This is a genomic window from Corallococcus aberystwythensis, assembly GCF_003612165.1.
GTDB classification, from domain to species: domain Bacteria; phylum Myxococcota; class Myxococcia; order Myxococcales; family Myxococcaceae; genus Corallococcus; species Corallococcus aberystwythensis.
On record NZ_RAWK01000008.1, the window covers coordinates 1 to 54903 of the forward strand.

Genomic DNA, 54903 nt, shown 5'->3' on the forward strand with positions numbered 1-54903 from the left:
GTTCGGGGGTGGGCTCCGCCGTCTTGCAGGCGGCGCCAAGGACACAGGTGGCGGCGAACAGGGCCAGTCGCTTCACAGCGTTCTCCAGCACGGACAAGGGGTGAGAATCCGGCGCGCATCAACGCCGGATGCGTGGGGGCATTCCAGCTTCAACGCATCCGCGTGTGGCAGGGGCGTCCCGCGCTGTCCACCATTGAAGCAATGGCGTTCCGCGTGAAACGACAGCGCCCCGCGAAACGCCCCTTCCGTGAAGAAGGGACGCTCCGGGGGCGCGTGAAGGATCGCCGGTGAAAGCGAGGGTCAGTCGTCCTTGCCGAGGATGCCGTCCTTGAGGCCGCCGTCCACGGGGTCCTTGCCCAGCCACACGGAGAAGAGCGCGTCCGCGAAGTCCTTGCCCTCCACGTCGATGGACTGCCCGCCCGTCACCTGCACGGTGGTGCCCTTGCCGGGGACGTAGGTGAGGTTCAGCTCCTGGCCCTCCTTCACCTCCGCGGGGATGGCGGCCTTGAACTTGTCCAGGCGCTCCTGGAGCTTGGGCATGTTCGCGCCCGCGCTCTTCTTGAAGCCGTTCTCGATGGCCTCGGTGATCTGCTCCTTCTTGAGGTCGCGCTTCATGAACATGCGCACGCGCTTGACCTCATCCGCGTTGAGCAGCGCGGTGGCGTCCTGCGTGGGGTTCTCCACGTAGAGGCCCAGGGTGTAGACCTTGAAGATGGCCTTCTTGCGCAGGCCCACCCCGTTGAGCTTCAGCTCCTTGCCGGCCACGGTGGCGGTGTCCGGGTACTTCACGCCTGCGATGTCCTTGGCCATGACGGGCGCGGCGAGGGTCAGCGACAGCAGCACGGCGGTCAGCGTCTTCTTCATGGGAAATCCTCCGGGTGGGTTTCCTGCGCGATGTTGGACGCAACCCTAGCCGCGCATCTTCACGAATGGATCCACGAAGGCCTTCCGGCGTTTGACGTCCTGCGGCGAAGCGCCTGGAAGACGACGTTCGTCACTGAACGGCGGGCAGCAGCACCAAGCCGTCGGTCGCGAAGCGCACCACCGCCGAGTGGACCTCCCCGGCGGCCATGCCGGTGGCCTGGACGACGGCCTCCTCGGACAGCCCCTCCACGGCCATCTTCAGCACCAGCAGCGCGGGCGGTGTGGCCTCCATGTAGAAGGTCATCAGCCGCTCCGGGTGACGCCAGAGCAGCGCCAGCTCCTCGCCTTCCACGGGCGCTGCTTCCGCGCCGCGGGCCCGCACGAACGCGCAGAGCCGGTAGGGCTGCTCCAGCACCGTGAGCGTGGGGTTGGGAGTCAGCCGCTCCACCGCCTCCGGAATGTCCTCCTCGGAGGAGAACACCGCGAAGTCCGTCCACTCGAAGCGCGCGAGCGCGGGCAGGAACGGCGGCAGCCCCTTCGCGGCGATGGCATCCGCGACAAAGGGCGCGAAGCCTTCGCCCAGGCGGTTGAGCTCGTAGTGCCGCGCGGGCCGCGTGCGGGTGTAGCCCTCCACCAGCGCGTCCCACGCCTCGGGCGCCAGCGCCTTGCGCGTCAGCGGGAAGAGCTTCTCCAGCGTGGAGCGCACGTGGCCGCGCACGAACTGGCCGTAGAGCGCCATGCGCTCCGGATCCACGTCCCAGCCCGGGTGCGACGCGGACAGCTTCAACAGCCCCTCCGCGCCGGGAGGCCCCGCGAGGTACGTGTCCATGCTGTCGAAGAAGTGCTTCAGCGACGACTTCATCGCGCACCCTCCACGAGCACCGCGCGCGCCTGATCCGCTTCATCCAGTACAGCGTCCAGGGACGGGATGGCTTGATCCCACTCAATCAACGTGGACACCGGGCCGGTGCGCTCCAGGGTGTAGCGGTACAGCGACCACACGTCGTCGCAGACGCGGTCGCCGTGCGTGTCGATGAGCACCGTGTCGCCCACGTCATGGCCGGCCAGGTGCACCTGCACCACGCGCTCCAGGGGCAGCGCGTCCACGAAGGCGCGCGGGTCATAGCCGTGGTTCTTCGCGTTGACCCAGACGTTGTTCACGTCCAGCAGCAGGCCGCAGTCCGCCGCCTCCACCACCTGGCGCAGGAAGTCCGCCTCCTTCAGCGTGCCGCCCGGCATGGCCGCGTAGTAGCTGGGGTTCTCCAGGAGGAAGGGGCGCTCCACGCGCGCCATCACCTCACGCACGCGCGGCACCACGTGCTCCACCGCGGCCTCCGTGAAGGGCAGCGGCAGCAGGTCGTGCAGGTGCACGCCGCCCAGGCGCGAGTAGCACAGGTGGTCGGAGAAGAACGGCGCGTCCAGCCGCTTCACCAGCGCGGCCAGGCGGGTGACGTAGTCGTCATCCAGCGCATCCGGCCCGCCGATGTTGAGGCCCACGCCGTGCGGCAACAACGTCCAGCGCTCGCGGCACGCGTCCAGGGCGCGCTGGGAACGTCCGCCCAGCGTGAGGAAGTTCTCCGGGATGATCTCCACCCAGTCCAGCGCGCGAGGCGTGCGCGGCAGCGCTTCGTAGAAGTCGCGGCGCAGCCCGATGCCCGCCCCCAGCGGCTTCAATCCATGGCGGTCTGCATAGCGGGGGGACGGCATGCGGCGCTCCTGTTGCGGATTGCGAAGGGTGGAAACAACACGGGCGGCAGGAAGGACTCTTCCCGCCGCCCGCGAGCCTGGGAGGAGACCTGTCACACAGGCCCTCCCGGGGGATGACTACTTCTTGCCGCTGCAGGAGCCGGAGCCGCAGGAGCCGGCGCCACAGCTGCCCTCGGCGCCCTTCTCCGGGGTCGCGGCGGGGGCGGCGGCGGGCGCAGCGGCGTCGGCGGGCTTGTTGCTGCAGCTGGCCTCGGCGCCTTCCGCCGCGCCCGGCGACGCGGCGTGCACCTTGCTGCCCTCGGCCGCCTTGTTGGACGCGCAGCCGGTGGCCAGCGCGCTGAGGGACAGGGTGCCGACGACCGCCGCAAGAGCCTTGACGTTCATGTGTTGCTTCCTTTCGTACCGCGTGGGGTGTGACTACGGGGGGACAGACAACGGTTACGGCTTGAACTGCGTGGAGCCCCAGGCGTCGACCGTGACCTCGGCCCGCTCGCCCACCTTCAGCAGCAGCGCTTCGGTGCGCTTGATGCCGTAGGCCTCCAGGGGAATCTGGAACTTCGCGCGCACGCGCAGCAGCTCGCCCGCGGCGCGGTTCTTCGTCTCGGCCGTCTCCTGGAGGTACGTGGCCGTCACTTCGACGGGCTCCTCGCGCGTGACGCCATGGATGGTGAACGTGCCCTTCGTCTTCAGCACCACGGGCTTCGCGTTGGCGAGCGGCGCGGGCAGGGCCACGTCCTTGAAGTCGAAGACGATGTCCGGGAACTTCGCCGCGTCCAGCCAGCGGTCGTTCTGCAGGTGGCCGTCGCGCGTCTCGTTGCCCGTCTTGATGGAGGAGACCGGCACCTGGAAGTGGCCGCTGACCTTCTGCCCCTTCACCTCCACACGGCCCGTCACCTGGTTGGACAGGCCGTTGATGACCTCCAGCGGCGCGTCCAGCACGAACATCACCGTGTCGCGGCTGTTCGGATCATGGAAGACGAAGCGCTTGTCGGAAGGCGCGGGCTCGGCGGCGGACGCGGACAGCGACAGGGTGGCGGCGAGCATCAGGACGCTGCGGAACATGGCGGACCTCATCTACGGATGCCGCGGACCTCGCGGATGCATGCGTTACGCGACACCCGAAAAGCCGGTTACAGCCCTTTCCCTCTTCCGGGTGCTCACCCCGCGTCGCCCGGAGGCGGCCCGAGGTCCAATGCCTCACGCACCACACTGCCCGGCGCAGCATGGAGCTTGACGCCACCCGGGTCAATTCGGACGCCCAGGTATTCCAGCAAGGGGTCCAGCTCCGCGAAGGCGGGCTTCGGCAGGTGGCGGGCGAGCAGCGCATCGAACAGTGGCTGGCCCGCGACCGTGTCCACGGCGGCGCCGAAGCTTTCGAGCGTCGCAGTGGGGCCGCGCGTGGCGAGCAACTCCAGCACGTCCTCCAAACGGGCGCGGCCTTCCGTCACGCGGCGCAGCTCCACGTCCAGGTGGAGCGCGAAGAGCGCACCGGACCAGTAGATGGCCTGGAAGTTCCGCTCCTCGGCGACGGCCGCTTCCATGGTGCGGGAGCCTGCGGCGGCCTGGCCTCGCGCGAAGCCGGCCGTCAGCTCCTGCCAGGCGCGCTCGGCCGTCTGGCGCCGGGAGCGGACGCGGGCGAGCTCCGTGTAGTAGGTGGCCAGGCCCTCGGTGAGCCAGGCCACCCGGGGCATCAACGTGGGGTGCGTGAGGTGCAGCATCTCGTGGATGGCGACCCAGTCACGGGAGAAGGACGCGGCGGTGGCGTCCTGCCCCACGAGGATGGAGATGCTGGGCGGGGAGCTCCACTGGACCATGCCGAAGACGCCGGGCGTGCTGTCGCCGGGCACGGGCACGACGCGCACGGTGACGCGCGGGTACGGGAAGCGCCTGCGCACCTTCGTCACTTCATGCGCGGACTGCGAGAGCCACAGGCAGAGGTCCTCGTCGGAGAGGTGCGTGAAGTGGCCCAGCAGCGCGACCTCCAGCACGGACCCACCGCTGCGCACCTTGCACCGCCTGCCGCCGAAAGCATGGAAGCCCGCGTCGATGAGGTCCGCGCCACGCAGGAGGTAGACGCCGTTGGCGTCGGGCTTCCAGGGCAGGAGCTCGTTCGTGCCGGACACGGTGAGCTCCGCGCGCATGCCGGGCGTCACGCGGGCAGGCGTCAGCAGATAGGCCTTGCCGGCCACGTGCCACGTGTCCCCTTCCCCCATGCCTCCGAACAGGTGGCGGCCGCCGCCCTTCGGGGAGGCGGTCAGCGGGTAGCGGTAGCGGATGACGCGCGTTCTGCTCGGCACGGACACCCGTCCGTCCGCCCTGGGGGTGAACTCGAACTGGGTGCCGTTGAGGTCCGTGACGACCATGGACTCCACCCGCCCCGGCTGACGGAAGAGGAAGTCCTTTGGAAACGACCGCGAGGGGAAGACCTCCACGTTCAGGCCCGGCGTGGGGTCGCGCGTGTACGTGATGCGGTAGTAGAGGGGGGCTTCGTCCTCCCAGGGAGCCACCGGCGCGGAGGCACACGCGCCCAGCATGAACGCAAGGCAGAGAAGCCCCGCGCGAGCCACCAGCGTCTGCATTGCGTCCACCCTGCTCACCCGGTCCGGCATCAGTGGGTCTTCTTCCGCGAGGTCTTCTTCACCTCTTCCTCCACGGGTGCCCCCGCGATGAGCAGCGCGCGCGCCGCATCCAATATCTCCTCCGCCAACGGCTGGGACGCGGTGGCTCGAGCGAGCGTCATCGCGCCAAAGCACAGCGCCACCGTCGCCAGCATCTGCTGCCGGGGCGTCGCGCCCTCGCGCGCGGGGAGCTGGGCCTGGGCCTCGCCCACCAGGTCCTCCAGCCCCTGTGCGAACGCGGCCTGCACCTCCGGCGTCGCGCGCGTCACGTCCGACAGGAGCGACGGCATCATGCAGGCCGTCTCGCCCGTGTCCCGGTCGTACTGGTCCAGGTAGCGGCTCGCGAAGCGCTCCAGGAACTCCGTCCCCCGCGACACCTTCAACCCCGCGAGCCAGCGCGACCTGTTCCCCGACATGAAGGCGCGCAGCGACTCCGCGAGCAGCGCCTCCTTGGAGGCGAAGTGGGCGTAGAAGCCGCCCACCGTCAGGCCCGCGGCGCGCATCACCCGCTCCACGCTCGCACCGCTGAAGCCCTCCGCGCGGAACAGCTTCTCCGCCGCCGCGAGGATGCGCGCGTGCGTGGCCTGCTTGTGTTCAGCGGTGTAGCGCATCGCCCCTACTCCTTGCCGCCCGCGCCCGGCGGCCGGAACACCATGCACGTCGTGGTGCCGTGCGCGTAGAGGGTGCCCTTCTCATCCACCAGCCGCCCCTGCGCCGTCGCCACACGGCCGCCCAGATGGATGACCTCGCCCCGGCAGAAAAGCTGGCCCGTGTCGTGCGCGATGCCCTTCACGTAGTTCACGTGCAACTCCAGCGTCGTGTAGCCCGCGCCCACCGGCAGCATCGTGTGGATGGCGCACCCCATGGCGGAGTCCATCAGCGTCGCGGCAAGTCCCCCGTGCACCATGCCAATGGGGTTGTAGTGGTGCTCGCCCGGCTTCACCGCGAACACGACCCGGCCCTCCTCCACCTCCACCGGTGAGAAGCCCATCAGCTCCGCGATGGGCGGCCCCGGCAATTCCCCGCGCTGGATGGCGCGCAGGTACTCCAGGCCGGACAGCGTCTTCGCAGCGGCGGCGCCCTCGCGGGGGTCCCTCCACGTCACCGTCCGCGTGCGCGGATTCCCGGGCTGTTCGCTCATCGAAGGCTCCTTGGGCTTGAACTCATGGAAGGATGGTCATAATACCATCCCGGTCCATGATTGGGGTCAAGGAGTACGCGATGGAACAGCGGCGCGTGGTCGTGACGGGAATGGGGCTCATCAGCCCGTGTGGCATCGGCGTGGAAGCCAGCTGGGACGCGCTGGTGAACGGCAGGAGCGGCGTGGGGCCCATCACCCTGTTCGACGCGAGCGCGCTGGACTGCCGCTTCGCCGGCGAGGTGAAGGGCTTCAACCCGGAGGCCTACATCGAACGGCGCGAGGTGCGCCGCATGGACCGCTTCGCGCAGTTCGCGGTGGCCGCGTCGGACATGGCCCTCGAGGACGCGGGGCTCGTCATCACGCCGGAGAACGCGGAGCGCGTGGCGGTCATCGTCGGCTCCGGCATCGGCGGCATCAGCAGCCTGGAGGAGACGCACCGGAAGGCGCTGGAGAAGGGGCCGGACCGCATCAGCTCCTTCTTCATCCTCCAGATGATCATCAACATGGCGCCCGGCTACATCTCCATGCGCCACGGCATCAAGGGCCCGTCCTGGTCCACCAACTCCGCGTGCTCCACCAGCGCCCACGCCATCGGCGAAGCGCTGCGCGGCATCCAGCGCGGTGAGTTCGACGTGGCGTTGGCCGGTGGCGCGGAGGCCCCCATCTCCATGCTGGGCGTGGGCGGCTTCGCCGCGATGAAGGCCCTGTCCAACCGCAACGACGCGCCCCAGGCGGCAAGCCGCCCGTTCGACAAGGACCGCGACGGCTTCGTGCTGGCGGAAGGCGCGGGCCTCCTCATCCTGGAGGAGTACGAGCACGCCCGCGCCCGGGGGGCCCGCATCCTCGCGGAGCTGACCGGCTACGGCGCCAGCTCCGACGCGTACCACGTCACCTCGCCCGCGCCCGGCCACGAGGGCGCCCAGCGCGCCATGCGGGCCGCGCTGAAGGACGCGCGCCTGTCCCCTGCGGACATCGGCTACCTCAACGCCCACGGCACCTCGACGGACATCGGCGACGTGCTGGAGATGGAGGGCATCGCCCACGTCTTCGGTGACGCGGCGAAGTCGCTCGCCATCTCCTCCACCAAGTCCATGACGGGCCACATGAATGGCGCGGCCGGCGCGGCGGAGGCCGTCATCAGCATCCTGGCCCTCACCCGCGGCGTGCTGCCCCCCACCATCAACCTGGAGAACCAGGACCCGCGTATCCCGCTCGACTGCGTGCCCAACACCGCCCGTGAGACGCGCGTGGACGCCGTCATGAGCAATTCGTTCGGCTTCGGCGGCACCAACGTCGCCCTCGTCTTCCAGCGGGCCCCGGACGCGCGTTGATTCTTTGTAAAAAATATGGCGCCCGTTTACTGACTTTTCCCCAGCGCCTGTCGCACTGCGTCAGTCAAGGGTTGACAACGGGGTGTCCGGGTGCCGCCGCCGCACAGCGGGCCCGCCTGAAAGTGCCGTGATTACATGGGATTACGTCCCACCAAGGCCAGGGTGGGGGCAGTCAACCCTTCGCGCGTCGCCTGCGGGACAGCGTTGCGGCGAACCGAAAACGTTGATTGCAAATCGGTAAATCGGTTTGCAGAGTGGATGCAGAGACCCGGTGCTGGAGCGCGCCTCCTGACGCGGCCCGCCGGGGGTTGGAGCCATGAACAACGACAACGCGCTGAACGCGAACGTGGGGCTGAAGCTTCGAGGCCTCCGCTTGCAACGCAACATCAAGCAGGCGGACGCCGCCAAGGACCTGGGCGTTTCGCCCGCGTACCTGAACCTCATCGAGAAGGGCAAGCGCGTGATGCCCTTCCCGCTGCTGTGGAAGGCGCTGCGCTACTTCGAACAGGACCCCGAGCAGTTCATGTCCACGCTGGGCGAGGGCCGCGTGGACGAGGCCCTGGCGAAGCTGCTCGACGAACCGCTGCTCAAGAGCCTGGACATCGACTCGGAGTCGCTCCAGTCGCTGTCCGCGGAGCCGAAGCTGGCCGGCACCGTGGCCGCGCTGTTCAACCTCTACAAGAACACGCGCACGCAGCTGGAGAACGTGCTCGCGCAGCTCAACGTGGAGGAGCGCACGCGCACCCAGGGCTCCCCCTCCGGCATGGGCAACACGCCGGGCGTGCGCTTTGACTACTCGCCCTTCGACGAGGTCAGCGACTTCCTGGAGAAGCACCGCAACTACTTCCCGGAGCTGGAGGAGCAGGCGGAAGGCCTGCGCCGCGACTTCCGCCTGGAGCAGCAGCTCACCAGCAGCCAGCTCATCCGCATGCTGGAGGAGCGCTTCGACTTCAAGGTGCAGATCGAGCGCGCGGCCAGCGGTTCGTCCGTGGTGCGCCGGCTGGACCTGGACACGCGCACGCTCACGCTGTCACCGGACCTCACGGAGCAGCCGCTGAAGTTCCAGGTGGCCGCGTCCATGGGCCTCATGGTGATGGACCGCGAGAAGCTGGTGGAGCGCATCCTGGGCGCCGGGCGCATGCGGCACGGGGAGACGGAGCGCCTCATCAAGGTCAACCTGGCGAACTACTTCGCCGGCGCGCTGATGCTGCCCTACGGCGAGTTCTTCAAGGAGGTGCAGCGCACGCGCTACGACGTGGAGCTGCTCTCCAACGTCTTCGGCACCACCTACGAGACGGTGGCCCACCGCATCTGCAACCTGTCCGACCCCAAGCGCCAGGGCCTGCCCTTCCACTTCCTGCGCGCGGACATCGCCGGGAACATCTCCAAGCGCTACAGCGGCACCGGCATCCGCTTCGCCTCGGGCGGCGGTTCTTGCGCGAAGTGGGCGGTGCACCTGGCGTTCCTCAACCCGTCCCAGCTCACGCGCCAGTACTCCATCATGCCGGACGGCACGACGTACTTCTGCTTCGCGAAGGTGCAGCTGCAGCCCATCGAGGGCTCCATCGTGAAGGGCACGGCGTACTCCATCGGCCTGGGCACGCACGCGGAGAACGCGAAGTACCTGGCGTACGGCCTGCCCACCAACGACCTGCGCAAGGACGCCATCCCCAGCGGCATCTCCTGCCGCTTCTGCGAGCGCACGGACTGCAACCAGCGCGCGGCGGCCAGCTACCGCTTCGCGTTCGCCTTCGACGAGTACACGAAGAAGGACTGCTTCTTCTCCCCGCTGCTCGTCCACGAGAAGGAGAAGGCCGAGCGCAACGGAAACGCCGAGCCCGATGGCAACGGCGCTGAAGGGGGCGAGAAGCACGATTCGCTGGACAGGGCCGCCCGCCGCCGCAAGGTTCACGAGAACTGACATGCACCCGTCCGACAACGAACGCGCCCACATCGCCGACGCCATCCAGAAGCAGAAGAACGCGCTTGCCCCGCTGCGCATCACCGGCTCGCCCTCGGAGGTGGGCCAGGGACTGGTGCAGCTGGCGGAGCTGTACGGGATGCTGGAGGACCACGCGCAGAGCCGCGAGCACTACGAGGAGGCCTACGGCTTCTTCAAGACCGCGGGCAACAAGCCCGGCCAGGCGCAGGCCCTCTTCGGGCTGGGCGTGGTGAAGGCCCACTTCGAGGACCACAAGGGCGCCATCGAGCACATGGCCACCGCCGCCCTCCTCTTCAACGAGGCGCGCGACCGCGAGGGCGAGGCGCTCACGCGCGCCTGCATCGGGGAGTCCCTGCGCGCCATGGGCGAGGCCGACGGCGCCGAGGAGAAGTACCAGGAGGCGCTCATCCTCTACCGCCAGACGCGCAACAACGAGCGCATCGCGCGGCTGCTCCTGGACATTGGCGACCTGCGCATGGCCAGGGGCGAGTACGAGCCCGCCCGCAAGCGCTTCCTGGAGGCCGTGCCGCTCTTGGAGCAGGGCGAGGACGCGGAGGCGCTCGCGCTGGGGCACCTGCTGCTGGGCGAGTCGGAGGGGCTGCTGGGCCACCATGACAACGCGCGGCCGCACCTGTTGCGCGCGGTGGACGTGTACGGCGGGCTGCATGACCACGTCTACGAGGCCCGCGCGCGGTGGGACCTGGGGCTGTCCTGCTACTACCTCCAGGACTACGCTGCGGCCCGCGAGCAGTTCGAGGCGGTGCTGCCCATGTACGAGGACCTGCAACAGCACGACGAGGTGGCGAAGGTGAAGAACGTCCTCGCGCACTTCGCCGCGCGCGGCGTGTAGCCCCGCGCGCGGTTCATTGCATCCGGCTTCGCGTCAGGCCTGGAAGCCCGCGCCCACCGCCAGCGCGAGCAACCCGATGACGCCCGCGGCGATGGCGGCGTAGCGCCACTCGCCGCGCAGGCCCAGCAGCGTGCCCGCCATCGCCAGCCGCGCCACCGGCGTCACCAGCAGCATGGACGCCGCACCCTTGCGCAACAGGTCGATGGCCACGTGCACGGACTCGTCGCGCGGCAGCAACTCCAGCGCGAGCGACGCGACGAACATGCACCCGCTGGTGATGGCGCCGGTGCGCAGCACGCGGGCAATCCACCGTTCCCCGGCGGCGAGCCGCCTGACGCCCCGGCGCTCGCGTGGGAGCGCCTCCGGCTGGGTGATGGGTTCCTGCGAGAGCTCCTGTGGGAACTCCGCGTCCAACGCCACCGACCTCGCCCGTACATTGCGGCGTGGCGGTCCTGCCTCCGGATACATCACCGACGGGTGGACTCCGGGTATTTCAGGCTCGGCTTCACTCATTTCCATACGCTCGGCCACAACCCCTCCCCTCCCTTCCACAACATCTGTCCGGCCACAATCAACAGGACGGCCGCGAAGAGCTTCTTGAGCACCGCGGTCGGCGTCCTCAGCATCAGCTTGCTGCCCACGGAGGCTCCGGCCAGCACCCCTACGACCAACGGCGCCACGAGCCCCAGATTCAAATTGCCGCGCCACGCGTAGGCCGCGACGCTCGCCGCGCCGGTGACGCCCACCATCAGGTTGCTGGTGGCGCTGGCGACCTTGAAGGGCACGCGCATGCCGTAGGTCATCAGCGGCACCTTCAGCGGGCCGCCGCCCACGCCCAGCAGCGCGGACAGGCCGCCCGCCACGAAGGAGCCGGAGATGCCCAGCGGGTAGTTGCCGGGGACGTAGTTGGCCGCCGTCGCGGGCTCCTGGCGGGGATTGCGCAGGAGCAGCATCTGCAGCGACACGAAGAGGGTGAAGAGGCCGAACACCACCGCCACCATCGCCTCCGCGACGAAGGCGGCGACGAGCCCGCCGACGATGGCCCCCATGACCGTGGCCAGCTCCAGCGTGAGCCCCAGCCGCAGGTCACTCAGCTTGTTCTCCACGTAGCTGGCGGCGGCGGCGCAGGAGTTGGCCACCACGCACATCAGGCTCGCGGGGACGGCCTGGTCCAGTGGGATTCCGAATCCCAACACGAGCACCGGCACCAGGACGATGCCGCCCCCGATGCCCAGGAGCGACCCCAAACCACCCGCCAACACACCCGCCGCCATGAGGAGGAAGACCGTCATTCCCTAACGAGGATAGGAGGCACTCCCCGCTTCGGATAGCGCCACGCCCTCGAGGGCAACCTGCTCGATCGGTTGGATGCCCTGCACGCGGACACGGCACCCCGGCGCGGGCCGTGTGGATCCGTTCACTACGCGGCGGTGGCGCCCAGGGTGCCTTCCGGAAACTCCTCCATGAACCGTGCGCGCGTGCGCGGCGTGTAGGTGCCGCGCGCCATGTAGCCGTGCAGCTTCTTGATGAGCCCGCGCGTCACCTCCAGCGCGGCGTCCAGTTCCACCGCGAAGTCGAAGTGATCATTGCGGTACAGCTCCTGGAAGGAGAGCTGCGAGTACGCCGGCAGCGCGCGCACGCGCCCCAGCGGGCTGGAGAGGAAGAGGCCGGACACGTAGAGGCCGCGCACCCAGCCATCCAGCTCCGCCTTGGTGGGGGCCTGCCCCACGCGGTCCTGTGACGCCAGCCGGACCAGCTCGTAGATGCCCCGGCCGATGCCGCGCAGCGGGATGCCGGAGCTCTTCACCACCTGGAACTTCTCCCGGATGCGGGCGGTGCCCACGCCGTCCGTGCCGTCCTGTTCGCGCAGGAAGAAGAGCGTCTGGGCCCACTCCACCTGACGCCGTGCGTCCCAGGCCCGCTCCCCCTTGCGGCGGTAGCTCAGCACCAGCCGGTCCACCAGCGGGTGGAGGCGCCGGTCCAGGCTCAGGTGCGTGAAGTACCCCGCGAGGATGGCCAGCCCGGCCTCCGTGCCCACCAGGGCCCCGGAGGCGACGAGCTCCGCCATCTTCAGGCCCAGGCCCACCGGCGCGTGCTCGTGGTACAGCCGCGCGAAGGGGGGCCAGCCGGTCTCCGGCTGCATCAGCACGCCCAGGCCCCCGCGCACGCCGGCGCACAGGGGCAGGTCCGGCAGCGCCGCGCCGAAGCGCGCGTACGGCAGGTCCTCGGACAGCGCTCGCACCCAGTCGGCGGGGAGCCCGTCCGGATGGGCGGCCAACCGTTCGATGGCCGTCAAATGCAGCAACAGGGTGGGCATTGGGAGAGCACAGCTATCCAGCGCGCCGGGGCATTGCAATGCCCGAGTGGCAACCAGCGCTTTGCGAGCAACACGGGGCGCGTCTACAGTCGCGCCCCTCGGATCACCCCCTCCCTCTGTCCAGGAGTCCAAGTCGCCATGCAATTCAGTCTCGTCTCCGGTGAAGCCGCGCCGGTGAGCGGTGAGCTGCTCGTCATCCCCCTCTTCGAGGGCGAGCTGGGTGATTCCGCCCCCGCGCCGCTTGCGGCCGCGGACTCGGCCCTGGAGGGGAAGCTCCGCGCCGCCGCCACCCAGGAGGGCTTCAAGGGCAAGGCGGACCAGTCCTTCCTGCTGCACACCCTGGGGAAGCTGGGCTCCGACCGCGTCCTCCTGCTGGGCCTGGGCAACCGCGCGCGCTTCCAGCCGGAGGTGCTGCGGCTGGCCGCGGGCCGCGCGGCGAAGACGGCGCAGCGGCTGAAGGCCACCGCCATCGGCTTCCGCGTCCCCGCCACGGACGACGCGGTGGCGGCCGTGCGCGCGGTGGTGGAGGGCCTGGAGCTGGGCGTCTACCGCTTCGACAAGTACAAGTCCGCCGCGCGCGAGGACAAGGGCAGCCCCAAGCTCACCCGCGCCACGCTGTCCCTGCCGGAGGGCACGGAGAAGTCGCGCGCGCTGGACGACGCGCTGACCCTGGGCCTGAAGCTGGCGGAGGCCGTCAACTGGGCGCGCGACCTGGTCAACGAGCCCCCCAACGTGGTGACGCCCACGAAGCTGGCGCAGGCCGCGCAGCAGGCCGCCAAGGAGGGCGGGCTCACCGCGGAGATTGGCGGGCGCAAGGAGATCGAGCGCCTGAACATGGGCATGTTCCTGGGCGTCACCGCCGGCAGCGTGCAGGAGCCCCGGCTCATCCACCTCATCTACACGCCGAAGAACGCGAAGGACGCGAAGCGCGCCCCGCTGGCGCTGGTGGGCAAGGCCATCACGTTCGACTCGGGCGGCCTGTCGCTCAAGCCCACCGAGGGCATGGTGGAGATGAAGACGGACATGGCCGGGTCCGCCGCGGTGCTGGCCGCGATGAAGGTGATTGGCTCCGTGGTGAAGCCGCCCTTCCCCGTGCACGCCTTCATTGGCGCGTGCGAGAACATGCCGTCCGGCACGGCGTACAAGCCGGGCGACATCCTCACGGCGCGCAACGGCAAGACGGTGGAGATCACCAACACGGACGCGGAAGGCCGCCTCGTGCTGGGCGACATGATCACCTGGGCCGGCGAGCACGAGCCGTCCGCCATCATCGACCTGGCGACGCTCACGGGCGCGTGCATGGTGGCGCTGGGCAACTACATCGTGGGCGCCTTCGGCGATGACGACGACACGGTGAACAGCGTGCTCACCGCCGCGCGCGCCGCGGGCGAGGAGATGTGGCGCCTGCCCGTCAGCGACCTGCAGAAGGACGCGCTGCGCTCGGAAGTGGCGGACATGAAGAACTCCGGCGAGCGCTGGGGCGGCGCCATCAACGCGGCCCTCTTCCTCAAGGAGTTCGTGGGCGACACGCCCTGGGTGCACCTGGATATCGCCGGCCCGTCCAACAGCCCCAAGGAGCGCGGCTACCTCAACAAGGGTGGCACGGGCGTGGGCGCGCGCACGCTGGTGGAGCTGGTGCGCCAGCAGGCCGCGCGCATTGCCACGCAGCCGGAGCCCACCAAGGCGGAAGCGCCCGCGAAGGCTCCGAAGGCCGCCAGGCCCCCGAAGGCCGCCAAGGGCAAGCCGGCCCGCGCGTAGTCCACGCAAGGCTCCGGCACCCCTGCCCCACGCGTGCGCCGCGTGGGGTCAAGGAGTCCGGGGCGTGGAGCGCACCGCGACGCTCGGCTCCGGGAGCGGACGGACGCCCGCCATCAGGGCGTCCACGCTCTCCGTGATGCCAGCGGAGGCCTCCGTGGGCCAGGTGGCCAGCATCATCAGCACGCGGCCTCCGTTGCCCTCGCGCACGGCCACCTTGCCGCGCACGCCCTCCCCCACCTGGAAGTCGAAGCCCACGGCGCTGTCCGACAGCGCGATGGGCTGTGGATCCGTGGTGGTGAAGCCCGGCTGCTGGCGCAGCCCCACCGTCAGCCGCTCCGCGAACTGCACGGGCGTGGCCACGCCGGGCGCCACCTGCAGCACCACCTGGGCCCCCGTCACGCGGTGGCGCAGGATGACGGGAATCGCCAGCCCCTCCGGGGTGCGCTCGTTCGTCTCATCCAGCTGCCACTCCGCCGTGGGCCGGATGATTTCGAACCCCAGGTCCTCGTCCACGTAGCGCCGCGTGGTGGACGCGATGGCGGACTCGTCCGAAGCCATCCCCGAGCCCGAACCGCCCGTGCCGGGCTCCGCCTTCGTCACCGCCGTCCGGGACGCGCTACACGCCGTGCTCAGCAGAAGCACTCCCCACCCCAACATCCGCATCGCGCCCATGTCGCTCGTCCCCCGCCAGCCACCAGCCGTGGCGAGGAACGTGGGCACCCACCTCCGGGCACGCCAGGGGCACACGGGGGCGGTGTGCGCTGTCCGACGGTGGAAACTTCGCGCTGGAGCCGCGCCTACGACAGGCCGCCCTGGAGGGTGCGGTAGGTGTTGGCCAGCCGCTCGGCCACGTCCGCCGGCAGCGCGTTGCGCGCGGAGAACAGCGCGTAGGACACGAACGCGTCCAGCGCCTCCAGCGCCATGGCGCGGCCCACCGCTTCACCGCCGCTGGTGGACACGTTGGCGCGCAGCCGGGCCACGTCCACCCGCCCGTCCGGCCCCAGCGTGACGCCCTGGTAGGCGTTCTCCAGCCCCGGGGGCGGCGCCTCCACGAAGCCGCGCAGCAGGTCCACGTCGCGGCCCGCCTCGCGCAGCGCGCGGTGCACCAGCGACAGGAGGAGGTTGTAGCGCTCCTCCGCGGACAGGAGCTCCCAGGCCATGCCCTCCACCGCGGGCTCCGGTGCCGGAGGCGCCTCCGCGGCCCGCACGGCCAGGTGCCCGCCGCGCACCGACTCCTCCACCCCGCTGTAGAAGGCGTACTGGCTGCCCGCGTAGGCGGCCTTGAGCGCGCCCAGCGTGGTGCCCCCGCCCAGCGTCGCGAACAGGGCCTCCTCGCCAGGCAGAGCGCCCTGGGGGCCGGGCGTCACGCGCATGTCGTCCGGGAAGCGGCGCCGCAGCCGGCCCGTCTCCTCCGCGCGCTTGATGCCGGTGAGCACCAGGTCGCGCGTGCGCTCCGGCAGCTTCACCGCGTCCACCGCCGGGGCCTTCGCCTCCAGGAAGAGGAAGCTGCCCTCCACCATCTCGAAGAGGTTGAGCACCACCTCGCGCACCACGAAGGTCATGGCGCTGTAGAGGCTGGCCTCCGACACGAGCCCCTGCGACGTGAGCACCTGGCCAATGCGGCGCGCGGGCGTCACCTGCGCCAGCGCCTGGGTGAGCCGCGCTTCCGTCAGCAGGCCCAGCCGCACCATCACCGCGCCCAGGCGCTCCCAGCGCTCGCTGGAGGTGGCGAACACCACCTGCCCGTCGCGGAAGGCCACCGTGCGGCGCACGCCGCCGTGCTGCACGACGAGCTGGCCGGTGCGGATGCCCGAAAGAATCTGGGCGAAGACCTCCTCGACCGAGAGCGTCTCCAGGCTGCCGGCGAAGAAGCCGGACGCGCCGTGGGACTCCGGAAGGAGCACCAGCCCCTCCGGCGCCAGGAAGTGCGCCGAAAGGGGCCGGGTGGGAGAAACGACGGCGGCGAGCGGCCGCTCCAGTTCGAGCGAAGCCGCCTCACCGCTCACGCGGGGCGTGGCCTTGGGTCTGGACGCCACCGCATCCCTCCCGCGACGCGCTGCAGAGGACTACTTCGCGCCCTTGAGCTCCGCGTCGATGACGCTCTTGAACTCTTCGAAGGGCTGCGCGCCCGACAGCATGATGCCGTTGATGAAGAACGCCGGCGTGCCGCTGACGCCCACCTTGGAGCCGTCCGCCATGTCCGCCTTCACCGTGGCGGCCTTCTCGCCGGAGTCGAGGCAGGAGTTGAACTTGGCGGTGTCCAGCTTCAGCTCGCCCGCGTACTTCTTCAGGTCATCCACGCCCAGCGCCTGCTGGCTGGCGAAGAGCTTGTCGTGCATCTCCCAGAACTTGCCCTGGTCGTTGGCGCACAGCGAGGCCTCCGCGGCCTTCTGCGCCTGCTTGTGGAAGTCCAGCGGGAACTGGCGGAACACCAGGCGCACCTTGTCGCCGTAGGTCTTCGTCACCTGGTCCACCGACGCGATGGCGCGGCTGCAGAACGGGCACTGGAAGTCGCTGAACTCCACGATGGTGATGGGCGCGCCCTCCGGACCCTTGGACGGGCCGGTGGCGGCCACCTGCTTGCGCTCCGCGGGCGGGCGCGGGGGCTCGGGCAGCTCGTACTTCACGTTGGCGCCCTGGCGCAGGGTGTCGAAGAACTTCTGGGCCGCCTCCTGCTTCTGCTGGCCGGACAGGAAGTCCACGATCTGCGGCTTCATCTGCTCGTAGGTCGCGCCCGGGGGCAGCTGGCCCTTGGCGCCCTCGAAGACCTCCTTGATCTTCTCTTCCGGAGGCGCGGGGATCTTGTCGTCGATCTCCGCCTTGAGCAGCTGGTCCTCGGTGATGCCGCGCTTCGTCGCCTCGGCCTTCACCAGGCGCTCGGTGACGAGCCCTTCCAGGCCGCGCTTGCGCAGCTGGAACTTCTGCTTGTCCAGGTTCGCCAGCGGCTCCTTGATGCGCTCGTTGAGCTCACCGAAGGTGACCTTCTCGTTGGTGCCGAAGGTGGCCACCACGGTGTCCGGCGAAGGCTCCGTGGCATTGGCTGCCTGGGCCTGCGCGGCGGGCGCCTGGGCATTGGCCGGCGCCTTCTCCTTGCTGCAGCCGGCGGTGAGGGATGCCGCGAGGAGGGCGGCCAGGGCGATGCGAGTAGAGCGCATGGACATAGCCCGCCGACTTAATAGAGGTCCTCGGGGCTGGCAAGGAATTGACAGCCCCGCGTTCAGGCGACCAGGGGCTCCAGCTCCAACGCGCCCGCGAGGCTTCCGCGCCCGGGCTCACGGCCCTCCACGTCCCGGCGGCGCGAGGTGACGATGTCGAAGCTGGAGGGGTCCGCCAGCACCTTGCGCACGAGCTTGTGATTGAGCGCGTGGCCCGTCTTGAACGCCGTCATGTGGCCAATCACGGGCCGGCCAAAGAGCGACACGTCGCCAATGGCATCCAGGATCTTGTGGCGCACGAACTCGTCCGGGAAGCGCAGGCCGTCCGGGTTGAGGATGGCCGACTCGTCCACGACGACGGCGTTCTCCAGCGAGCCGCCGCGCGCCAGGCCCAGCGTCTTCAACTTCTCCACGTCGCGCAGGAAGCCGAAGGTGCGGGCGCGGGAGATTTCGCGCGAGAAGCCCCGGTCGTTCACGTCCACGTCGAAGGACTGGCCCTGGATGACGGGGTGCTCGAAGTCGATGGTGCAGCTGATGCGGAAGCGCCGGGCGGGGGTGAGCGAGGCCTGCTTGTCGCCGTCCGTCACCACCACGTTCTTCTTGATGACCAGGTACTCGCGCGGCGCGTCCAGCTCATGGGAGCCCGCGTCCATGATGGCGTGGGTGAAGGGGGCCGCGCTGCCGTCCATGATGGGCACTTCCGGCCCGTCCAGCTCCGCGCGCACGTTGTCGATGCCCAGCGCCGCCAGCGCGGACATCAGGTGCTCCACCGTGCCCACCTTCACGCCGTCCCGGCCCAGGGTGGTGGCCAGCGACGTGTCCACCACGAACTCCGCCAGCGCGGGGATGCTCACCGGGCGCGCCAGGTCCGTGCGGACGAAGACGATGCCATGCCCCGCGGGCGCGGGCTTCAGGGTCAACGTCACGGGCAACCCGGAGTGAAGCCCCACGCCGCGGCAGATGGCCGGCTGGGAGAGGGTGCGCTGGAAGTCGGTGAGCTGGAGCATGTCGGTGTCGCCTCTAGGGACTGCTTGTACTGACATACGCGGTGTACGGCCCCGTCAGGCCGTTCCACGGCGGTCTGACGCGGTGCACATAGGAGCAATCAACATGCCACGGGGCTGTGACACAAGAATTGCCTTGCGGGGGCCCCCTGCCCTTCACAACCCCCCGGAACTGCTGGCGTGGCAGGGGCCGGGACGGGGTCCGTGCTGGACCGGGGCCGGGACACCCCTCTTGGGAAACCCACCACTGCTCCTCCCACCGTGACAGCGATGTCCGGAATCCATCCTTCGGACCCCGGCGCCCCCGGATGGTTTCGCGCCAACCGGGAGTGCGTGTCACCCACGCAACAATGGCGCGTCTCTATCGCAGGCGAGTGCCTGGAAGCAAACGCGCTCCCGGGACTCACCGGGAGTCCGGGGCTTGACGGAAATCATGACGGGGAGGCCGGGTCAGCGGGCAGGCGGCAGGAAGCGATCGCGCAGGGCTTCCGCGTCCGGCCTGTCGAAGCCGCGTCCCTGGAGGAGGGAGCGGCGGCTGACGGCGTGGAAGGTGGTCTCCAGCGTCTGTGAGAAACGCCGGAGGTCTTCCGCCAGGCGGCTGCGGATGCCGGGGCCTTCCGGCGGCCAGGGCAGCTCCACCAGCAGCGAGGTGAAGCGGTCGAAGGCGTCGTAGTCCGCGTAGCGCAGCAGCTGGTAGCCGCCGTCGTGGAAGTAGTCGAGGAACGACTTGAGGGCCTCCAGCACGTGCTCGGCGGACGCCACGTCCTCCGAGCGCAGGTGGCTTTCAGCGGCGCGGCAGAGCTGGGCGTAGACCCACAGGTCCTTGCGCAGGCGCAGCGCGGCGTCCTGGGCGCTGGTGAGGTGGGCGAAGGCTTCATCCCCCAGCGAGCCGTTGGGGGCCAGCGCGTCCACCAGCGCGACGATCTGCTGACGCAAGAGCGTGGTGAACGCCTCCGCGGCGCGCAGGGGGGCGGCGGGGTCGCGGTCCAGGTCCACCAGCACTTCGCGGGCGATGCGGTCCGTCTCCCGGGCCAGGTCGCGCGCGGCGCGCAGCGTGGCGGCCTGCAGGTGCCGGGCGCCGGCCTTGGGGGACAGCTCCGTGTGCAGGTAGCTGGCGACGGCGGCCACCTCGCCGCGCACCAGGGACAGGAGCACGCGCACGCGCCGCGGCACGGGTGGCTGGGACTCTGGATCCACGTGCGTCAGGTAGTGCAGCACGCGGAAGAGGCCCAGGAACGCGGTGGTGAAGAGGGGCCTCGTGTCCGCGGGCAGCGTGCCCAGGACGTCCAGCAGGCGCACGGAGCGCAGCCGGTCGTACTCGACGCGGAACTCCAGCGGGCGGAAGGGGCGGAAGTAGCGGTTGAGGACGATCTCCCGCAGCGTCAGCTTGCCCACGTCCTGGAACAACGACAGGCCGATGAGCGGCAGCTGGAGCAGGTTGTCGAGCAGGTTCTTCAGCGCGTCGAACGCCTCGCGCACGACGAAGAGGCTCTCCGGCGGGGTCTCCTGGTCCAGCTCCTCTTCAATCAGGAGCCGGCGGACGCGGTCGTCCGCGAGCTGGGTCTCCACGTACTTGCGGAAGACCATCTTCGGGTCGCTGTCCGGGTCCTGCAGGTGCCGGGCGACGCGCACGGCGCGCTCCATGGCGTCGCGCACGTCCACCAGCTCCTCGTGGAAGTCGCGCGTGACGAGCGGCCGGGCGCGGGAGTCCACCACGGAGTTGTGGAGGTTCAGGTAGCGCTCCACGGCGCGCAGCCACATCTCGAACTCGAAGAGCAGCTCCTCGCGCCCCTCCACCGGGACGCCGCGGAGCCAGCGCTCACGTTCCGCGAGGAAGCCCGCGCGCGTGGCCTGCGAGGCGCGCATCAGGTCGCCGTAGTAGTCGCGGGGACTGGAGAGGACCGTGGGCACGGCGGGCGCGGGGGCTTGGCTCATGGCGTAAAGAGGTGCGGGCTAGAAGAGCGCCCCTTGCGGGGAGCTGGGGGGCGGCGTCTTCTTGAAGTACTGGTAGGTGCGCAGCGTGGCGGTGCGGCCCCGGGGCGTGCGCATGAGGAAGCCCTCCTGCATGAGGAAGGGCTCGTAGACGTCCTCGATGGTGTCGCGCTGTTCGCCCACGCTGGCGGCGATGGTCTCCACGCCCACCGGGCCACCGCCGAACTTCTCCAGGATGGTCAGGAGAATCTTCCGGTCCATCGCGTCCAGGCCGCTGGCGTCCACGCCCAGGCGGCTCAGCGAGTCGTGCGCCAGGTCGTAGGTGATGCGGCCGTTGCCCTCCACCTGGGCGAAGTCGCGCAGCCGGCGCAGGAGGCGGTTCGAGATGCGGGGCGTGCCGCGCGAACGGGTGGAGATTTCACGGCTGGCGGCGCGGTCCAGGGGCACGCCGAGGATGCGCGCGGAGCGGTCCAATATCTGCTCCAGGAACTTCGGCTCGTAGTACTCCAGGCGCTCTTGAATCTGGAACCGGTCGCGCAAGGGGGACGTGAGCAGGCCCGTGCGCGTGGTGGCGCCCACCAGCGTGAAGGGCGGCAGATCAATCTTCATCGCGCGGGCGGCGGGCCCGGTGTCGATGGTGATGTCCAGCCGGAAGTCCTCCATCGCCGGGTAGAGGTATTCCTCCACGGCGGCGTTGAGGCGGTGGATTTCGTCGATGAAGAGGATGTCCCGCTCGTTGAGGTTGGTGAGCAGACCCGCCAGGTCTCCCTTCTTCTCCAGCGCGGGGCCGCTGGTGACGTGGACGCCCACGCCCAGCTCGTTCGCGATGATGTGCGCGAGCGACGTCTTGCCCAGGCCGGGGGGGCCGGAGAACAGACAGTGGTCCAGCGCGTCACCCCGGCTCCTGGCCGCGGCCACGTACACCTTGAGCTTCTCGACGACCGCCCCCTGCCCCACGTACTCGTCGAAGGTGCGCGGGCGCAGGGAGGCCTCCAGCCGGATGTCTTCCGGCTGAACATCTCCCGAGAGGGTGTCGTCGGACTTCCTCGCCATCGCCATTGCGACCCTATACAGCGAAGGGGCCACGTGTCGCTGCCCTTCTGGCGGCGCTAGACTCGGAGTGGCACGCCGACCGGCCAGCCAGGGGGCACGTCCCCCTGCCCGAAGGGAGTCGCGTCATGATTTCCGCTTCCGCCCCATTCCGTCCCCTGCCCCTGTTGCCAGAGGCCCGCGCCGAGCGCTCACCCGGCCCCCGGCTCCAGAAGCTGCGCCGCGCCGCGCTGGAGGCCCGGGAGGTCTTCGTCCGGGAGGGCCCGGTGGCGGCGGTGGCCACCTGCGACCTCATCACGTTCCCCTACCCCACGCTGTTCGCCTTCAGCGGCGCGGCGCTGTCACCCGCGCCGTACGTGATGATGACCAACCGCATGCAGGTGGTGCAGTTCGCGGAAGCGGGCACCGGCCAGCGGCGCACCCTGCTCTTCAACCCCACCGACTACGAGCGGGGCCACGCGGCGCCCTTCTACCGCGCGCTGCGCGAGCGCTACGGCGCGTTCCTCTCCGACAAGGTGATGTCCACCCGCCACGGCACGGTGCAGGGCCACCTGGAGCAGTTGGGGCTGACGCCGTCGGACGTGGACTACCTGGCCTTCGACCACCTGCACATCCAGGACCTGCGCGGCTGGCTGGGCGGTGACGGCACGCCGCCCGTCTTCCCCCGGGCGAAGCTGCTGGTGCAGCGCGCGGAGTGGACCATGGTGAAGCACCTGCACCCCATGCAGCACGTGTGGTTCGTGCCCGGCGGCGCGGACATCCCCGAGGAGCGCGTGGTGCTGCTGGACGGGGACACGTGGCTGGGCCAGGGCGCGGCGCTCCTGAGCACGCCCGGCCACACGCAGGGGAACATGTCCCTGGCGGTGGCCACCGCGAATGAGGTCTTCGTCGTCAGCGAGAACGGCGTGAGCACGGAGAGCTTCACGCCGCTGTTGTCGCGCATCCCCGGCGTGCGCCGCTTCGCGGAGCAGATGGGCTGGGAGGTGGTGCTCAACGGCAACACGCGCGAGGACTCGCTGGAGCAGTACGCGTCCATGGTGGTGGAGAAGCTCTTCGCGGGCCCTTCCGCGCACGACGCGTCGTTCGTGAACTTCCACCCGTCCTCGCTGCTCACCGCGCACATGCTGGCCCCGGGCCTGGGCCCCACCGTGGTGCTGCCCGCGCCGAACACAGGCGGGCTGCACCCCACGCCCGCGGTGCTGCGCGCGGCCTGAAGGACTACCTGCGGCCGCAGCGGGCCGCGGGGAGGAATGGCAGCGACCAGGGCTCCTCGCCCTGGTCCGGGTCGGTGGCGAGGAAGAAGACGGAGCCCCCCGCGCGCACGAAGCCTCGCGGGTTGGCGCTCAGCCCCGCGGGCGCGATGTCGCGCATCGGGTCCACGTGGCCCGGGGCGCCGTTGGAGTACCAGCCCTCACGGCCCCGGCTGGCCGTCGTCGCGGAGAAGAAGAGCCACCCGTCCGCCGCCGCGAAGGCCATGGGGGTGCTGCTCTCCGAGCCCGGCTCCAGGTCCTGCACGAGCACCGTGCCCTGCGCCGTGCCGTCGGAGCGCCACGGCTCGCGGCCGTGCACGCCGTCATCCGCCGCGAAGTACAGCTGTCCGTCCATCACCGTCAGTCCGGAGGGCAGCGAGCTCCGCGGCCCGGGCCGCACGTCCTTCACCATCCGGGTGCCCATGTGCGTGCCGTCGCTCTTCCACAGCTCGCCGCCGTGGAGCAGGTCGCCGGGCTCACCGAAGAAGCCCTCCGCGCCAGCCATGAAGTACACGGCGTTGCCCAGCGGCGTGAGCTCCGACGGGTAGTCCCCCGGGAAGTGCAGCACCGGGAAGGTGAGGAGGGGCAGGCCCCACGTCACCCAGAGGTCGGCCTCGCCCAGCCCCATGTCCACGAGGAAGAAGAGGCGGTCATTGCCCGCTGGCGTCAGCGCGAAGAGCGCGGTCCAGGCCGGGCCCCGGAAGAGCACTCGCGCGGCGCCGGAGCGCGCCTCCAGCACCCAGAGCGTCACCGACGCCTCGCTGTACGCCACCAGCGCGAGCTTCCCGTTCCACTCCGTGAGGTCGTCCAGGAAGAGCGAGCCCGGGCCGGGCGCGAACTCCTGCGTAAGCTGCGTGCCCTTCGCCGTGCCATCCGTGCTCCACAGCTCGCGGCCGTGCACGCCGTCATCCGCGGTGAAGTACAGGCGCGCGCCCACCACCGTCAGCCCGTCCGGCGCGCCGCCCTGCGCCCCGCGCCGGATGTCCGCCACCAGCACCGTGCCCTGCTCGGTGCCGTCCGACAGCCACAGCTCCGGCCCACGCGCCCCGTCGTCCGCGACGAAGAACAGCCGCCCGCCCATCCGCGTGAGGAAGCGCGGCGTGCTGCCATACGCCCCGGGCCGCACGTCCTTCACCCGGCGCGATGCCGTGTTGATTCCGTCCGTCACCCACAGCTCGCTGCCGGACGCGCCGTCATCCGCGGCGTAGAAGACGTTCCCGCCCACCTCCACCAGCCGCTCCGGCGCGGAGCCCTCCGTGCCGGGACGCAGGTCGCTCACCAGCTGCGCGGACTGGCCACAGGGCTGCGGTCCCCCTGAAGCCTCCACTCCGGCCTCGGCCTCCAACGCCGCCGAAGCCTCACCCCAACCCGCTACGTCCTCACCCTCCGCGCCACACCCCAACCCGAAGACACCAGAGAGCAGCATCACGAGGACCCGAACACCACGCCACGCCGCCATCACAATCGCCTCCTGGGGACGGCGCGGTCCGCGCGGGACCACCGCACCCGCGCTGGAAATTGATGTCTTCAGCGGAATGGGCCAGTTCATGGCCGGTCAGGATGGCGCAGCGGTGTCCGGCCTTGAGCTGCGGAGGTCGCCCGATGACGCTCGGTGAACGCAAGAGGTGTTCAGCCGCCGACGCGCGTGGGCTTATACGGCAAATAGAGTTGCGCGTATTTTCCCAGGATTTCCGTCCCCTGGACACACCGCGTCTCGCCCCGAGGGGCGGAGCGGTGTCCGGAAGTCACGGGGTGGAGCGCAGGGACTTGAGGGATTCCCGGAAGAGGGCCTGGAAGGTGGCGTCCGGGCCCAGCCGCTCGATGACGACGTCCGCGGCCTTCTCCGCCTGGGGCTGCTTGTAGCCCAGGTTGAGCAGCGCGGAGACGAGGTCGGCCTTGTTGCCGGAGGTGACGGGCGCTTTCGGGGTGGTGCCTCGCGCGATGCCCTCCGAGTGCAGGTTGCGCACCTTCTCCTTGAGCTCCAGGACCAGCCGCTCCGCGGTCTTCTTGCCCACGCCGTGGATCTTCGCGAGCCGGGCTGTCTCACCGCGCGACAGCGCCGCGATGAGTTCGCCCACCTCCATGCCGGACATCACGCCCAGGGCCATGCGCGGGCCGACGCGGGACACGGTGTTGAGCAGTTGGAAGAGCTCCTCCTCCGCCTGGGAGAGGAAGCCGAAGAGCTCGAAGGCGTCCTCGCGCACCACGGTGCGGATGCGGAGGTCCACCGGCTGGCCATCCGCGGGCAGCTTGCCCAGCGAGACGGTGGAGAGGTTCACGCGGTAGCCCACGCCGTGCACGTCGATGACGGCATCCTCGGGGCCCTTCTCCAACACGTTGCCACGCAGCCGGGCGATCATCGGCGGGCCTCCGGGCGCTGGTAGGCGGACGACAGGCGGTCCGCGAGCACCGACGCGGCCCCCTTGCGCTTGCCGTTGCCGGGCGCGCTGGCGCGGGGCATGCCCACGCGGAACTGGTTCAGGTGGCACAGCGCGACGGCGAGCGCGTCACTGGCGTCCGCGCGCTCCAGCGTCGCTTCATCCACGCCCAGCAGCGTGCGCACCATGCGCGCCACGGCGTCCTTGTTGCCCGCGCCGCTGGCGCCCACGGACTTCTTCACGCTCGCGGGGGCGTACTCGTGCACGGGCAGGCCCGCCTGCGCCGCGGCGAGCAGCGCCACCCCGCGCGCATGGCCCAGCACCAGGGCGCTGCGGGCATTGCGGAAGGTGAACAGGCCCTCCACGGCCACGGCCTCCGGCTGATAGCGCTGGAGCGCGGCGCTCAAGGCTGCGTGCAAATCCTTCAGGCGTTCAGCGAGGGGCGCGGACTCCACCACCTTGATGACGCCATGGCCCAGGTGCACGAGCTTGCCCTTCTTCTCCTCCACCACCCCGAAGCCCATGAAGCGGCTGCCAGGGTCCACGCCGAGTACGCGCACCGGCCCGTTCCTTTCCCACCCGCCCGTCAGGGGCGCGACGTGGACAGCGACTCCATCAGGGACTCGTCGATTTCGAAGTTGGCGTGCACGTGCTGCACGTCGTCGTTGTCGTCGAGCGCGTCCATCAGCTTCAACATGCGCTTCGCGTTGTCGCCTTCCACCTTCACGGTGTTCTGCGGCACGAAGGTCCACTTCTGCTCGCCCAGGGGCAGGCCCGCGGCCTCCAGCTTCGCGCCCACCGCGTGCAGGTCCGCCGGGGCGGTGCGCACCTCGAAGCCGTCCGCGCCCTGGTCCACGACGTCCTCGGCGCCCGCGTCCAGGGCCTTCTCCATCACCTGGTCCTCGGTGGGGCCGGGCTTCACGGTGATGACGCCCTTCTTGTGGAACATCCAGCCCACCGCGCCTTCGGCCCCCATGTTGCCGCCGTAATTGCTCAGCAGGTTGCGCACGTCGCTGGCGGAGCGGTTCCGGTTGTCCGTGAGGCACTCGATGATGAGCGCGACGCCGCCGGGCCCGTAGCCCTCGTACGTCACCTCTTCGTAGGCCTCGCCGGCCAGCTCGCCCGTGCCCTTCTTGATGGCGCGCTCGATGGTGTCGCGCGGGATGTTCGCGTCGCGCGCCTGGCCCACGGCCACGCGCAGGCGGGCGTTGCTGGAAGGGTCACCGCCACCCAGCCGCGCGGCGACGGTCATCTCCTTGATGGCCTTGGAGTAGAGCTTGCCCTTGGCTACGCCCATGATGGCGTTGGCGCGTTTGAGTTTCGACCATCGGTTGTGACCGGACATGGCGGCGGCTTCGGCGGGAGGTGGACGGGCGTTCAGCCCGTGGCGCTCCCGGACTTGTGCCCCGAGCAGGCCGCCCGAGTCAAACCCTCACGACGCGTCCGGGTCGGTCTCCGGCTCGAGGACGGGCTCGAAGAGGCGGGGCGGCCCTTCGGACTCCCGGGCGCGTTCGCGCTCCTCCACCAGGATGGCGGGCACCAGCACGCCCAGCATGAACAGCCGGGTCGCCGCCTCGTAGGCCAGCGCCTCCGGGAAGCGGCACTCCAGCAGCATCGCGCGCACGGTGCGGCGCCCGTCGAAGAGGCGCACCACCTGCTCCACGTCCTCCGGCAGCGAGGGCAGCTCCCGCGCGAGCCGGTTGAAGTCCACCGTGAGCCGCGCCGCCAGGGGCAGGCCCTTGACGCGCAGCTGTTCGAAGCGCTCCAGGCCGGGCACCAGTTGTTCACACAGGAACGGGCGGTCCAGGGAGAGCGTGCCCCGGTGCAGCTCCGGGCCGAACGTCACCGTGTACGCGCCCGAGCCGAAGCACAGCAGGCGCCGGAACGCGAGGCCGCCGCGCTCGCCGTGGAAGGTCGCGTCCACCACAAGGCCGTGGCGGAAGACGAAGGCGCCGGTGTCCTCCGACAGCACCACCCGTCCGGAGCGCACGCCGGACAAGAGCGCGCGCGCCAGTCCCACCAGGGGCAGGTTTCCGGTGTGCGCGTCGTAGACGTCCTCCTCGCCGCGCCGCCCCGCCTTGAGCCGCGCGAGCACCGCCACGTCGCGCGCGTCCACCGGCTCCACCAGGTATTCGTCCGCGCCCACGCCCGCGGCGAGGTCGCGGTGGAACTCCTCCGCGTGCCGGGCCACCAGCAGCACCGGCAGGTGCGCGGACTTCGGGTCCGCCCGGAGCACGCCGCAGAGGCTGAAGCCGTCGCCGTCCGGCAGGTCCGCGTCGATGATGACCAGCCGGGGCAGCACGGCCGCTGGACCGGTGGGGGCCGCATCCGGCCGCGTCACCCCTGCCTCCAGGCCCAGCTTCGCCAGCGCCGCGCGCGCGCCCTCCACGTGCACGGGCTCGAACCCTTCCGCGACAAGCGCCGCTGTCACCGCCGGCCGGGCCGTCTCCCCCACCAGCAGCACCCAGCCGGAGACCTCACCCGGCGGGGCGAGTGCGTCACGACCTCCCGAGGGCGTGGAGGTTTCAGGGGGCGGTGCGGCGTGCAGGTAGGCAACCATGGATTCCCCATTCTTCCAGGGAACCCGAGCGATTGCACAACCTACCCCCAAGTCCCTGGATTCGTTGGGTTTTGGCCAACGTGCATCCCGAGGCTAGGGTGCGCGCCCATGACGCGCCTCGGACTGCTGCTCTCCTTCCTCGCCGTGCCCGCCCTGGCCTTCGCGCAGGAGGCCGAAGTCTCCTTCTCGCAGGAGGACCCGCTGGGCTCCGTGGTGGCGCCGGTGATGCTGCCCGCGGGGGCGACGGCGCTCTATGGCTACACGGGCGCGCCGGAGGTGGGCCTGGGGTTCCGGCAGGGGCTGGGGGCGCTGGAGGTGGAGGCGCGAGCGCGCTTCGACTGGTTCAAGCTGGGCGCGTCGCTGGAGCTCGTGGGCCGCAAGGAGGTGGTGCGGCGCGGGTCGTTCGCGCTGGCGCCGACGCTGGGCGTGGGCCTGGTGCTGAATTCGGGCTCCACGTACATGGACGACAACAACTTCTCCGGGGTGCTGGTGCGCATCCTGCCGGGGCTGGTGGCGGGCTACCGGGTGGCGGACACCGTGGCGCTGCTGGGGCTGGTGGACCTGCCCATCGACCTGGGGCTCACGGGCGACAAGCAGCGGCGCTTCCAGGCGCTGGGGGGCGTGGGCGTGGAGGTGTACCTGGGCGGCAACGTGTCGCTGCTCGCGGCGGGCCAGGTGGGCGTGGAGACGTTCCAGGAGCGCGCGGGCGCGGGCCACACGCGGCTGGGGCTCACGGGGCGCGTGGGCCTGGGGACGCGGCTGTTCTAGGCGTCCCTAGAAGTCCGGCGGCGGGCTCTGGCGCGGCGTGCCCATCAGCTCGAGCGTGCGCAGCGCGACGCGGATGAGCGTCTGGGCGCACGGCTCGCAGCCTCCGCCGCAGCAGTGGGGCCAGCGGCCTTCCGGGTCGCGCAGGAGCGGGCGCACGCTGGACTGGTAGTAGCTGGGGAACTGGAGCTCCTCGCTCGCGCGCGCGAGCGCGTCATCGAGGGGCAGGGGCGGGGGGGCGGGAACGTCGGACACGCTCCCGTTCATACCAGCGCCCGGGGGCCTTGTCAGAGCAGTGACGTCTGCGCCGGGGCCTCGGGAGCGGCGCCATCCGCGGGCTGGCAGTGCGCGCACCAGTGCGTGTTGCGCCCCCCGATTCGCAGGTGCGAAACCGGCGTGGCGCAGCGGGGACAGGGCGCCCCCGTCTTGCCGAAGATGTTGCGCCGGTGCTTCGCCTGCCCTTGCACGCCGAACAGGTCGCGCTGCGTGCCGCGAAGCCGCAAGCCCTCTTCCAGCACGTCGCGGATGCCCTGGTGCAGCCGGACAATTTCCGCTGGGGACAGCGACGACGCCAGCCGCCGAGGGTCGATGCCCGCGACCCACATGCTCTCATCCGCGTCGCGGTTGCCCAGCCCCGCGAGCACCCGCTGGTTCAGGAGCACCGTCTTGAGCGCGCTGCGCCTGCGCCGGATGAGCTTCGCCAGCACCTCCGGCGTGAAGGCTTCATCGAGTGCCTCCGGCCCCAGTTCTTCCAGCTTCAGCTGCGAGGCGAGCAACGCCGTGGGTCCCAGCGCCACGCGCGCGTAGCCCAGCGTGTCGGTGAGCTGGAGCTCCTCGTTGCCCTCCAGCGTGAGGACCACGAGCGTCGCGGGAGGCCGTTCGCTTCCGGCGGGCCGCAGCTGCAGCTCACCCCACAGCATGAAGTGCAGCGCGAGCGTCTGCCCGTCATCCAGCGTGAGCAGCATGAACTTCGCGCGCCGCTCCGCGCCAAGCACCTTGCGGCCCGTGAGGTTCTGGATGAAGTCCGGCGGCGAGGCGAAGCGCACCGCCGCGGGCACCAGCACCTCCGCACCCACGAAGCGCCGGCCCACCACGGCCTGCTTCAGGTCACGAACGATGATTTCGACTTCAGGGACTTCCGCCACGGGCAGCCTCCCCTACAGGTCACAAGGTAGGAAGGCTGCGAGATAACGTCATGGGTTGAGTCCCGCTGGAGGGGCATCCCGTCCGGCCGCCAGGCATGCGACCGGACATGGACCTGATTCCGCCCTGCCCCTGCGTCAGGCGCGCACCGTCACCTCGTGCACGTCGCGCTCCAGCTCCCGCGCGTCCACCTTCACGTCCAGGAAGTGCGCCATCGTCTCGCCCTGCGTGAGCGAATGGCTGTCCAGCGCCAGCGTGCGGAAGGTTCCGCCCTTCGCCAGGGCGCAGAGCAGCAGGAGCTGATCACACAGGTGTTCGCCCACGGGTACGCCCGCGTCCAGGTAGCGCTTCACCTTCGCGGCGACCTCTTCGCCCACGGCTTCCGCGCGCTTGCCGCGTTCGCCAAAGCCCGTGAAGACCTCCGTCACGTGCTCGCTCTCCACTTCGACGCGCAGCACGTTTCCTGGACCGAAGGCGCGCTTGAGCTCTTCTGGCCGCTGCTGATCCGGCCGCAGCTTCAGCGCGGCGGCCACGGTCTCCAGCTCGCGCTTCGCCACGTCGAAGGGGATGGCGGCCACCTGGGCCACGGCCTCCGTGCGCAGCACCCGGCCGCGCTCCAGCAACTGGAGCGGCTGGAGCTTCGCGGGATGGATGTCCACGCGGAAGCGGCCCCCGCCGGCCGGATAGTAGCCGGGCCGCTCCAGGGTCACGTCCACGCGCGGGCCCATGCGGCGCAGCAGCGGCAGGTAGGCCTTCTCCAGGAAGTCGAACGGCGGCGCGGCCGGGTTGTGGGTCCCGCCCTCCAGCATCAGCGTGGACGGCCCTTCCGCATGCAGCAGCGCGGGCAGCACCGTCTGGAGCACCAGCGTCGCGCTGCCCGCCGTGCCCACCGCGAAGTGGTAGTTGCCCGCGGACAGCGCGCGCGGGTGGAAGGACAGCTGCTTGGAGCCCAGCTCCGCGCCCGTCACCTCCGCGGCGCCCACGGTCTCCGCGGCCTTGAGCGCGGTGAGGTGCTGCCGCAGCAGGCCCGGCTTGGCGCGGCCCGCGCGCACGTTGACCATCTCGAACGGCGTGCCCGTCACCAGCGACAGCGCCAGCGCGGTGCGCAGCACCTGGCCGCCGCCCTCCCCCTGTGAACCATCGATGCGAACCATGTGCGTGGTGCTCCTTTGCGCGCTCGCGGACGGACGCGGCCCTCCATCCCTGATTACCAAAAATAGCGGCGCCCGCTCCCCCACCTTAACGGCCGCTCACGCGGACCTCTTCGGGGGGAACGGGCGCCTCGGTATCTTCATCCCGGCATGTGCACCTCCGCAGGACGGCGGGTGGGGTTGTGCTTCCGGCTATCCCTTCACGCACACCACCTGCTTGAGCGTGTGGACGACCTCCACCAGGTCCGCCTGCGCGGCCATCACGGCGTCGATGGGCTTGTACGCGGCCGGCGTCTCGTCAATCACGTCCACGTCCTTGCGGCACTCCACGCCCGCGGTCGCCTTCGCGTGGTCCTCCAGCGTGAAGCGCTTCTTCGCCGCTTCGCGCGACATCACCCGGCCCGCGCCGTGGCTGCACGAGTGGAAGGCATCCGCGTTTCCCTTCCCGCGGACGATGTAGGAACGGGCCCCCATGCTGCCGGGGATGATTCCCATGTCGCCCTCGCGCGCCCGCACCGCGCCCTTGCGGGTCACGAAGCAGTTCTTTCCGAAGTGGTGCTCGCGCGAGATGTAGTTGTGGTGGCAGTTCACCGCGGACTCGGACAGCTCGAACGGGGGCAGCTCGCCGCTCGCCTTCAGGGCCTCCACCGCCGAGTGCAGCATGAGCTCGCGGTTCATCGCCGCGAAGTCCTGCGCCCAGCTCACCGCGAACACGTAGTCATCGAAGTGCTCCGTCCCCTCCGGCAGGTACGCCAGGTCCGCGTCCGGCAGGTGGACGAAGAAGCGCCGCATGTCCTCCTTCGCCAGTTCGATGAAGTGGCTTCCGATGCGGTTCCCCACGCCGCGCGACCCCGAGTGCAGCATCAGCCACACGCCATCCGACTCATCGACGCACAGCTCGATGAAGTGGTTTCCCGTCCCCAGCGTTCCCAGGTGCGCCAGCTCCGGCCCACGGCCGATGCGCGGATGCTTCGCGACGATGCGCGCGTACCCTTCCGTCAGGCGCGCCCAGGCGGCGGTATGCGTCGCGGGCGAGTCCTTCCACGCGCCGCGGTCATTCCGGCCGCCGTTGTCCGTCCGGCCGTGCGGCACCGCCGCCTCGATGGCCGAGCGCACCCCGCGCAGCGAGTCCGGCAGCTGCCCGGCACGCAGCGTCGTGCGCACGGCGATCATCCCGCATCCGATGTCCACGCCCACCGCCGCCGGCACCACCGCGCCCACCGTGGGCACCACGCTCCCGACCGTCGCGCCGTAACCGCGGTGCACGTCCGGCATCACGGCGACCCACTTGTGGATGAAGGGCAGGCCGCGGAGGTTGCGAAGCTGCTTCTTCGCCTCGTCCTCGAACGGCACCCCCACCGTCCACGTCTTGATGGGGCGGCCCGCTTCGTCCGACATCACTTCGTAGTTCGCGTTCGTCCGGTCCATGGCTCTGCACCTTTCGGTCGTTCGACCCGGGCGCTGTGTCCCGGTCACGTGGGGGAGCTAGAGCAGCCGGCGTGCCAACGCCCTCTCCGAGGGGGACACCAGGGCCGGGCTGGAAATCCCTATCCCATGGGATAAATACCTATCCTGATGGCTCAAAAGGCGAAGACACGGCGCACGGTCGTCATCGGGATGCTGGGGACGACGCTGGACACGGGGATGGGGTCGCAGCGCTGGGCGCGGTGGCGGCCCACGGTGTCGCTGTGTCAGCAGGAGGACCTGCTGGTGCACCGGCTGGAGCTGCTGTACCCGCCCCACGGGACGTCACTGGCGGCGGTCATCCAGGACGACATCGCGCAGGTGTCACCGGAGACGCAGGTGCGCCTGACGTCGCTGCCCATCCGCGACCCGTGGAACCTGGAGGAGACGTACGGCGCGCTGCTGGACCACGTGCGCGCGCAGTCCTTCCATCCGGAGGACGAGGATTACCTGGTGCACATCACCACGGGCACGCACATCGCGCAGATCTGCATGTTCCTCCTGGTGGAGAGCCGGCTGATTCCGGGCCGGCTGGTGCAGACGTCCCCGGGCAAGGGGAAGGAACACGGGGCGGTGGGCACGCACGCCATCATCGACCTGGACCTGTCGAACTACGACACGCTGGCGGCACGCTTCCGGCGGCAACAGCGCGAGGGCTTGTCGTTCCTCAAGTCCGGCATCGACACGCACAACGCCGCGTTCAACCGGCTCATCGAGCGGATTGAGCAGGTGGCGGTGCAGTCCCGAGCACCGCTGTTGCTGACGGGCCCCACGGGCGCGGGCAAGTCGCAGCTGGCGAAGCGCATCTACGCGCTGAAGAAGGCGCGCAACCAGGTGGCGGGCCCGTTCGTGGACTTGAACTGCGCCACGCTGCGAGGCGACGGCGCGATGTCCACGCTCTTCGGCCATGTGAAGGGCGCGTTCACGGGCGCGGTGGGAGACAGGCCCGGGCTGATGCGGCAGGCGAATGGCGGCGTGCTGTTCCTGGATGAGATTGGCGAGCTGGGCGCGGACGAGCAGGCCATGTTGTTGCGCGCGTTGGAGGACAAGCGGTTCCTGCCGGTGGGCGCGGACAAGGAGGCGGAGAGCGACTTCCAGCTCATCGCGGGGACGAACCGCGACTTGCAGTTGGACGTGGAGCGGGGACGCTTCCGCGAGGACCTGCTCGCGCGCATCAACCTGTGGACGTTCCGGCTGCCCGCGCTGCGCGAGCGCCCGGAGGACATCGCGCCCAACCTGCAATACGAACTGGATCAGGCCTCCCAGGCGCTGGGGACGCGGGTGACGATGAGCAAGGAAGCGCAGGAGTACTTCCTGCGCTTCGCCACGTCCCCGGAGGCCCGGTGGAGCGGCAACTTCCGCGACCTCAACGCGGCGGTGCTGCGCATGTCCACGCTGGCGGCCGGTGGACGCATGACCCGCGAGGTGGTGGACGAGGAGCTGGACCGGCTGCGGTCGCAGTGGCGACCCGCGGGCGCCGCGGCGACGTCAGGGAACGAGGACGTGTTGGCGGAGGTGCTGGGCGCGGCGCGTGCGGAGGAACTGGACCGCTTCGACCGCGTGCAGCTCGCGGATGTGGTGACGGTGTGCCGCTCCGCGCGCTCGTTGTCGGACGCGGGCCGGACGTTGTTCGCGCAGTCGCGTGCACAGAAGAAGAGCGTCAACGACGCGGACCGGCTCCGGAAGTACCTGGCCCGTTTCGGGCTGACGTGGGCGGACGTGAGCGGGCGTGACGCGGAGTAACGCGGTCGCCGCCGTGGACCCAATGGGTGAGAAGGTGAGAATCCTGCTGGGGCTCCCTGTCGGCGGCGCACCGTACGAACTGGTCCGACTGTCGGACCAGCTGAGATGGCACCGGCCGGGAGGTGTACGGCTTGGATGGCCGAGGCCTGAGGTCGGCATGGCCTCAGCGGAAGGCGTTTGCCACGGACCGGCATTGCGACGTGGCCTGCGCCTCGTCGAGCACCCGGACCGTCCCCTCGCCGGGAGAGGACGGGACGGGCGCGGGAGGTGCCGCTGGCGCGTTCGCTCTGCTCAGCCACGCGGGCGGCACCATGCATTCGACGCTGAGCGGCCCCTCGAACGTCGCGCGGACGCGCCCGTCCTTCATCCGCACTTCGCCCCGCGCCTGATTCCCGGTGACCGTCAGTTCCAGGGTGCCTTCGTCCATCGCCATCGAAGGTCCCTTCCCTTGCTGGGAATCCACCACCGCCAGGCCCGGGCCCAACGCCGTCTGGGGGACGAGTCGTGCGGTGGCGTGCTTCGACTTCACGAACTGCTCATTCACCGGCATGCGGAAGCGCCACGTCCCCCCGTCCTCCGATTGCGCGCTCAGCGCGACCAGCATCAGGGCCACGGGCGGGTCCTCCAGGAACTCGGCGCTGAACCTCACGGACGGGGCGGAGTAGGTGCCTTGCTCCGTGCGCACCGTGACCGCGCCTCGCGGCTGGGGAAGCTCGGCCGTTGCAGGCGAGGCCGCGTGCGCTTCATGCGGCCCCACCCGTTCCTCCTTCGGCTTCGCGCAGGCGCCCAGGAGCAGCAGCGCCGCCAACTGGGCCCCGTGCCGCATGCTCAGCACCCCACTCGCAGCAGCATGGCACTCACGGTGGTGTTGTCGTTCTCCCGCAGCTCGTCCACCGCGCCCGCCGGATCCATGTCCAGGTAGACGTAGTACGTGTTGTACGGCAGCGACGCCGGCACCGTGAAGCCCAGCGAATAGATGCCCTCCGAGAACGCCCCCAGCGCGTGGTTGAACGTGCCCACCACGTTCGTGGACTCGGAGTAGCCATTCGGCGGCGCCGTCGGGCTCAGACGCACGCGCATCGCATAGGACGACACGGCCGCGTTACCCAGGTTGCCCACGTAGAACTTCACGCTCTGCGCCGTGCCACGACAGACCGACTTCGTGCCGGAGGGATCCAGCGTCTGCGCCACGTCCCCCACCACGCCCATGGAGGACGGCAGCAGGTTCGGCTTCGTCTGCGAATAGCCGTACAGCGTGTTCATGCCCTGCGCGTTCGTGGGCCACAACGTGGAGGACTCGTAGCCACCCGTCACCAGGTGCGGCGGCGAGGTGCGCAGGATGCTGTGTCCGCCCTCGTGCTTGAAGCCGAAGAAGTGCCCCGCCTCGTGCACGAACGTGCTGCGGCCCGACGTGCCGAACGCATTGCCGGTGCGCGGCGTGAAGTCCAGGTCGCTGGCGATGCAGATGTCCGCCTCGTCGATGCCGTTGCTCCCGATGAAGCACAGCCCCACCGTGGAGTACGTCACGCCGTTGTTCCCGTCGATGGCCGCCCGGTCACACAGGCCGATCTCGTTCTGCCCGTCGCTGTGGTCCAGCGAGCAGTCCGTCGCCGCGTTCACGTTGAAGCCACTGACGATGTGAGACAGGTCGTCCCACTGCCGCAAGCCGTTCCAGTACGCCGTGTTGACGTTGCCAGAGTCCGGGATGCTGCACCGGTTCCGGTACACCACCGGCCCCGTGTACCACTTCACCGGCGTCCCATTGCACGTGTCCCAGGCGGCGGCGCCCGCCTCCACGCTGCCCAGCGCCAGCGCCGCGACGATGCCCACGATTGTCGTTGTCTTCATGGCGGACCTCGTCACGGCTGGCCGGGCGGGAGGTCCCGCTCGGGCTGGAGGGGAACGGCACCCGGCACTGGCGACGACGCCACGGCGGGCGTCACCGGCACGGTCAGCGACGACGCGGGGGTGACGGGTTCCTCGCGGAACGCCCCCGTCACGGTGAGCCCTCGCGCACGCAGGTGGTTCTGGAGCAGCGAGAGGAACGCCTCCCGCTCCATCCCCTCCGGAGCGCTCCGGGCCTGGGCCTCCGCGCGCAGGGCCGGACGGGCGCCCATCAGGTCCACCGTCTCGAATACCGGCGCCGTCTGCCGCACGCCCGCCGCCCCCAGACCGGACACGAGCCCGCCCTCCGCGCCCACGAGCACCTCACGGCCCCCCACTGACTCCACGCGGAACGCGTGCTCGTCCAGCACCGGCGACAGGCTCCACCCGGTGTTGCGCAGGAACACTACGTAGCGCGCCCCCTGGACGAAGCGGGGCACGTGGCTCACCACCAGTTGGCGTCCATCCGGCAGCAGCCCTCCAGCCTGCTTGAGGCGCAGCTCCCGCGGAGCCTCGCCCAGGTGCGCTCGCACGTTGCCCAGCGTCACCACCGTCCACGGGCCCGTGCGCGGCGAGTATTCGCTGTGCACGTCCAGCACCTCGCCCTCCACCACGGAGGCCGTCTGATCAAGCAGGCCGAGCAGACTGTCCACCGCGCGCGGAGGCCGGAGCGACGCCTCCGCGGCCAGCGGGCCCTGCTGTCGCGCGGGGGCTTCGTCCCCACTGGCGGCGCTGCACCCCGTGAGTCCCAGTCCCAAGCCGAGCAGCGCGACCCGCGCGCGCCCTTCTCTTCCGAACGTCGTCCATGGCCTGCCCACGCGCATCACGTCCGCTCCCTTCGTGTCGTCAGTGGATGAGATAGAAGGCGTCCTGGCGCGGCACGAAGAACCGCCAGCCTTCGTCCGTCAGGTACGCCGGATCTTCCTGCATCACCGCCACCTGCTGCCCACCCCACTCTGGCACGGGGGTGACGGTGTTGAGCTCGACCGCGAGGTACGAGCCCTTGCGCAACACCCGGGGCGCCTCCGTCCGCGACGCCGAGCGGAAGTCGATGGAGGCCCCCAGCCCGTGGCCCTGCGCGCCCAGCGGATGGCTGTAGACCTTCGCCTCGATGCTCCGCTCCTTCATCTCCGCCATCGTCGCGTCGTAGACGTCCGCCGACGAGCGCCCCGGCCGCGACGCGCGCAGCATCAGCGCGTCCTGCAGCGCCTGCGTGTTCGCGAGCGCGCGCTTCAGCCCCTCCGGCGCGTCCTGCTCGCCGTCCTTCAGCACGTACGCCATCTTCTGCCAGTCCGTGCTCAGGCCCAGCGCCGTGACGCCGAAGTCCACGTGCAGCAGGTCTCCGCGCTGGATGACCACCGCCTCGTCCGCCACCGCCAGGAAGCCTCGGGAGAAGCCGCCCTTCATGCCCTGCCGCTGCACGCGAAGGTCCGGCTGGAACCATGTGCTCACGCGCGCCTCGAACAGCGCGTCATACAGCCAGCGGCGCACATCCCCCACCGTCGTCTTGCCGGGCACCACCACCTCGTTGGAGAGCGCCCGCTTCACCAGCGACTCCGTCAGCACCACCAGGTCGCGGTAGGGCGCGAACTCGCCGGGCAGCCGCGTGTCCAGGTACTCCTCGATGAGCGGCGCCGCGCTCACGAAGCGCGCCTCCGCGGTGGGCCCCAGCGCCTCCACCAGCCACTTGTAGCTGTCATGCGTCAGGCTGCGCGTCACCCCCCGCCGCCCGTCCATGGCCAGCGCGATGGTGCGCGGGTGGTAGCGCGCGTCCAGCTCCGCGAGCGCCTCCGCCTGCTTGCGCTCCACCGGCGGCGCGGTGAAGAAGCGCGCCACTGCTTCCGTGGCGTAGCCCGTGAGCGCCACCTTCTGGAGCCCCGCGTCACCCGCGTCCACGAAGACGAACACGTCGCGGTTGCCCGCGTAGGGCAGGGGCGGCGCGACCCAGGCCGTCAGCGGATCATCGTGGAACTCCTCGTTGACCACGACCCACATGGCCACGCCGTGCCGGCGCATCATGTCCAGGAGCAGCCCGTGCCGCTCCTTCAGCCAGGACTCCCGCAGGGCCAGGGCCCGGGACGGCGCCGGCACGGCCGTGGAGGTGGTGGGGACGGCGGTGTCGCGCACGGGCGCGGTGGCACACGCCACCAGGCAGCCCAGGCTCAGGGCGGGCAGAAGGACTCCACGCCAACGCTTCATGTCGGGAACTCCAGGTCGGGAAGAAGGCGGAAGGAGCCTAGCGCGCCCCCAAAAAACCGAAGCCCCCCGCCCCGGAACCTCTTGGGTTCCGGGCGCGGAGGGCCTGGGGCGCATCCCACCTGCTCACCCGCTCGGATGGCCTCGCTCCCTCACGCTTCCGGGTCCCGTCCCCCCCGGTCCGGGACACCGGGATTCAGCCAGGCCTTGCAGCCGGCGAATCCACTGGAAGCGGCGGCCCTCCCCCGAAGGCCGCGTGGAGCGCGGACATCCAACCGCGCGCGCCTGAACGTCAGTAGCTGGCGACCCCGTCCAGGCCGCTTTCATCGAAATCGAAGAGCGATTCCTCCCCGTCCTCCCGGGAGGCCTCTTCCCCGTCCCCCTCTTCGTCGTCGACCCGGTATCCCCTGGGCTCCCGGGCCTCGTCCTCCGGCCGCACCCCAGCGCCCCCGTTGGAACCGGGCGCCCACAGCGCGCCGTCCCCCTGGCTCCACGCTTCGATGCGGTACATCGCGTCCCCCCGGTGCGGTGTCTTCCGTCCACCCACGCCGCCGCCGCCACGCCGCGCCTCGATAATTAGACGCCGACCGAAAAAAACCTTGGGTCACGCCTGCCTCATTTATTTCAAAAAGTGTCCCCCCTGCCGGAGCGCGCGGGCCCGGATTCCGGCCTCCTCGCTCCACCCCGGCTCCCCGCGGCGGGCCACCGCCTCGAAGGCCTCCGCCGCCTGGAGCGGGCGCCCCATGGCCCGGAGCGCCAGCGCGCGGTTCCACAGGGCCTGGGGATGGTCTGGAGCCTGACGCAGCACGCCTTCAAGCAGCGTCAGGGCGCCCCGGAAATCCCCCGCCGCCATCGCCACCACGGCCCGGTCGCTGTCCCGGTCCGCCGAGGGCGCGCTGCGCGACAGGAAATCCGCGGCCTGCCGCAGCTCCCCCCGCACGAGGTAGGCCGCGGCGATGCCGTGCAGGTCGCCCCGCTCCTCCAGTGCCGCCAGCGTCCGCAGGGGCACCGGAGGCTCGGTCGCGAGCGCCCCCCCTGCCCCCGGCCCCGTGCGGACGGGGACATAGGGGAGGTAGCGGTCCGCGGCCGGGTACGCGATGCGCGCCTCCAGCTCCCGCGCGGACGCATCCGCCCGCCACGCGTCCCCCGGCCGGAAGCCGTCCCCCGTCATGAACGCGGCGAGCGCCCCCAACCCCATGGCCAGCACCGCCCCCAGCGCCTGCCGCCACCGGCCGCGCGGGAGGGTGAAGCGGAACGGCTGACGAAGGGAGGAAGGCGGAGGTGGCGCGTCGTTGTGGGCCACCGCGCCACAGAGGGCCTGGACGCTGAGCATCTCCAGCTGCATGGCATCATGCAGCCCGCTGGCGCACGCGCGGCAGAGGGCCAGGTGGAGCCGGAAGTGCTCCTCGTCCCCCGACTCCAGCTCCCCATCGAGGAACCGGTAGAGCTTCTTGCACCAGAGATCCATCAAGCGTCAGGGCCCGGAGCCGCGCGGCCGCCTCCTGTCCCTTGCGAAACGCGAGCGGGTTCAATCCTTGGTGGATTCCGCTGCCAGCGTCCGGCCTTGGTTCCCCGCCTGCCCTCCGGGGAGGCGCAGGCGGGCGTGCTTCCGCTTCGTCAACGGCGCGAGCGGGCACGCAGCAGCGTCCCACCCGAGCGGCTGGAGCGCGGGCACGGGAGGCGCGGCGCGCTGACGGCCTCCACCGCTTCTGTCCGCGCGAACCACGGGCAGCAGTTGGCGCACCCCGGGCAGCGGCGCCGGAAGCGGCGGGCTCCCTGGTGCCACGCCCGGCCCTCGCGCTCGGGCGGCGGAGGCGCCTGCGCGGGGAGCACGTCCCCCGGCCAGTGCTCCGGCACGTCCTCGTCCCATGACCCGGGCACCGTTTCGCGGGCCTGACGGGCGGACACCCAGCGCTCGCTCTCCGCCGCGTCCTCCAGCGCCAGCCGCGCGAGCATCTCCAGTTGGAGAAGGTCGTGGAAGCGCCGGGAGCAGACGTCGCAGGTCGCCAGGTGGCCGCGGACGCGGCGCTGGTCCTCGGCGGACAGGCTCCCGTCCAGGAAGGGCTGGAGGTCCTCACACGCGGTGCTCATCGTTCCCTCTCCTGGCGGCGGCGTTCCGCGGTGTCGTGGAGCATGGCCTTGAGGCGGCGGCGGGCGTGGAAGAGCCACGTGCCCACCGTTCCCGCGCTGGGGGTGTTCATCCGCCGGGCGATCTCCGCGTGGCGCAGGCCCCGCGCATGCAGTTCGAACGCCTGGCGCAGCTTCTCGTTGAGCCGGGCCACGGCCTGGCGCAGCTCGTCCTCCGTGACGCATTCCCACTGTTCGGGCTCCGGCGCGTCCTCCGGGTCCTCGAAGAGCATGTGGACGTTGTGCAGGTCCACCCGGCGGTCCGTCTCCGCGCCCTGGCGGCGGCACTGGTCCAGGAACCGGTTGTGCAGCACGCGCACCAGCCACGCACGGCGCGCGGGCTCCGGCCACCGTTTCAGCCGTTCCCATTGCAGCAGCGCGCGCAGGAGCACGTCCTGCACCAGGTCGTCGCAATCACTGGCACTCCTGCCACAGACATTGCGCGCGATGGCGACCAGCACCGGCTGATGGCGGATCGCGAACGCGGCGAACTCCCCTCCAGAGCCCTCCCGGACTGGCGGCTCCTCCCTCCCTGGCACCATGCGACCGCCTCCCTTCCCTCCAGAGAACGCCGAGGGTCGGATTCTTTTCTTCTTATGGATGCGACAAACGCTGTCGCGCTTCTTGCCGCATCACGGCGACCAGTGCCGCTGGAACACTTCAGCCAGACGCCAATTCCTTTCATGGAATAGACAGACATCCAGGCACTCCCTGGTTCAATTCCTTTCCGTGGGTGTGTCTTGCCTCCGGGTGGCTCGCGCCCGACCCGGCATGAAAATGCCGCGTGAAAAAGGGCGTCAGCATGCGCCAGCGGCTTGCGGCGCCTGGAACCCCTGGATGAAGCCCTCCTGGTGCGTCAGGGGGCCCAAGCCGCCCCGCCGGGTGGCGTTCCGGACCGGCCGGAGGGCGCCCTGGGGCCCGGGGAAGCGTCCCCGAAGCGAAACTCCCCCTTGCGTGCCTGGGGAGTCCTTTGGTCCTCTTGGGTCACGCCGTATGCCCATGGAAACCGCCGCCGACAGCCGAGAGTACCGCGTGGTCTTCTTCTGCCCCGCGTCCAACGCCCGGCTCGAACGGCTGGAGGTCCCCGTGCGCCGGCTGTTGTCGCGCATCCAGGCGCCCCCGGCGGAGCTGGCCCCGCTGAGTGAGGCCGGGGCGCTGACGGAGGCCGGGTGGCAGGTCTACCTGGTGCGTTCGCTGACGGAGCGCTCCGCGGCGCAGGCGATGGCGGCCTACGTCAGCGAGGCCACCTGCGCGCTGGCGGCGGAGGTGGACGCCGAGGTGCTGGGGCTCTACGTGGACGTGTCGGGAGATTCCGCACGCATCTGCCGGTGCGGGCCGGAGGACGGTCCGGAGACCTTCGCCGGGCGCCGGCAGGCCGCGCTCACCCGCACGTCCGAGTGGCTGGAGGTCGCCCCCGCGAGCCTGTCCGCCCTCTTCCAGTTGGATCCGCCGGACGCCGAATACGAGCCGGACGCGGATGACCGTTTCGTCGAGGAGAAGCTGCGCGAGGCGCGGGCCCTGATGGAGCGCTACCGCACCGCGGCGAAATGAGGTCCAGCACCCCGGAGGACCTGTCCGGCCGCTGTGAGCGGTGCTACCTGCCCACGGCCCTGTGCCTGTGCGCGGACGTGCCCGTCATCCCCACGCGCACGGAGCTGCTGATCATCCGGCACAACAAGGAGTCGCAGAAGAGCACCAACACGGCGCGCATCGCGGCGCTGGCGCTGCCCCGCTGCCACATCGTCTCCTATGGCGCGCCCGGGGCGCCCTTCGACGCGTCGGTGCTGGACTCGCCGGACACGTGGCTGTTGTTCCCGGACGCGCCGGAGGCGGAAGGCCCTCCGCCGAAGCGGCTGGTCATCATCGACGGGAGCTGGGCGCAGGCGCGGCGCATGGTGCAGCGCGTTCCCGCCCTGCGCCGGCTGCCAGGCCTGAGGCTGCCGCCGCCTGCCCCGGACACGCGCCGGTTGCGCAAGCCGCCGCACCCGGACGGGATGTCCACGCTGGAGGCCATGGCCGGCGCGCTCGCGCGGCTGGAGGGCGAGGACCTGGCGAAGCCGCTCCTCACGCTGCACGAGCTGATGATTGAACGCGTGCTGGCGAGCCGGGGGCGGCTGGGCTGGGAGAACTACCTCTAGCGCGCGGTGACGGGCCTCCTACTGGAGGACCACCTTCTGCATCTCCGCCGCGAAGGGCACGGGCTCCAGGAAGCCCGTCACGCGCGGCTTCGTCAGCACGGTGCCGTCCGGGTTCACGAACGCCACCGTGGGCAGGCCCTCCACGCCCAGCTTCTCCATCAGCGCGTCCAGGTGGTCCTCGCTGTTCGTCGCGTCGATCTTGATGGTGAGGAAGCGGCTGTCCTGGGCCTGGGAGATGACCTCCGTGGACGGGTACGTCAGCCGGTCCAGTTCCTTGCAGGCCGCGCACCAGTCCGCGAAGAAGTCGATGAGCACCGGGCGCCCCTCCTGCTTCGCCGCCGCGAGCACCTGTTCGAACTGGCTCGCGTCGAACGTCGCCGTCTTCGCCGGCATCACGTGGTGCCACTGCCAGGACGGCGCCACCGGATGCTGCTGGAGTCCCATGCGCACCCAGAGTTCGCCCGTGGGCCGCGCGTCCAGCGCACCGCCGCGCACCACCAGCGCGCCCACCACCAGCGCCACGCCCAGCGCCTTGAAGCCGAAGTCGCGCGCGCCCTCCTTGAACGAACGGTGCACCGCGCCCACGAGCACACCCACCACCACCAGCACCGCGGCAATCACCGCGCCCGGCACCTGGCCCACCTGCGCCCCCAGCGCCTTCACGGTGTCGCGCGCCCAGGGGAAGGCGTCCTTCAGGTACGAGAACGCGAGCGCCACCAGCATGATGCCCAGCACGCTCTTCACCCACTCCATCCACACGCCGCCGCGCGGCAGGCGCACGGTGAACACGCCGATGAGGAAGAACGGCACGCCGATGCCCAACGCGTAGATGAACAGCAGCGTCGCGCCCAGCGTCGTGTTGGCGGACTTCGCCACGAAGGCCAGGAGGCCCGTGAGCACCGGCCCCGTGCACGGCGCCGCCAGGAACCCGGACACGCTGCCCATCACGAACGCGCCGGCAATGCCCGCGCCGCCCACGTTGGCGAGCTTCGTCTGCATGGACGACGGCAGCGCCAGCTCGAAGGCGCCGAACATCGACGAGGCCAGGAGCAGCAGGAACAGCGCCAGCCCCATCACCACCACGGGGCTGCCCAGCATGGAGCCGAAGGCCTGGCCCGTCTTCGCCGCCAGGACGCCCAGCCCGCTGAACACCACGCCCATGCCCACGATGTACGACGTCGTCAGCGCCAGCGAGCGGCCCCGCGCCTCCGCCTTCCGCGCGCCGAACACCGACACGGTGATGGGGATGAGCGGGTACACGCACGGCGTCATCGCGGTGAGCAGGCCGCCGGCGAACACCACCAGCGCGCCCCACGCGAGGTTGCCCGACTCCAGGAACCGGGCCGCGTCCAGCCCGGCGCTCGGGCCCGTGGGGAGCAGCCACGGCACCACGGCCACCGCCACTCCCGCCACCACCGCCGCCAGCGTCAGCTTCTTCGTGTCCATGCGTGCCTCGGCTTCCCGCGCGCCCGGACCGGAAAAGAGGCTCCGGGCAGCGGCTCCCTTCTATATGCGGAGGCCGGGGACGCGGCTACCCCGCAGGCACCTGCGCCGGGGAGGCAGGCACCTTCAGCCCGGCGGAGCGCGCCAGCCCCATCACGCCCTCCACGGCGGCGGCGATGTAGCCAAAGGGGTTCGCTCCATCCACCGCCGTCACGTGCACCTCGCCCATCTGCTGCTGGAAGGCCGCCGCCACCTGCGGCAGCTGCCGCGCCAACGTCAGCTGGATGACCTCCGGGCTCACCGAGTTCTCGATGTCGCGCAGCGCCTTCGCACGCTCCATCTCCAGCCCCTGCTGCGCGCGGGTGCGCCGCAGCTCCAGCTCCGTGATGCCGGCTTCCGCCTCCGCGATGGACTGCTTCGCGAGCAGCACCTGGAGCCGGGCGGACAGCTGCTCGGCCTCCTGCTGGGCCTCGGCGAGCTGCAACTGATGACGCGCGGCCTCCGCCTCCTGCTGGCGGCGCAGGCGCTCCAGCTCCACCTGTGCCTTGGCCGCTTCCGCCTCCTGCTCCCAGCGCAGCTGCTCCAGCTCGCCCTGCGCGCGGTTGTACGCGAGCTGCCGTTCGCTCGTGAGCCGCGCGTCCTCCAGCCTCGCGTCCGTGGCCAGCGCCTCCAGGCGGGCCTGTTCCTTCAGGGCCTCGGTGCGCGTGCGGACCTCCTCCTGCGCGGTCAGCTTCGCGAGTGCCACCTCACGCTCCACGGAGGTCCGCTCCTGCTGCTGCTGGCGCGCCTGCTCCATCTTCGCCTGGGCCAGCCGAGCCTCCTGCGCCAGCTGCTCCATCTGCGCCTGTTCGTCCGTGGCCTGCGTGCGCTGGCGGACCTCCTCCCGCGCGGCGAGCTTCTGGAGGTTGAGCACGCGCTCGGCCTCCGTCTCCTCGCGCCGCACGAAGCGCTCCTTGGCCAGCTCCGCCTCGCGCGCCTGCCGCTCCTGTTCGCGGCGGAAGCGGGCCTGCATGTGCTCGAAGACGGCGGAGGACAGGACGCGCACGTCTTGAATCTCAATCGTGTCCAGCAGCACACCCCAGCCCGCGTCGGTGCGGTCCTCCAGCCGGCCGCGCCCGGAGAGCACCGGGGCGATTTCGCGCATCAGCTCCTCCGCGATGCCCTCCTTGCGCCGGGTGAGGCACTCCTCCACGGAGAGGTTCGCCACCAGCCGGCGCGCCGCGCCCACGAACATCTCCCCCAGGAGCTCCGCCAGCTTCTCCTGCGCGCGCTCCGGGTAGCTGAAGTTGAGCATCCGGAAGGCAATCAGCGGATCCGCGATGCGGTACACCGCCAGGCCCGTCACCGCGACGCCCACCTTCTCGCTCGTCACCTGATCCGCGGTGAACTGGAGCCGCTGGATGCTGGTGGGCACGATGGCCACCGAGTCCCCCGGCAGCTTGAAGCAGCTGGCGCCCTGGCCACTCACCTCGCGCACGCGCCCCCGGCGCATGTGGATGAGGAACTCGCTGGGCCGCGCGGTGATGAGGCCCCACTTCTTCACCTTGTCCGGGTCCTCCGCGGGCTTGCCCGCCCGCCAGCCGTCCGCGTAGCGGGTGCGCTCCATGCCCCCCTCCAGGCGGATCAGCGACGGCCGCCCCGTCCCCTCCTGCTGCATGTCCTGGGCGTTGCTCCGGGCCTGCGACTTCGCGTTGGCGCTCATGTTGGCACCCTCCGCGTCCGCTCCAGTGCAGGCGCCCGGCCATGTCCCCCGGGGCCACGAAACGGGCACTTATGGGCGCGCGAAGCGCTGTTTTGGATCACCCCGCCCCATCCTGGCGCACCCGGAGTGCGCCACTTCGGAGGAGGGTTGAACAAAGCCGGCCCACTTCACGACCCGATGCGTCGGGGAAGGGGGCCTCGCGCTTCATGTTCCCTTGACCCGAGGGGGGTCGATTTTATAATTGACCAATCCGGTCCACATTCGTGTGGGCCCATGTAGACCCTGCCGCTGCGCGCGGACCCACCGCGTCGCCGGGGAGCGGAGGGATGTTCCACCCTCCTGCATCACTTCTTCCGAGGACTTCATGCTGAGCCTGCCCATCTACATGGACAACCACGCGACCACCCCGATGGACCCTCGGGTGCTGGAAGTGATGTTGCCCTACCTCCGCGAGGACTTCGGCAACGCGGCCAGCCGCAATCATGCATTCGGCTGGAAGGCCGAGGCCGCGGTGGAGAAGGCGCGCCGGCAGGTGGCGGACCTCATCGGCGCGTCGGAGAAGGAGATCGTCTTCACCTCCGGCGCGACGGAGTCCGACAACCTGGCCATCAAGGGCGTCATCGAGTTCTACAAGTCCAAGGGCGACCACATCATCACCCTGAAGACCGAGCACAAGGCCGTGCTGGACACCTGCAAGCGCCTGGAGCGCGTGCGCCAGGAGCGCCTGGACGAACTCAAGGTGCTGCGCCTGGGCCAGCTGGCCGGGCGCGACGTGTCCCCGGAAGAAATCCCGGAGCTGGCCGCGAAGTTCAACCTGGACGCGGACGACACGTTCAAGAAGTGGGCGGAGATGCCCACGGGCGGCGCGCGCGTCACCTACCTGGACGTGGAGCGCGACGGCCGCGTGAGCCTGGAGAAGCTGGCCGCGGCGATGACGCCCAAGACGGTGCTCGTCTCCATCATGTTCGCCAACAATGAAATCGGCGTGGTCCAGCCGGTGGCGGAGATTGGCAAGCTGTGCCGTGAGAAGGGCGTGCTCTTCCACTGCGACGCGGTGCAGGGCGTGGGCAAGGTGCCCTTCGACGTGGAGAAGATGCACGTCGACCTGGCCTCCATCAGCGCGCACAAGATGTACGGCCCCAAGGGCGTGGGCGCGCTCTACGTCCGCCGCAAGCCGCGCGTGCGCATCGCGCCCATGGTGGACGGCGGCGGTCACGAGCGCGGCATGCGCAGCGGCACCCTGAACGTGGCGTCCATCGTCGGCTTCGGCGCGGCCGCGGAGGTCGCGAAGCAGGACCTGCCGGAAGAGGCCGCGCGCCTGTTCCGCCTGCGCGAGCGGCTGCGCACCGGCATCATGGAGCAGCTGGACATGGTGGTCGTGAACGGCAGCCTGGAGCACCGCATGCCGGGCAGCCTCAACATCTCCTTCTCCTACGTGGAGGGCGAGGCCCTGATGATGTCCATCAAGGACGTCGCGGTGTCGTCCGGCTCGGCGTGCACGTCCGCGTCGCTGGAGCCCTCCTACGTGCTGCGCGCCCTGGGGGTCGAGGAGGACATGGCCCACAGCTCCATCCGCTTCGGCCTGGGCCGCTTCAACACGGAGGAGGAGGTCGACTTCGTCATCCGGCTGGTGGTGGACAAAGTCCGCAAGTTGCGAGACATGAGCCCCCTGTACGAGATGGCCAAGGAAGGCATCGACCTCAAGAGCATCGAGTGGACCGCCCACTAGGCGCTCCCCTCCCCTCAAGACTTCCCGCCGGGCACGGGAGCCCCCGCCCGCCCGGCCGCGCATCGGTTGTCTCCGAAGCGCATCAGTTCAAGCGTTGTGCAGAAGGAGCGTGAGACGCATGGCTTACAGCGAGAAGGTCATCGAGCACTACGAGAACCCCCGCAACGTGGGGACGCTCGACAAGAACGACCCGAACGTCGGCACCGGCCTGGTGGGCGCGCCCGCTTGCGGTGACGTGATGCGGCTCCAGCTGAAGATCAGCGATTCGGGCGTGATTGAGGACGCGCGCTTCAAGACCTTCGGCTGTGGCTCCGCCATCGCGTCCAGCTCGCTCGTCACCGAGTGGGTGAAGGGCAAGACGGTGGATCAGGCCATGACCATCTCCAACAAGGACGTGGCCCGGGAGCTGGCGCTGCCCCCGGTGAAGATCCACTGCTCCGTGCTGGCCGAGGACGCCATCAAGGCGGCCATCGAAGACTTCAAGAAGAAGCGCGCGTCGCGGCAGGCGTAGCGGCACGCAGCTGGCGGCACTTCTTCAACGGATCGAGGACGACCCATGAACGAGCAGGCCCAGACGACCCAGGCCCCTCAGACGCCCCCCAAGCCGGCCCCCAAGGGCATTGGCCTGGCGGACAGCGCGGTGGCGCGCCTCAAGCAGCTGCTGGTGGAACGGCAGACGCCGGACGCCGGCCTGCGCATCGCCGTGAAGGGCGGCGGGTGCTCCGGACTCCAGTACTCCATGGAGTGGGCGGAGAAGTCCCGCGAGCGCGACAAGGTCTTCGAGCGCGACGGGGTGCGCGTCTTCGTGGACCCGAAGAGCTACCTGTACCTCATTGGCACGGAGCTGGTGTTCGAGCAGACGCTGATGGCGTCCGGCTTCAAGCTGAACAACCCCAACATCAAGGCCGCCTGCGGCTGCGGAGAGAGCTTCTCCGTCTGAAGCCTGCACGGCCTTCCCGCCCGCCCTGTCGGTCAGGGAGCGGGCACCAGGGGTCCGGCCCGGCGCCGGGCCCCTTTTTCGTTTCCCCCATGAGGATGTGCGCACCGTGAGGACCCACTTCGACGTGTTCGGGCTGCCCCGCTCCCACGCCGTGGACGTGCCGGCCCTGGAGAAGCAGTACCGGGAGCTGTCGCTCCAGCTGCATCCGGACCGCGTCGCCCCCGGCAACGCGAAGGAGCGCCTGGCGGCCGTGGAGGGCACCACCGCCCTCAACGAGGCCTTCAAGACGCTGAAGGACCCGGTGCGCCGCGCCTTCTACCTGCTCAAGCTCCACGGCGTGGACCTGGACCGCGAGGACGCGGGCGCCCAGAAGGACATGCCCCTGGCGTTCCTGGAGGAGGTCATGGAGCTGCGCGAGGCCCTGGACGACGCCATGGCGGCGAAGGACCTGCCCAGGGCCCAGGGGATGGCGAAGGACGTGGCGGTCCGCAAGGCGGCGGCGCTCCAGGAGGCCGTGGCGGCGCTCGGGGCGCTGGAGGGCGCGGGGGATTCGCCGGACGGGGTGAGAAAGGCGTCGCACGCGCTGGGGCGGGTGCGCTACTTCACGCGCTTCCTCGAGCAGGTGGACGCGTTCGAGGAGGAGGTGCTCGCGTGAGCAACAACGGCTATCTGCAGATCCACGACCCGCTCAAGCCGAAGGGCCACGTGGTGGGCATCGACCTGGGCACCACCCACTCGCTGGTGGCGTCCGTCACGCAGGGCAAGCCGCGCTGCGTCCCGGTGGACGAGGGCGATTCGCTGCTGCTGCCCTCCGTCGTGCACTACGGCAAGGACGGCGGCGTGGTGGTGGGCGCCCGCGCACGGAAGCTCGCGGCCGAGGCCCCCACGGACACCATCGTGTCGGTGAAGCGCTTCATGGGCCGCAGCCCGGACGACCCGGAGACGCGCAAGCTGGGCCACTACGCCTTCGCCCCCGGCGCCAACGTGGTGCGCTTCGACGTGGCCGGCGGCCAGCCGGTGACGCCCATTGAAGTCTCCGGCGAAATCCTGCGCGCGCTGAAGCGCCGCGCGGAGGCGCACTTCTCCGGCAAGGTGGAGCAGGCCGTCATCACCGTGCCCGCCTACTTCGACGATGCGCAGCGCCAGGCCACCCGTGACGCGGGGAAGCTCGCGGGCCTGGAGGTGCTGCGGCTGCTCAACGAGCCCACCGCCGCCGCGCTGGCGTACGGCCTGGACAAGGGCAGCCAGGGGATGTTCGCCGTCTATGACCTGGGCGGCGGCACGTTCGACATCTCCATCCTCAAGCTGGAGGACGGCGTCTTCGAGGTGAAGTCCACCGGCGGGGATTCGGCCCTGGGCGGCGACGACTTCGACCGCGCCATCGCGCAGCACGTGCTCCAGAAGCTGGGCGTGGAGTCCCCCACCCCGGCGCGCATCGCGGAGGTGATGGTCGCCGCCCGCCGCGCGAAGGAAGCGCTCACCGACGCGGCGGAAGTGACGCTCAGCGTGGAGGGCCACTCCCAGCCGCTGTCCCGCGCGGACTTCGAGGCGTGGATCCAGCCGCTCGTCGCGAAGACGGGCGCGGTGTGCCGGCGGGCCCTGAAGGACGCGGGCGTGGCGGCGGGCGAACTGGACGGCGTCATCCTGGTGGGCGGATCCACGCGAGTGCCCGCGGTGCGCCGCTTCGTGGCGGAGCTGTTCGGCCGCGAGCCCCTGGGCGACATCGATCCGGATCAGGTCGTGGCGCTGGGCGCCGCGGTGCAGGCCAGCCTCCTCACCGACACCGACCGCCAGGATGAAGTGCTGCTGCTGGACGTCATCCCCCTGTCGCTGGGGCTGGAGACGATGGGCGGCATCACGGAGAAGCTGATCCCTCGCAACTCCACCATCCCCACGGCGGCGGCGCAGGTGTTCACCACGTTCAAGGACGGCCAGACGGGCCTGGACGTGCACGTGGTGCAGGGCGAGCGGGAGCTGGTGCAGGACAACCGCAGCCTCGCGCGCTTCACGCTCTCCGGCATCCCCTCCATGGCGGCCGGCATGGCCCGCGTGGAGGTCCGCTTCCAGGTGGACGCGGACGGCATCCTGTCCGTCACCGCGAAGGAGCAGACCACCGGTGCCGCGCAGGCCATCACCGTGAAGCCCAGCCACGGCCTGACGGAGGAGGAGATTGAAAAGATGCTCCTCGACTCCATCGACTTCGCGGAGGACGACATCCAGGCCCGCCAGCTGCGCGAGCAGCAGGTGGACGCCGAGCGCGTCCTGGCCGAGGCCGACCGGCAGCTGCGCGAGAACGCCACCCTGCTGGAGGCCGGCGAGCGGGAGGCCATCCAGGCCGCCATGGCCCGCGTGCGTGAGGCCGCCGCCGGCAAGGACTACCTGGCCGTGAAGGAGGCCCTGCACGCGCTGGACGAGGCGTCCCGGGGCTTCATTGAACGGGTCATGAACCGCGCCATCACCCAGGTGGTGTCCGGCCATTCCGTGGAGGAGTACTGAGCCGTGCCCAAGGTCACCTTCAAGAGCCCCCTGGCCGAGGTCGCCGTGGACGTGCCCCAGGGCACCACCCTGCTGGACGCCGCGGAGAAGGGCGAGGCCCAGGTGGGCCACAGCTGCGGCGGCGTATGCGGGTGCTCCACCTGCCATGTCTGGGTCCGCAAGGGCCTGGACTCGCTGAGCGAGCAGCGGGACGACGAGATGGACCGCCTGGACATGGGCTTTGACGTCCGGCCGTACTCCCGCCTGTCCTGCCAGACGGAGGTCGGCGCCGAGGACGTCACGGTGGAGATCACCGAGGAGTCCCTGGTCGCCTTCATGGACGAGAACCCGGCCATCCGCCGGCAACTCGAGTCCGAAGGGCGCTGGCCCCTGAAGAAGTAGGCCGAAAAAAGGGTGTTGACCGGGCGGGGGAGGTTCTCTATACGTCTCGCCCATCGCGGCGCCGCAAGGCACCGCGAGCCACCTGCCCAGGTGGTGGAATTGGTAGACACACTAGATTCAGGGTCTAGCGCCTGCAAGGGCATGGAGGTTCGAGTCCTCTCCTGGGCATGAAGTAAAAAGAAGGGCCCCGACCACAAGTCGGGGCCCTTTTTGTTTTCCCGCCCTGCCCTCTTCCGGAGGGCTCAGGGAGGCGCGGGTTCCACCGCCTCATGGGCCACGTGGTGCGCGGCGGCGCTGGCCAGCCGGCCCCCCTTGCGCAGGTCGCGGATCCGCAGCTTGGACTTGTGCACGCACCAGGCGCCCACGGCCACCTGGCTGATGACGGTGCCCAGGTGGGTGAGCGTGGCGAAGGCCGCCGCGTCCTCCGGGTTGGAGCCCAGCGAGCGCGCCGCCCAGCTCGTCACGAAGTAGTAGATGCCCATGCCCGCCGGGACGCCCGGCAGCGACTGCCCCAGGGAGATGGCGCCCAGCACGACGGCGCCCGCGAAGAGGCCCCCGGGGATGTGCACGCCGTGCAGCGCCAGGCCGTACGCCAGCGCGGAGGCGAACACCGGGAAGATGGAGAAGAAGAACACCCTCGCCATGCCCTTGAAGCTGCGCGCGGTGCCCAGACCCTCGCCCACGTGACTCAGGAAGCTGTCCACGCGGGGCAGGCTGTGGCGCTGGTGCAGCCAGCGGCCCAGCGGCGCCGCCCAGTGGGCCAGCAGCACCACCAGGGCGACGAGGCCGATGCACAGCGACAGCGCCACGTTCAGCTCCGTGCGGAAGTGGGCCATGGTCTCGCCAAAGGGGCCCAGGAAGGACAGGGCCACCAGCAGCATCAGGCAGGCGAACTCCATCAGCTTGCACACGCCCACGGAGCCCAGGCTCCGGATGAAGGGGATGTTGTGCGTGCGCGACAGGAGGAAGGAGCGCGTCACCTCCCCCAGCTTTCCCGGCAGCGCGTTGTGCACGAAGACGCCAATCCCCACCATCTGGAAGCGGTCGCGGAACGGGATGGGCTTGCGCAGCGTGGCCTGCCACTGCACCGCCCGCAGCGGCACGAGCGACGCCTGCAGCAGCATGAACGGCACCAGCCACACCAGGTGCCCCGGCAGGTCGCGCACGAACTTCCCCAGCGGGAAGCGCGGAGTCAGCAGGTCCCCGGACCCGCTCAGGTTCCACTTGAAGAACGCGGTGGAGAGCAGCAGCACGGACAGGACGAGTCCGACCACTCCGCCCAGCACCTTGAGCCACGTGCGTCCACTGGCGTTGGGAAGCCGCATGGTCCTCCCCTTCGTTGGGTTCAATGCAGGATCCGCGGCGAGCCGGTGTCCAGGTAGGCCTCCGCCAGCCGCTCGTGCAGCCGCGCGCAGTGGCTCAGGCCGGACAGGTCCACCGGGCCGTTCGCGGGCCACATCACCAGGCTGTCGGACTCCACGCGCGTCAGGCCGCCGTGCGAGCCGAACTCCCACGCGAAGCCCACCGTGCCGCCCTTCTGCACGGCCTCACCGAAGAGGACCAGGTCCCCCGCGGTGTCCATGCGCGGCAGCCCGTGGAGGAAGTCCGCCACGGCGCGCTTGCTGTACTCGGTGGTGAGCGGCGCACGGTCCAGGTCCGCCGGGCCGTAGACGCCCCCGCCCATCACCACCACCGCCTCCGCGCCCCGGCGCATCGCCACCATGCCGATGTCCGGGTTGTTCGTGGCGCGCGCCAGCACCTCCGGGTGCCGCGCCAGCAGCTCGCGCGCCTCCAGCGGCGCGGGACGGCCGCTCAGGTAGATGTGGGCGAAGTTGCCGGCCTCCACCACCACCGGGATGAAGGGCTCGCGCGCGGCGGTGTCCGGTGCGGGAGGCGCACGGCCATCCAGCAGGCCGCGGCGCACGTCGTCCTTCAGCGGTGGCACCTCGCCTTCAAAGAGCACGGCCTCCAGGCGCCGGCCCTGGCGCTGCTCCAGCGGCAGGCTGTCCACGTGGCCGTGGTCGGACAGGAGGATGACGTCGTAGGGCTCCGGCGCGGCGCGGGCCACGGCGAACAGCTCCGACAGCGACGCATCCACGCGGTGCAGCTCCTGCATCGCCAGCTCCGAGCGCGGGCCCCGGCGGTGGGCTACCTCGTCGTAGTTGCCGTACACCAGGTAGATGAGCGGCACGCCGCGCACCATGTCCACCAGGGACTTGGTGTACGCGAAGCTCCAGCCCAACCGCTGGAGGAGGATGCGGCTGATCAGGAAACCCTGCTCATGGCGCCAGTCGTTGACGGCGCGCGCCCACTGCCGCACCTCGCGCACCGCCTGCCAGGACTCCATGCCGAAGGAACGCAGGAAGTCCCATGCGCCCTTCGTGCGCGCCGAACCCAGGCCCTGCATCTCGTACGCGAACGAGCGCGCCATGAGCTTGAAGCTCGACAGCGTGCTCATGCACATGCGGTTCATGGCGCCCGCGTGGAAGAGCGAGAAGTAGGTGTGGCCGCCGTGATCCAGCAGGCTCGTGCGGCCGTGGCCACGCAGACGGGCGTCGATGGCCATCGCGTCGCCCGGCGTGTTCATCTGCACCTTGCGGCCGAGCGCGCGGTCGTACCAGCTGTAGCCCGGCAGGTTCGGGTGCTGCAGCCCGTAGAGCAGGCCTGCCTGGAAGAAGGGCGTGGAGGTAGGCGCGCCCCAGAACGCGTTCTCCAGGTGATACGCGCCAGACCGCACCAGCTGTGAAACAAAGGGCATACGGCCAGATGTGATGGCCTCGTCCAGGAGCGCCTTCGGCACCCCGTCCAGGTGGACGAGCAGAGCGTTCCGGGGCCGACGCGCCGCCACCGGCGGAACTTTCGAGCCGATCCTCCGGACAAGGGTATTCGCCCAATTTCGTGAATTCTCGCTGACGAGTTCGCTGAGACTTTCGCGCACGTTGACGGCTCCCCCATCCCCCAAGGCAAAATGGGCATTCAGGGGGACAGGAGCTTCCGGGGCCGCGTTGCTCTCTTGGAGAGCAGGCGGGCGGAAAGGGTTCGCTGTCCCGGGCTGGAATCGAAGTGCCCCCTCGGGGCTTCACGGGGTTTCGATGCTGGCTCCAATCGTTTTTCTGTTCTTCATGCTGCTGTCACTGAGCGCCGTGGCGGCCGGCCGTAACGCGCCCGGGCTCGTGCCGGTGAAGCACACGCCGTCCATGGACGGCATCGCCCTGCCGCTGGTGAGCTTCAGCTCGGATCAGGGCTTCGGCTACGGCGCCGTGGGCGGCATGTACCTCTACGGTGAGGGCAAGACGCCCTATGCGCATGCCCTGTCCGCGCAGGTGTTCTTCACCGCGCGCGGCGCCATGAATCATTACCTCCGCTACGACGGGCCGCAGTTGCTGGGGCCCCTGCGGCTGGAGGGACGGCTGGAGTACCGCCAGGAGAAGAGCAGCCCCTTCTTTGGCGCGGGCAACCTGTCCGCTCCGGACTTCCGGGGGGACGTGGACGACGAGCGGTACAACTACGACAAGGGCTCGCCGGGCCTCTGGGTGCGTCTGCGCGGGCGGCCCTTTGGTGAGAAGCACCCGTTCCAGTCGTACGTGGGCTACGGCTGGCGCTACACGCGCGTGTCACCCTACGAGACGTCCATCCTGGCGCAGGAGAAGCCCATCGGCATCGAGGGTGGGCCCAGCGGGCAGCTGCTCGCTGGCGCGCTCTGGGACACGCGCGACGACGAGTCTGATCCGACGTCCGGCGGCG

54 protein-coding genes and 1 tRNA gene (1 of these 55 only partly in view) are annotated in these 54903 nt (G+C 70.4%); 17 read left to right on the plus strand and 38 right to left on the minus strand.

All coding sequences use genetic code 11. The annotated features are described in order from the left end of the window. Window positions 1–300: 300 nt before the first annotated feature. From D7W81_RS02055 to D7W81_RS02090, 8 genes are all read right to left on the minus strand, one after another. Window positions 301–864: a chalcone isomerase family protein gene (locus D7W81_RS02055; protein WP_120553611.1), complete on the minus strand. Its 564-nt coding sequence runs from the start codon at window positions 862–864 to the stop codon at window positions 301–303. A 130-nt stretch (window positions 865–994) separates the two neighbouring features. Further along, window positions 995–1726: an HvfC/BufC N-terminal domain-containing protein gene (locus D7W81_RS02060; protein ID WP_120553612.1), complete on the minus strand. Its 732-nt coding sequence runs from the start codon at window positions 1724–1726 to the stop codon at window positions 995–997. Next, a complete protein-coding gene (gene bufB / locus D7W81_RS02065) occupies window positions 1723–2571 on the minus strand; it encodes an MNIO family bufferin maturase (RefSeq protein ID WP_120553613.1) in 849 nt (282 codons plus the stop codon). The genes D7W81_RS02060 and bufB overlap by 4 nt, the downstream gene beginning before the upstream one ends. Window positions 2572–2688: 117 nt before the next feature. Next, window positions 2689–2955: a hypothetical protein gene (locus tag D7W81_RS02070; protein ID WP_120553614.1), complete on the minus strand. Its 267-nt coding sequence runs from the start codon at window positions 2953–2955 to the stop codon at window positions 2689–2691. Between the two features lie 54 nt (window positions 2956–3009). Further along, window positions 3010–3633, minus strand: a complete 624-nt coding sequence (locus D7W81_RS02075) for a YceI family protein (protein WP_120553615.1) — start codon at window positions 3631–3633, stop codon at window positions 3010–3012. Window positions 3634–3728: 95 nt separating this feature from the next. Continuing rightward, window positions 3729–5180, minus strand: coding sequence for a M61 metallopeptidase family protein (locus D7W81_RS02080; RefSeq protein ID WP_244226917.1), 1452 nt, complete (start codon window positions 5178–5180; stop codon window positions 3729–3731). After that, a complete protein-coding gene (locus D7W81_RS02085; RefSeq protein ID WP_120553616.1) occupies window positions 5180–5800 on the minus strand; it encodes a TetR/AcrR family transcriptional regulator in 621 nt (206 codons plus the stop codon). The genes D7W81_RS02080 and D7W81_RS02085 overlap by 1 nt, the downstream gene beginning before the upstream one ends. Before the next feature lie 5 nt (window positions 5801–5805). Then, the gene (locus D7W81_RS02090; protein WP_120553617.1) at window positions 5806–6330 is read right to left on the minus strand and encodes a PaaI family thioesterase; all 525 of its coding nucleotides are present in this window, start codon (window positions 6328–6330) and stop codon (window positions 5806–5808) included. An 80-nt stretch (window positions 6331–6410) separates the two neighbouring features. Here D7W81_RS02090 and fabF point away from each other — a divergent pair, with 80 nt between their 5' ends. The 3 genes from fabF (at window position 6411) to D7W81_RS02105 (ending at window position 10453) form a co-directional block, all read left to right on the plus strand. Then, on the plus strand, window positions 6411–7661 hold the full coding sequence (gene fabF / locus D7W81_RS02095) for a beta-ketoacyl-ACP synthase II (protein ID WP_120553669.1): 1251 nt from the start codon (window positions 6411–6413) through the stop codon (window positions 7659–7661). Between the two features lie 316 nt (window positions 7662–7977). Next, a complete protein-coding gene (locus D7W81_RS02100) occupies window positions 7978–9582 on the plus strand; it encodes a helix-turn-helix domain-containing protein (protein ID WP_120553618.1) in 1605 nt (534 codons plus the stop codon). Between the two features lies 1 nt (window position 9583). Then, window positions 9584–10453 (plus strand): tetratricopeptide repeat protein, encoded by an 870-nt coding sequence (locus tag D7W81_RS02105; protein WP_120553619.1) that lies wholly within the window; start codon window positions 9584–9586, stop codon window positions 10451–10453. A gap of 33 nt (window positions 10454–10486) precedes the next feature. Here the strand turns inward: D7W81_RS02105 and D7W81_RS02110 are convergent, their stop codons facing one another. The 3 genes from D7W81_RS02110 to D7W81_RS02120 form a co-directional block, all read right to left on the minus strand. Beyond that, window positions 10487–10966: a hypothetical protein gene (locus D7W81_RS02110; protein ID WP_244226918.1), complete on the minus strand. Its 480-nt coding sequence runs from the start codon at window positions 10964–10966 to the stop codon at window positions 10487–10489. Beyond that, complete coding sequence (locus D7W81_RS02115) at window positions 10963–11745, minus strand: sulfite exporter TauE/SafE family protein (RefSeq protein WP_120553621.1); 783 nt, start codon at window positions 11743–11745, stop codon at window positions 10963–10965. The genes D7W81_RS02110 and D7W81_RS02115 overlap by 4 nt, the downstream gene beginning before the upstream one ends. A 128-nt stretch (window positions 11746–11873) precedes the next feature. Then, window positions 11874–12770 carry a hypothetical protein gene (locus D7W81_RS02120; RefSeq protein ID WP_120553622.1) on the minus strand — a complete coding sequence of 299 codons (897 nt, stop codon included), beginning with the start codon at window positions 12768–12770 and terminating at the stop codon, window positions 11874–11876. 138 nt (window positions 12771–12908) lie between these two features. Between D7W81_RS02120 and D7W81_RS02125 the strand changes: the two genes are divergently transcribed. Then, window positions 12909–14528 carry a leucyl aminopeptidase gene (locus tag D7W81_RS02125; RefSeq protein ID WP_120553623.1) on the plus strand — a complete coding sequence of 540 codons (1620 nt, stop codon included), beginning with the start codon at window positions 12909–12911 and terminating at the stop codon, window positions 14526–14528. Between the two features lie 48 nt (window positions 14529–14576). Here the strand turns inward: D7W81_RS02125 and D7W81_RS02130 are convergent, their stop codons facing one another. The 6 genes from D7W81_RS02130 to ruvB all read right to left on the minus strand — a co-directional run bounded on the left by D7W81_RS02130 (window position 14577) and on the right by ruvB (window position 21678). Next, window positions 14577–15200 (minus strand): hypothetical protein, encoded by a 624-nt coding sequence (locus D7W81_RS02130; protein WP_120553670.1) that lies wholly within the window; start codon window positions 15198–15200, stop codon window positions 14577–14579. 125 nt (window positions 15201–15325) lie between these two features. After that, window positions 15326–16564, minus strand: coding sequence for a DUF4388 domain-containing protein (locus D7W81_RS02135; RefSeq protein WP_120553624.1), 1239 nt, complete (start codon window positions 16562–16564; stop codon window positions 15326–15328). A 30-nt stretch (window positions 16565–16594) separates the two neighbouring features. Continuing rightward, entirely contained in the window at window positions 16595–17689 is a 1095-nt protein-coding gene (locus tag D7W81_RS02140; RefSeq protein WP_120553625.1) for a thioredoxin domain-containing protein, read from the minus strand. A 56-nt stretch (window positions 17690–17745) separates the two neighbouring features. Continuing rightward, window positions 17746–18690, minus strand: coding sequence for a UDP-3-O-acyl-N-acetylglucosamine deacetylase (lpxC, locus tag D7W81_RS02145; RefSeq protein WP_120553626.1), 945 nt, complete (start codon window positions 18688–18690; stop codon window positions 17746–17748). Between the two features lie 447 nt (window positions 18691–19137). Next, window positions 19138–20622: a hypothetical protein gene (locus D7W81_RS02150; protein ID WP_120553627.1), complete on the minus strand. Its 1485-nt coding sequence runs from the start codon at window positions 20620–20622 to the stop codon at window positions 19138–19140. An 18-nt stretch (window positions 20623–20640) separates the two neighbouring features. Beyond that, the gene (gene ruvB / locus D7W81_RS02155; RefSeq protein ID WP_120553628.1) at window positions 20641–21678 is read right to left on the minus strand and encodes a Holliday junction branch migration DNA helicase RuvB; all 1038 of its coding nucleotides are present in this window, start codon (window positions 21676–21678) and stop codon (window positions 20641–20643) included. Window positions 21679–21797: 119 nt separating this feature from the next. Here ruvB and D7W81_RS02160 point away from each other — a divergent pair, with 119 nt between their 5' ends. Beyond that, window positions 21798–22883 carry an MBL fold metallo-hydrolase gene (locus D7W81_RS02160; protein WP_120553629.1) on the plus strand — a complete coding sequence of 362 codons (1086 nt, stop codon included), beginning with the start codon at window positions 21798–21800 and terminating at the stop codon, window positions 22881–22883. A 4-nt stretch (window positions 22884–22887) separates the two neighbouring features. Here D7W81_RS02160 and D7W81_RS02165 read toward each other — a convergent pair whose 3' ends face one another. The 5 genes from D7W81_RS02165 to D7W81_RS02185 form a co-directional block, all read right to left on the minus strand. Then, window positions 22888–24378 carry an ELWxxDGT repeat protein gene (locus D7W81_RS02165; protein WP_120553630.1) on the minus strand — a complete coding sequence of 497 codons (1491 nt, stop codon included), beginning with the start codon at window positions 24376–24378 and terminating at the stop codon, window positions 22888–22890. Between the two features lie 286 nt (window positions 24379–24664). After that, the gene (ruvA, locus tag D7W81_RS02170) at window positions 24665–25279 is read right to left on the minus strand and encodes a Holliday junction branch migration protein RuvA (protein ID WP_120553631.1); all 615 of its coding nucleotides are present in this window, start codon (window positions 25277–25279) and stop codon (window positions 24665–24667) included. Then, the gene (gene ruvC, locus D7W81_RS02175) at window positions 25276–25857 is read right to left on the minus strand and encodes a crossover junction endodeoxyribonuclease RuvC (protein ID WP_120553632.1); all 582 of its coding nucleotides are present in this window, start codon (window positions 25855–25857) and stop codon (window positions 25276–25278) included. Before ruvC ends, ruvA begins: the two co-directional genes overlap by 4 nt. Before the next feature lie 26 nt (window positions 25858–25883). Further along, window positions 25884–26642 (minus strand): YebC/PmpR family DNA-binding transcriptional regulator, encoded by a 759-nt coding sequence (locus tag D7W81_RS02180; protein WP_120553633.1) that lies wholly within the window; start codon window positions 26640–26642, stop codon window positions 25884–25886. 87 nt (window positions 26643–26729) lie between these two features. Next, complete coding sequence (locus tag D7W81_RS02185) at window positions 26730–27857, minus strand: response regulator (protein ID WP_120553634.1); 1128 nt, start codon at window positions 27855–27857, stop codon at window positions 26730–26732. A gap of 108 nt (window positions 27858–27965) precedes the next feature. Between D7W81_RS02185 and D7W81_RS02190 the strand changes: the two genes are divergently transcribed. Beyond that, complete coding sequence (locus tag D7W81_RS02190) at window positions 27966–28625, plus strand: hypothetical protein (protein WP_120553635.1); 660 nt, start codon at window positions 27966–27968, stop codon at window positions 28623–28625. Between the two features lie 6 nt (window positions 28626–28631). On the opposite strand, the gene D7W81_RS02195 is transcribed toward D7W81_RS02190, so the two are convergent. The 4 genes from D7W81_RS02195 to D7W81_RS02210 all read right to left on the minus strand — a co-directional run bounded on the left by D7W81_RS02195 (window position 28632) and on the right by D7W81_RS02210 (window position 32344). Next, window positions 28632–28889 carry a hypothetical protein gene (locus D7W81_RS02195; RefSeq protein WP_208721122.1) on the minus strand — a complete coding sequence of 86 codons (258 nt, stop codon included), beginning with the start codon at window positions 28887–28889 and terminating at the stop codon, window positions 28632–28634. A gap of 20 nt (window positions 28890–28909) precedes the next feature. Then, complete coding sequence (locus D7W81_RS02200; protein ID WP_120553637.1) at window positions 28910–29767, minus strand: Fpg/Nei family DNA glycosylase; 858 nt, start codon at window positions 29765–29767, stop codon at window positions 28910–28912. A gap of 135 nt (window positions 29768–29902) precedes the next feature. Further along, window positions 29903–30919 (minus strand): RNA 3'-terminal phosphate cyclase, encoded by a 1017-nt coding sequence (rtcA, locus tag D7W81_RS02205; protein WP_120553638.1) that lies wholly within the window; start codon window positions 30917–30919, stop codon window positions 29903–29905. A gap of 189 nt (window positions 30920–31108) precedes the next feature. Further along, window positions 31109–32344 carry an RtcB family protein gene (locus D7W81_RS02210; protein WP_120553639.1) on the minus strand — a complete coding sequence of 412 codons (1236 nt, stop codon included), beginning with the start codon at window positions 32342–32344 and terminating at the stop codon, window positions 31109–31111. Between the two features lie 147 nt (window positions 32345–32491). Between D7W81_RS02210 and rtcR the strand changes: the two genes are divergently transcribed. Next, window positions 32492–34123, plus strand: coding sequence for an RNA repair transcriptional activator RtcR (gene rtcR, locus D7W81_RS02215; protein ID WP_120553640.1), 1632 nt, complete (start codon window positions 32492–32494; stop codon window positions 34121–34123). Between the two features lie 163 nt (window positions 34124–34286). Here the strand turns inward: rtcR and D7W81_RS02220 are convergent, their stop codons facing one another. From D7W81_RS02220 to D7W81_RS02255, 8 genes are all read right to left on the minus strand, one after another. Then, window positions 34287–34949: a hypothetical protein gene (locus D7W81_RS02220; RefSeq protein WP_120553641.1), complete on the minus strand. Its 663-nt coding sequence runs from the start codon at window positions 34947–34949 to the stop codon at window positions 34287–34289. Between the two features lie 2 nt (window positions 34950–34951). After that, window positions 34952–35971 carry a hypothetical protein gene (locus D7W81_RS02225; RefSeq protein ID WP_147445320.1) on the minus strand — a complete coding sequence of 340 codons (1020 nt, stop codon included), beginning with the start codon at window positions 35969–35971 and terminating at the stop codon, window positions 34952–34954. A gap of 11 nt (window positions 35972–35982) precedes the next feature. Continuing rightward, window positions 35983–36765: a hypothetical protein gene (locus tag D7W81_RS02230; RefSeq protein ID WP_158621403.1), complete on the minus strand. Its 783-nt coding sequence runs from the start codon at window positions 36763–36765 to the stop codon at window positions 35983–35985. A gap of 88 nt (window positions 36766–36853) precedes the next feature. Then, on the minus strand, window positions 36854–38206 hold the full coding sequence (locus D7W81_RS02235; protein WP_120553644.1) for a M24 family metallopeptidase: 1353 nt from the start codon (window positions 38204–38206) through the stop codon (window positions 36854–36856). 289 nt (window positions 38207–38495) lie between these two features. Next, complete coding sequence (locus D7W81_RS02240) at window positions 38496–38750, minus strand: hypothetical protein (protein WP_147445321.1); 255 nt, start codon at window positions 38748–38750, stop codon at window positions 38496–38498. Between the two features lie 72 nt (window positions 38751–38822). Continuing rightward, a complete protein-coding gene (locus D7W81_RS02245) occupies window positions 38823–39671 on the minus strand; it encodes a zf-HC2 domain-containing protein (protein ID WP_120553646.1) in 849 nt (282 codons plus the stop codon). A gap of 149 nt (window positions 39672–39820) precedes the next feature. After that, complete coding sequence (locus tag D7W81_RS02250; RefSeq protein ID WP_120553647.1) at window positions 39821–40294, minus strand: anti-sigma factor family protein; 474 nt, start codon at window positions 40292–40294, stop codon at window positions 39821–39823. Next, entirely contained in the window at window positions 40291–40872 is a 582-nt protein-coding gene (locus tag D7W81_RS02255) for an RNA polymerase sigma factor (protein WP_120524267.1), read from the minus strand. Before D7W81_RS02255 ends, D7W81_RS02250 begins: the two co-directional genes overlap by 4 nt. A gap of 457 nt (window positions 40873–41329) precedes the next feature. Between D7W81_RS02255 and D7W81_RS02260 the strand changes: the two genes are divergently transcribed. Further along, on the plus strand, window positions 41330–41881 hold the full coding sequence (locus tag D7W81_RS02260) for a hypothetical protein (protein WP_014395291.1): 552 nt from the start codon (window positions 41330–41332) through the stop codon (window positions 41879–41881). Further along, window positions 41878–42468: a tRNA-uridine aminocarboxypropyltransferase gene (locus tag D7W81_RS02265; RefSeq protein ID WP_120553648.1), complete on the plus strand. Its 591-nt coding sequence runs from the start codon at window positions 41878–41880 to the stop codon at window positions 42466–42468. The genes D7W81_RS02260 and D7W81_RS02265 overlap by 4 nt, the downstream gene beginning before the upstream one ends. Before the next feature lie 18 nt (window positions 42469–42486). Here the strand turns inward: D7W81_RS02265 and D7W81_RS02270 are convergent, their stop codons facing one another. Together D7W81_RS02270 and D7W81_RS02275 are read right to left on the minus strand one after the other, a co-directional pair. After that, window positions 42487–43914 carry a protein-disulfide reductase DsbD family protein gene (locus D7W81_RS02270; RefSeq protein ID WP_120553649.1) on the minus strand — a complete coding sequence of 476 codons (1428 nt, stop codon included), beginning with the start codon at window positions 43912–43914 and terminating at the stop codon, window positions 42487–42489. A gap of 85 nt (window positions 43915–43999) precedes the next feature. Then, window positions 44000–45613 carry an SPFH domain-containing protein gene (locus tag D7W81_RS02275; RefSeq protein WP_120553650.1) on the minus strand — a complete coding sequence of 538 codons (1614 nt, stop codon included), beginning with the start codon at window positions 45611–45613 and terminating at the stop codon, window positions 44000–44002. A gap of 367 nt (window positions 45614–45980) precedes the next feature. On the opposite strand from D7W81_RS02275, the gene D7W81_RS02280 reads away from it, so the two are divergent. From D7W81_RS02280 to D7W81_RS02310, 7 genes are all read left to right on the plus strand, one after another. After that, window positions 45981–47342 carry an IscS subfamily cysteine desulfurase gene (locus tag D7W81_RS02280; RefSeq protein ID WP_244226921.1) on the plus strand — a complete coding sequence of 454 codons (1362 nt, stop codon included), beginning with the start codon at window positions 45981–45983 and terminating at the stop codon, window positions 47340–47342. 118 nt (window positions 47343–47460) lie between these two features. Further along, window positions 47461–47853 (plus strand): Fe-S cluster assembly scaffold IscU, encoded by a 393-nt coding sequence (iscU, locus tag D7W81_RS02285; RefSeq protein WP_120553652.1) that lies wholly within the window; start codon window positions 47461–47463, stop codon window positions 47851–47853. A 45-nt stretch (window positions 47854–47898) separates the two neighbouring features. Then, the gene (locus D7W81_RS02290; protein WP_120553653.1) at window positions 47899–48282 is read left to right on the plus strand and encodes a HesB/IscA family protein; all 384 of its coding nucleotides are present in this window, start codon (window positions 47899–47901) and stop codon (window positions 48280–48282) included. Between the two features lie 106 nt (window positions 48283–48388). After that, on the plus strand, window positions 48389–48937 hold the full coding sequence (gene hscB / locus D7W81_RS02295; RefSeq protein ID WP_120553671.1) for a Fe-S protein assembly co-chaperone HscB: 549 nt from the start codon (window positions 48389–48391) through the stop codon (window positions 48935–48937). Beyond that, window positions 48934–50778 carry a Fe-S protein assembly chaperone HscA gene (gene hscA, locus D7W81_RS02300; RefSeq protein ID WP_120553654.1) on the plus strand — a complete coding sequence of 615 codons (1845 nt, stop codon included), beginning with the start codon at window positions 48934–48936 and terminating at the stop codon, window positions 50776–50778. Before hscB ends, hscA begins: the two co-directional genes overlap by 4 nt. A 3-nt stretch (window positions 50779–50781) precedes the next feature. Next, entirely contained in the window at window positions 50782–51159 is a 378-nt protein-coding gene (locus D7W81_RS02305) for a 2Fe-2S iron-sulfur cluster-binding protein (protein ID WP_120553655.1), read from the plus strand. An 84-nt stretch (window positions 51160–51243) separates the two neighbouring features. Continuing rightward, window positions 51244–51327, plus strand: a tRNA-Leu gene (locus D7W81_RS02310). Between the two features lie 74 nt (window positions 51328–51401). Here D7W81_RS02310 and D7W81_RS02315 read toward each other — a convergent pair. Continuing rightward, window positions 51402–52484, minus strand: coding sequence for a lysylphosphatidylglycerol synthase transmembrane domain-containing protein (locus D7W81_RS02315; protein ID WP_120553656.1), 1083 nt, complete (start codon window positions 52482–52484; stop codon window positions 51402–51404). 20 nt (window positions 52485–52504) lie between these two features. Then, entirely contained in the window at window positions 52505–54097 is a 1593-nt protein-coding gene (locus D7W81_RS02320) for an alkaline phosphatase family protein (RefSeq protein ID WP_120553672.1), read from the minus strand. Between the two features lie 154 nt (window positions 54098–54251). Here D7W81_RS02320 and omp85 point away from each other — a divergent pair, with 154 nt between their 5' ends. Beyond that, window positions 54252–54903: the 5' portion of an Omp85 family outer membrane protein gene (gene omp85 / locus D7W81_RS02325; protein WP_120553657.1), read on the plus strand. The gene runs 524 nt beyond the window's last position; the window shows 652 of its 1176 coding nt (coding positions 1–652); it begins with the start codon at window positions 54252–54254; its stop codon lies beyond the right edge, outside the window.

Coding starts and splice junctions, on each gene's coding strand:
- D7W81_RS02055 (WP_120553611.1), bottom strand. CDS start 864: ATGAAGAAGACGCTGACCGCCGTGCTGCTGTCGCTGACCCTCGCCGCG.
- D7W81_RS02060 (WP_120553612.1), bottom strand. CDS start 1,726: ATGAAGTCGTCGCTGAAGCACTTCTTCGACAGCATGGACACGTACCTC.
- bufB (WP_120553613.1), bottom strand. CDS start 2,571: ATGCCGTCCCCCCGCTATGCAGACCGCCATGGATTGAAGCCGCTGGGG.
- D7W81_RS02070 (WP_120553614.1), bottom strand. CDS start 2,955: ATGAACGTCAAGGCTCTTGCGGCGGTCGTCGGCACCCTGTCCCTCAGC.
- D7W81_RS02075 (WP_120553615.1), bottom strand. CDS start 3,633: ATGTTCCGCAGCGTCCTGATGCTCGCCGCCACCCTGTCGCTGTCCGCG.
- D7W81_RS02080 (WP_244226917.1), bottom strand. CDS start 5,180: ATGCCGGACCGGGTGAGCAGGGTGGACGCAATGCAGACGCTGGTGGCT.
- D7W81_RS02085 (WP_120553616.1), bottom strand. CDS start 5,800: ATGCGCTACACCGCTGAACACAAGCAGGCCACGCACGCGCGCATCCTC.
- D7W81_RS02090 (WP_120553617.1), bottom strand. CDS start 6,330: ATGAGCGAACAGCCCGGGAATCCGCGCACGCGGACGGTGACGTGGAGG.
- fabF (WP_120553669.1), top strand. CDS start 6,411: ATGGAACAGCGGCGCGTGGTCGTGACGGGAATGGGGCTCATCAGCCCG.
- D7W81_RS02100 (WP_120553618.1), top strand. CDS start 7,978: ATGAACAACGACAACGCGCTGAACGCGAACGTGGGGCTGAAGCTTCGA.
- D7W81_RS02105 (WP_120553619.1), top strand. CDS start 9,584: ATGCACCCGTCCGACAACGAACGCGCCCACATCGCCGACGCCATCCAG.
- D7W81_RS02110 (WP_244226918.1), bottom strand. CDS start 10,966: ATGAGTGAAGCCGAGCCTGAAATACCCGGAGTCCACCCGTCGGTGATG.
- D7W81_RS02115 (WP_120553621.1), bottom strand. CDS start 11,745: ATGACGGTCTTCCTCCTCATGGCGGCGGGTGTGTTGGCGGGTGGTTTG.
- D7W81_RS02120 (WP_120553622.1), bottom strand. CDS start 12,770: ATGCCCACCCTGTTGCTGCATTTGACGGCCATCGAACGGTTGGCCGCC.
- D7W81_RS02125 (WP_120553623.1), top strand. CDS start 12,909: ATGCAATTCAGTCTCGTCTCCGGTGAAGCCGCGCCGGTGAGCGGTGAG.
- D7W81_RS02130 (WP_120553670.1), bottom strand. CDS start 15,200: ATGGGCGCGATGCGGATGTTGGGGTGGGGAGTGCTTCTGCTGAGCACG.
- D7W81_RS02140 (WP_120553625.1), bottom strand. CDS start 17,689: ATGTCCATGCGCTCTACTCGCATCGCCCTGGCCGCCCTCCTCGCGGCA.
- lpxC (WP_120553626.1), bottom strand. CDS start 18,690: ATGCTCCAGCTCACCGACTTCCAGCGCACCCTCTCCCAGCCGGCCATC.
- D7W81_RS02150 (WP_120553627.1), bottom strand. CDS start 20,622: ATGAGCCAAGCCCCCGCGCCCGCCGTGCCCACGGTCCTCTCCAGTCCC.
- ruvB (WP_120553628.1), bottom strand. CDS start 21,678: ATGGCGATGGCGAGGAAGTCCGACGACACCCTCTCGGGAGATGTTCAG.
- D7W81_RS02160 (WP_120553629.1), top strand. CDS start 21,798: ATGATTTCCGCTTCCGCCCCATTCCGTCCCCTGCCCCTGTTGCCAGAG.
- D7W81_RS02165 (WP_120553630.1), bottom strand. CDS start 24,378: ATGGCGGCGTGGCGTGGTGTTCGGGTCCTCGTGATGCTGCTCTCTGGT.
- ruvA (WP_120553631.1), bottom strand. CDS start 25,279: ATGATCGCCCGGCTGCGTGGCAACGTGTTGGAGAAGGGCCCCGAGGAT.
- D7W81_RS02180 (WP_120553633.1), bottom strand. CDS start 26,642: ATGTCCGGTCACAACCGATGGTCGAAACTCAAACGCGCCAACGCCATC.
- D7W81_RS02185 (WP_120553634.1), bottom strand. CDS start 27,857: ATGGTTGCCTACCTGCACGCCGCACCGCCCCCTGAAACCTCCACGCCC.
- D7W81_RS02190 (WP_120553635.1), top strand. CDS start 27,966: ATGACGCGCCTCGGACTGCTGCTCTCCTTCCTCGCCGTGCCCGCCCTG.
- D7W81_RS02195 (WP_208721122.1), bottom strand. CDS start 28,889: ATGAACGGGAGCGTGTCCGACGTTCCCGCCCCCCCGCCCCTGCCCCTC.
- rtcA (WP_120553638.1), bottom strand. CDS start 30,919: ATGGTTCGCATCGATGGTTCACAGGGGGAGGGCGGCGGCCAGGTGCTG.
- D7W81_RS02210 (WP_120553639.1), bottom strand. CDS start 32,344: ATGGACCGGACGAACGCGAACTACGAAGTGATGTCGGACGAAGCGGGC.
- rtcR (WP_120553640.1), top strand. CDS start 32,492: ATGGCTCAAAAGGCGAAGACACGGCGCACGGTCGTCATCGGGATGCTG.
- D7W81_RS02220 (WP_120553641.1), bottom strand. CDS start 34,949: ATGCGGCACGGGGCCCAGTTGGCGGCGCTGCTGCTCCTGGGCGCCTGC.
- D7W81_RS02225 (WP_147445320.1), bottom strand. CDS start 35,971: ATGAAGACAACGACAATCGTGGGCATCGTCGCGGCGCTGGCGCTGGGC.
- D7W81_RS02235 (WP_120553644.1), bottom strand. CDS start 38,206: ATGAAGCGTTGGCGTGGAGTCCTTCTGCCCGCCCTGAGCCTGGGCTGC.
- D7W81_RS02245 (WP_120553646.1), bottom strand. CDS start 39,671: ATGGATCTCTGGTGCAAGAAGCTCTACCGGTTCCTCGATGGGGAGCTG.
- D7W81_RS02250 (WP_120553647.1), bottom strand. CDS start 40,294: ATGAGCACCGCGTGTGAGGACCTCCAGCCCTTCCTGGACGGGAGCCTG.
- D7W81_RS02255 (WP_120524267.1), bottom strand. CDS start 40,872: ATGGTGCCAGGGAGGGAGGAGCCGCCAGTCCGGGAGGGCTCTGGAGGG.
- D7W81_RS02260 (WP_014395291.1), top strand. CDS start 41,330: ATGGAAACCGCCGCCGACAGCCGAGAGTACCGCGTGGTCTTCTTCTGC.
- D7W81_RS02265 (WP_120553648.1), top strand. CDS start 41,878: ATGAGGTCCAGCACCCCGGAGGACCTGTCCGGCCGCTGTGAGCGGTGC.
- D7W81_RS02270 (WP_120553649.1), bottom strand. CDS start 43,914: ATGGACACGAAGAAGCTGACGCTGGCGGCGGTGGTGGCGGGAGTGGCG.
- D7W81_RS02275 (WP_120553650.1), bottom strand. CDS start 45,613: ATGAGCGCCAACGCGAAGTCGCAGGCCCGGAGCAACGCCCAGGACATG.
- iscU (WP_120553652.1), top strand. CDS start 47,461: ATGGCTTACAGCGAGAAGGTCATCGAGCACTACGAGAACCCCCGCAAC.
- D7W81_RS02290 (WP_120553653.1), top strand. CDS start 47,899: ATGAACGAGCAGGCCCAGACGACCCAGGCCCCTCAGACGCCCCCCAAG.
- D7W81_RS02315 (WP_120553656.1), bottom strand. CDS start 52,484: ATGCGGCTTCCCAACGCCAGTGGACGCACGTGGCTCAAGGTGCTGGGC.